Source organism: Lysinibacillus sp. UBA5990 (assembly GCF_002429815.1).
GTDB lineage: Bacteria > Bacillota > Bacilli > Bacillales_A > Planococcaceae > Lysinibacillus > Lysinibacillus fusiformis.
The window spans coordinates 461,371-519,041 of sequence record NZ_DJAY01000011.1; the positions used below are offsets into that span (position 1 = coordinate 461,371).

Sequence of the window (57,671 nt, forward strand, 5' to 3'; positions counted from 1 at the left end):
ATCAAAGCAATATCACCCTGACCTTAATAAAGAGCCGGGTGCAGATGAAAAATTCAAAGAAATCGCTGAAGCATATGAAGTATTAAGTGATGATCAGAAAAAAGCACGCTACGACCAATTTGGTCATGAGGACCCAAATGCTGGCTTTGGTGGTGGCTTTGGAGGCGGCGGCTTTGGTGGCTTCGAGGATATTTTCAGTTCATTCTTTGGCGGTGGTGGACGTCGTCAGGACCCAAATGCGCCACGCAAAGGTGACGACCTGCAATATCGCATGAATATTAAATTTGAAGAAGCTATTTTTGGGAAAGAAACAGAAATTGAAATTCCTAAAGATGAAACTTGTGAAACTTGTCATGGCTCAGGAGCAAAGCCTGGTACGCAGCCTGAAACATGTTCGACATGTAATGGTGCTGGCCAAATCAACCAAGCAGTGGATACACCATTTGGTCGTATGATGAACCGTCGTTCTTGTACAACTTGTCATGGTACAGGGAAGATCATTAAAGAAAAATGTTCAACTTGTCGTGGAGAAGGAAAAGTTCAAAAACGCAAGAAAATTAAAGTGTCAATTCCGGCTGGTGTCGATGATGGTCAACAAATTCGAGTATCTGGTCAAGGTGAGCCAGGTATAAACGGTGGACCAGCAGGGGATTTATATATTATGTTCCGTGTCCAAGGTCATAATGATTTCGAACGTGATGGGGATGATATTTATTTCGAGTTGAAATTGACATTCCCACAAGCAGCACTTGGAGATGAAATTGAAGTACCAACTGTTCACGGCAAAGTAAAACTACGCATTCCAGCTGGAACACAGTCAGGTGCACAATTCCGTTTAAAAGATAAAGGTGTAAAAAATGTTCATGGCTATGGCATGGGGAACCAGTATGTAACCGTGAAGGTGATGACCCCAGAGAAATTAACGGAAAAACAAAAGCAATTATTACGAGAATTTGCAGAAATTAGTGGCGATATCCCTGAAGAACAAGGAAGTTCATTATTCGATAAAATTAAGAAAAAATTCCAAGGTGAATAATTAGAGGAGCTGAAGAGCTACGTGAAGTGGTCAGAATTATCCATTCATACAAAAAATGAAGCGGTAGAAGCAATTTCGAATATTTTGCATGAAGCAGGAGCAAGTGGTGTTGTTATTGAAGATTCTGCAGAATTTGCGAAGCCACGTGAAGATCAATTTGGTGAAATTTATGCGCTAAATGAAGAGGATTTCCCGAAGGATGGCGTCATTGTTAAAGCCTATTTATCGGAGTCTAGTTTCTTAAATGAAACGGTCGAGGAAATTAAAGCAGCTATTACAAATCTAACGAACTTTAACATTGATATTGGTGAAAATGTAGTATCCATTGTTGAGGTCAATGAGGAAGATTGGGCAACCGCGTGGAAGCAATACTACCATCCTGTCAAAATTTCTGAACGCTTTACCATTGTCCCTACATGGGAGCAATATACACCTGTCTCAACAGATGAATTAATTATTGAGTTAGATCCAGGTATGGCATTTGGTACAGGAACACATCCAACTACAGTGATGTGTCTACAAGGCCTTGAAAAGGTCATCAAAGAAGGCGATACGGTTGTTGATATTGGAACAGGATCAGGCGTATTGTCTATCGGAGCGGCACTACTTGGGGCTAAAAATGTGCATGCCCTTGATTTAGATGAGGTAGCAGTTCGCTCAGCGCAAGAAAATGTTGCTTTAAATAAAGTCGAGGACAAAGTAGCTGTTTTCCACGGTAACCTATTAGATACTGTTAAAGAACCCGCAGATGTAGTTGTCGCAAATATTTTGGCAGAAATTATTATGTCCTTCACTGACGATGCATTTACAATTGTGAAACCAGGTGGATTATATGTCACTTCAGGCATTATCGGTGCCAAACGCGATGAAGTAAAAGTAGCTCTGGAAGCTTCAGGCTTTATAATTGAAGAAGTATTATTAATGGAAGATTGGGTAGCAATCATTGCCCGTCGACCACTATAACATGACGAAGGAAGCGCCAAATCGTAAGCCATATGCTGGCGATTTGGCGCTTTCATTTCTTGCTAGGAAAGGACTGTGGAGCATGCAACGTTATTTTATTGAGACAGCCATAGAAAGTGCACGTATTAGTGGAGAAGATGCACGGCATATTGAACGAGTGATGCGCATGAAACAAGGTGATCAAATCGTTGTTGTGGCACAAAATATTGCTCATATTTGTACGATTATAGGATTTGAAGGTGACGAGGTAGTGATTGAAGCTACTGGCGAAACTATTCCTTCATCGGAGCTACCTATTCAAATAACAGTAGCTTGTGGCTTACCAAAGGGCGATAAGCTAGAGCTGATTACACAAAAAGCGACAGAGCTTGGCATGTTTGCCTTACTGCCATTTGAAGCTGAACGCTCTATTGTGAAATGGGACAAGAAAAAAGGGGCTAAAAAGCAAGAAAGATTGCAAAAAATTGCAAAAGAGGCGGCGGAACAAGCCCATCGTACACATATTCCAGCAGTGTATGAACCTGTTACATTTAAACAATTGTTACAAGATATAGACCAATTTGATGCCGTTTTTATCGCTGACGAAGAGGATGCAAAAGCTGAGAAACGCACAAGATTTGCGGACAAGCTAAAAAATGAGTATGATAAAAAGTCAAAATCAATGCTTATTATATTTGGTCCAGAGGGTGGCATTTCTCGTAAAGAGTCAGAGGCCTTGTTACAAGCAGGTGCTCAAACCATGTCGTTGGGACCAAGAATTTTACGTGCAGAAACAGCGCCACTGTATGCGTTGTCAGCCATATCCTATGAATTTGAATAACTTTTGTCATAGAGACATCTGACACACTTGTGCTGGAGAAAACCACTTATATTACTTGAAGTGGTTTTTTTTTATGGGATATAAATGTGAAATTTCAATACAGCAAATTCAATATCGACATACTCCTAAGGCGTAAAATCTCAAGCTCATAAATACCAAAATATATAAGAGAACAAGTTCAATGTCCATACATAGATTTTATGGCTACATATTCTAGCATAGAGAGCTCACTAAAACTATAAATTGAAATGAGGAGATTTTTTGAGTGAACAATTTGTTAATCAGAATCAACCTTGTCCAGTAACATCAACTGAACAAATACCACTAACGAATGATTTTACGCCACTAGTTGCTACACCAGTTACGGCGCCAACTATTAAAATACCAGTTGCATTGGCAGAACCAACATTACAAATCGTTGTAGAGTCGGATATTACGTTAAGTCCTGCAGCAACAGAAATCAAAAGAGTGAAAAAGCATGTCTTCCTAAATCAAGTGAAACTGGTACCAGTTCGCTTTGCACGAATTGATGGTACTGACTACTTTAGAGTAACAAGAGCTAAATTATTTGTTGCAGGACATATTCGTAAAAATATCGAATATGCTTCATCCGCATGTAACGGGGCACTTCAGGATAGAATAGCTGACGTTCCATTTTCAGGCTTCACGGAACTATTTTTCCCACAAACGATAGGAGGCCCTACACCAATTTTAGGAATTTCTGAGTTTGCGGAAGCGAACTTCCTTAATGAAGTTACTCAAATGGATGCTCGCCTAGATAAGGCATTCTTCCAAAATCTCGTTAAATACAATGAGCAACCATATGGTGAATTAGTAGCAGCAAACTTCTTTGAACTTGATTTTTCACCAAGGATGGCAACACCTGAAGGAACATTTAGCACATTGCGTGAAAAAATAGTATTAGAGCTTACAGTAAAAGTATTGCAAGTTCAACAAATCCGTTTGGGCGCTGGCAGTAGTGTAGTAACGCCTGTTCTTCCAGGGCTTACTCCACCAGCCACTCCTGTAGTTATTACGCCTCCTCCTACTGAATCTTGTTAACCTTGTATATTTAGAGGAACAAAGATGGTAATAAGAAGGCTCTAATATAATATCAATATTTAAGCTAGCAGTTGAAAGTTCGATTTATGCGAACTTTTAACTGCTTTTTTGCATGTTAAAAGACATCGGCCGTGTCCATGTAGGAGGACTGTGACAAAAGTAAAAAAAATGCATAATATGAATGGTAAGTAGTATGGCAATCTTTCGATTAAATAACGTCATTCATCATATGAGTACCTAACATATTCGAAACAGAAGATATAGCTAATAACCGATTATAAAAGAAATGAAATTTTATGTTGTGCGTTATTTGTCAAAATATATTTGGGGAGTGAACGAATGAAAACTCCATGGATTAACTTTAGAGAGATGAGGGAAGTCTCCTCTAAACAAAATAAATACATGGATTGGACGTATCAAACTAACATAGATGACGAAGTTCCATTAGAACCTCCATGTGATGGAGATGAAAGCAATCATCTACTTGGTATAAAAGAAGATGAAACAAGATATACAGATGAAACAATTTTAGCAGCTCAATTAGCTTCTAAACAAGACTTACCAGTACCTACAGAAACGAATGTTGAGGAAGTGATTGAACATTCCCTAGACAGTGATGAGATCATTGTAGAGGAATCCCCTTTAACAACGCACCACCCCGTACCAGCAAAAACGAGTGATGAAGAAGAAACCGAAAAACTCTCAGTTATAGATGAGAACTCCGCAGAGGAATCTTCTTTAACAGAACATCTACCCGTACTTATAGAAACGACTGTTGAGGACGAAATCGAACTTTCCTCTGATAGTGATGAGACTCATGTGGAAGAACAAGATTTAGCAGTTCAATCAGACAGTAATCGTAAATTTTTCAGTAATGCTGAATCCGAAGTTGAAAATAAAATGCAACTTGATGATACTGCGGATTTGGATAAAAATAATTCTATTCCAAAGTCAGTACAAGGAGAAGTGTGCTCCATTACCAAAAAAAGTCCGTTTTCTACTTATGTAGAGATCAAAGATTTTCTCCATGCTCCTATTTGTGGTGAAAATACTCAAAATACTACATTTGAATTTCTTGATTTAAACGATAACTCGACTCCTCAATTTGAGACTAAGCTTTTCCATACGATAACGGATTATCCTGAGTATACTGATTGTCGTTTGGTTCACTCGAACATTAATCAAATGATTTCTTTAATGAAGATGGATACTAATGATAAAAATAATCTGCAGCATCATCCGTTTAAATCAGTGGTATTTCCTTTACATAACCCGCAATCAATTGAAAAAGGAGAAATCAATTCATCCTCTATTGATCACTTTTTACATATTCGAGTTCCCGTTGTAGTCGGGGAATATAAAATTGAAATATGTCTTGAAGAGTTTCTTGAATTTGATAAAGGGATTGTAGAGGTGAAAGAGATCTCAAATAAGGTAGTGCTTACCGATTGTAGATTTATACCTATTCATTTATCCAAATCATTGGGAAATGGAACATGTACAGCATTAAAGGGAAATTTATTTATAGAAGGCTATATACAGCAAAATATTGAGTATACGTTACCTGATACGTCAAATGAATCAGTAATTTACTCCAATCATTTGTGTCAGAATATAGTATTAGAATTGATTATCCATATGCTACAAGTACAAAAAATTCGAGTCCTATATGGCAGCCCATGCTCTGGAAGATAATTGAACTCTTTTCGCACAGCTCAAAAATGCCTATTTAAAATCAATAAAAAACTAATATATACGTCCATGCATAGATTTAATTGCTACATATTCTAGCGATAGGAGAGCTCTCAAATAATAAAAAAATGAAAAGAGGGAATTTTTTTGAGTGATCAATTAGAAAATCAAATCGTACCTTGTCCAGTAGCATCAACTGAACAAATCCCATTGAGTAGTGAGATTACGCCAGTAATCACTACACCGGTTACGACACCAACTATAAAAGTACCAGTTGTACTTGCAGAACCAACACTTCAAATCGTTGTGGAGTCAGATATTACGCTTACTCCTGCAGCAACAGAAATCAAAAGAGTGAAAAAGCATGTCTTCCTAAATCAAGTGAAACTGGTACCAGTTAGCTTTGCACGAATTGCTGGCACTGACTTCTTTAGAGTAACAAGAGCTAAATTATTTGTTGCAGGACATATTCGTAAAAATATCGAATATGCTTCATCCGCATGTAATGGGGCACTTCGAGATAGAATTGCTGATGTTCCGTTTTCTGGATTTACAGATCTTACTTTCCCACAAACGATTGGAGGCTCTACACCAATCTTAGGAATTTCTGAGTTTGCGGAAGCGAACTTCCTTAATGAAGTTACCCAAATGGATGCTCGCCTAGATAAGGCATTCTTCCAAAATCTCGTTAAATACAATGAGCAACCATATGGTGAATTAGTAGCAGCAAACTTCTTTGAACTTGATTTTTCACCAAGGATGGCAGCACCTGAAGGGACATTTAGCACATTACGTGAAAAAATTGTATTAGATTTAACTGTAAAAGTATTGCAAGTTCAACAAATCCGTTTAGGCGTTGGAAGTAGTGTTATAACACCAGTACTTTTCGGGCTCACGCCTCCTACTAGTCCTTAATAATAATTTCTAGTTAACTTAAAAATTCAAATCAACCAATAAAAGGGGTTGCCTATATTACCAGGCAACCCATTTATTTTTTATTATTTAACTGTCTCTAAAACACGTACAAATTGTCCTTGTGAATGTGGGTAGCCTGCTTGTGTAATTTTCACCTTTACAAGCTGTCCGATGAGACTTTCAGGACCCTCAAACACTACTTTTAAGTAATTATCTGTATACCCCGTTAAAAGGCCTTCCTCTTCACTGCCATCATGTACAAACTCTTCAGGAATAACTTCTAACACCTGATCTTCAAAGCGAGAAGCATATTCTTTTGCTAGTTGATCATTTAGGGAGATGAGTCGGTGTACACGCTCATTTTTAATGTCTTCATCAATTTGATCTTCCATACGTGCAGCAGGAGTTCCTGTACGTGGAGAGAATGGGAAAACATGTAGTTCAGAGAACTTATGATCGCGAATAAAATTGTACGTATCCATAAATTCTTCTTCTGTCTCACCAGGGAAACCGACAATTACATCAGATGTAACAGCTAAATCAGGTAAAGCTTCATGTAATTTCGTTAAACGTTCGCCGAAAAATTCCATTGTATATTTACGACGCATACGTTTTAACACAGTATCCGATCCAGATTGAATTGGAATGTGTAAGTGATTCACGACAATTTTAGATTCACGTAATACGTCAATTACTTCATCAGTCAATTGGCTAGCCTCAATGGACGAAATGCGGAGACGTTTTAGTCCTTTTACATTGGCTTCTAAATCACGTAATAATTGGGCAAGATTATAATCCTTTAAATCCTGACCATAGCCACCAGTGTGAATACCTGTCAATACTATTTCAAGATAGCCTGCATCTACTAACTGTTGTGCTTGATGTAATACTTCTTGTGGATCACGAGAACGCATTAATCCGCGTGCCCATGGAATTATACAAAACGTACAGAAGTTATTACAGCCCTCCTGTATTTTTAAGGAAGCACGAGTGCGGTCTGTAAAAGCTGGTACATCTAATTCCTCATACACACGATTTTTCATAATATTACGTACAGCATTAATTGGCTGACGCTCAGCACGATATTGGTCAATATAACCAAGTAATTTTGTGCGGTCCTGCGTACCAACAACAATATCGACCCCAGGAATCGCCATAATTTCTGCTGGCGAAGTTTGTGCGTAGCAACCTGTTACACATATAACTGCATCTGGGTTTTGACGAATTGCTCGACGAATCACCTGACGTGACTTCTTATCTCCAGTATTAGTAACTGTACATGTATTAATGACATAAACGTCCGCTTGTTGATCAAATTCAGTGCGATCATAGCCTTCATCTTTAAATAGTTGCCAAATGGCTTCTGTTTCGTAGTGGTTAACTTTACAACCTAGAGTATGGAAACTCACGATTTTTGATCGCTCGTTACTCATAATTTATATCATCCTTTCAACTTCACATTACCTTGTGTTTCTTCACATTTAAATTACTTTGTAGTGTACTTATTTTAGATACGTGATTTATGATAACATAATCCTTTTAAAATCAATACTTTAAAGATTTTTTTGTGAATGTTTTTGTCCTCTTTTTTAGTGGACTAATTGTTTTCCTAGTGGGTAAACTATACGGAAATGAAAGTTGTTCAAGGACACAATTACTTGAATTGAACTTCATGTATCTATTAACAAAAAGCTAATTTCACAAGAACAACGCCAACAATCATTTCAATAGAAAGAAATTAGACGCCAACGTGAAAAAATGGTATGATTCGAAGAGGTACGTACATCTTGATTAAAGAAGGAGCGTTAAAAAATGGAACAAAATTTTGCGCGTATGATTGATCATACATTATTAAAGGCTGAGGCAACAAAGGAACAAATTGAAAAACTATGTGCAGAAGCGAAGCAATTTAATTTTGCCTCTGTATGTGTGAATCCTACTTGGGTAAAACAGAGTAGCGAATTATTACAAGGTTCAGAGGTGTTGGTTTGTACGGTTATTGGATTTCCTCTTGGTGCCAATACACCAGCTGTGAAAGCATTTGAAGTAAAAGATGCAATTGCGAACGGTGCAAATGAGGTAGATATGGTCATTAATATTGGTGCATTGAAAGATAAAAATTATGACCTTGTACAAGCAGACATTGCTGCAGTTGTGGAAGCAGCTAAAGGTAGCGCACTTGTAAAAGTCATCATTGAATCATGTTTATTAACAGATGAAGAAAAAGTAAAAGCATGTGAGCTTGCTGTTGCAGCTGGTGCTGATTATGTCAAAACATCTACTGGTTTTTCAACTGGTGGCGCAACGGCAGCAGATATTGCCCTAATGCGTAAAACAGTAGGTCCTGATCTTGGTGTTAAAGCCTCAGGCGGTGTTCGTAGCTTAGAGGATATGAAAAGCATGGTGGAAGCAGGAGCAACTCGTATTGGTGCAAGCTCTGGCGTAGCCATCATGAATGGTTTAATAGCAGATTCTAATTATTAATTATTTCTTTTAGGATATATATAAGCCGCTAGCTCTGTAAGAAGCTAGTGGCTTTTTTTGCATTTAGAATAATACCTACTACCATCACATATACTCCACTGATGATTTTGAATATAGAAAGGAGGATGTTATGTTTACGCAGTATAAGTATTGGAAGCCCTATATTAGTCCCTTTGATCCCTGCAAGCCCATCGAAGTAAAGTATTATGCTACGCCACCACAATTATATATGGGTTTTCAACCACCTGGACTTCCCCAATTCCAAACCCCAAGAGAGGCACTTATGGCAGGAACACTATGGCCACAATTATTTAGTCCCTATCCATTTCCAATTAAAAGGAGGGATGAAGCATGACTAAAAAGATGCCGCCCGAATTTTATACCTTACTTGAAGAAATACAGGCAATTGATTTCGTCATCGTTGAGTTAAATCTCTATTTAGACACACATCCACATGATTATGCTGCCATTCAACAATTTAATGAAAACACTGAAAAAAGTATGAAGCTTAAAGTAAACTTTGAACAAAAATTTGGTCCATTAATGAATTTTGGAAGAAGTTATTCAGATTATCCTTTTAATTGGGTTGATACCCCATGGCCGTGGCAAGTATAACATATAATTAGGAGGAATTTATTCTTGTGGTATTATGAAAAAAAACTTCAATACCCAGTAAAGGTTAGTACTTGTAACCCTATGCTTGCTAAATTTTTAATTGAGCAATATGGGGGTGCTGATGGGGAATTAGCAGCAGCACTTCGTTATATGAATCAACGCTATACGATTCCAGACAAAGTGGTTGGTTTATTAACAGATATAGCGACAGAGGAATTTTCACATTTAGAAATGATTGCTACGATGATTTACAAGCTTACAAAAGATGCTACGCCAGAAATGCTAAAAGAAGCGGGATTAGGGGACCATTACGTAAATCATGATAGAGCTTTATTTTATCAAAATGCTTCTGGTGTGCCATTTACAGCAACTTATATTCAGGCAAAAGGGGACCCAATAGCTGATTTATATGAAGATATTGCGGCAGAGGAAAAAGCACGTGCCACCTATCAATGGATTATTGATTTATCTGATGATACCGATTTAAATGACAGTTTGAAGTTTTTACGGGAACGTGAAATTGTCCATTCTCAACGTTTTAGAGAGGCGGTAGAAATTTTAAAAGACGATAGAGATCAACAGAAGATCTTCTAAGAAAAAGTGGCTGGCTGTATCAAGGGGTCTTGAAACAGCCTTTTTGTGTTATTGTATGTTTGAAAAAAAAGCGAGTTCTTTTCGATGGCCAATCATCACTAAAATATCTTCCTGTTCCATGTTTTGCTCAGGGGAAGGGGAAATAATGATTTCTCCTTCTCGAACAATGGCAATAACACTAACGTTATATTTCGCACGCAAATCTAAATCTCGCAGATTTTGCCCAGCCATTTTTGAAGGGATCATAATTTCTTCTATACTATATTCCTTAGACAATTCGATATAATTCAGCATATTCGGAGACAATAGCTGATTCGCCACGCGCTCTCCCATATCTCGCTCAGGATAAATAATCCAATCAGCTCCTACTTTATCCAAAACTTGACCATGTCTTTTACCGAGGGCCTTAGCAATAACTTTTTTTATCCCTAGTTCTTTTAATAAAGATACCGTTAAAATACTTGACTGCATATCGTTACCTATAGCCACTATAACGCAATCAAAATTTCCAATACCAATAGAGGTTAAGGCCTTTTCTTCAGTTGTATCAGCTACTACAGCGTGGGTAACATAGGGCTCTGCATCCTCCACTCTTTCTTCGTTAATATCAATTCCTAAAATTTCTTGTCCAGCTTCATGTAGTCTACGAGCAACACTTGTTCCGAATCTTCCTAGGCCAATAACAGCATATTGTTTAATCGCCATAGCTATAACACACTCCTCTAATTTTGTTATCCAATCATAATATTGCCTTTAGGATGTCGAAAGGCTTCTGTTTTTCGACGTTTTGTAATAGCGAAAGCAATGGTTAATGGACCTAGTCTTCCGGCAAACATTGTTAAAATAATGAGAAGTCTACCAGTGGGGGATAACTCAGGTGTCAACCCCATCGAAAGACCGACAGTACCAAATGCAGAGGTTGCTTCAAATAAATACATCATGAAACTATGGCGTTCTTCAGTAATGCTTAGAATGATTGTCACAACAACAACGATAAGTACTCCACACATTGTGACAGTCAAAGCCTTTAAGATAGTTTCAGTGACAATTCTACGTTTAAATAAAATAACGTCTTCTTTCCCCCTGATTTGTGACCACATCGTAGCAACTAATACTGCGAAAGTTGTTATTTTTATACCACCTGCAGTGGAGCCAGGTCCAGCTCCAATAAACATTAAGAGAATTATTAAAAATAATGTAGAATGTGTTAAGTCACCAATAGCCAGTGTATTGGAACCTGCTGTTCTTGGTGTAACAGCTTGGTAAAAAGAGCCTAATACTTTGCCCCATTCAGTTAAAGGACCGAGTGTTTCATCATTTCTAAATTCAAACATCAATATCAAAATGGTAGCGCTAACCGTTAAAATAAATGTAGACGCTAAAACAATTTTTGTATGGACGGAAAGTCTTTTAGTAACTCGATATTCATATAGTTCATTCATGACAATAAATCCCAAGCCTCCAAATGTAATGAGAACGCAAATTGTTAAAACAACGAATGGGTCATCTACATAAGCTGTCATTCCGTTAAATCCGCCCATTAAATCAAAACCTGCGTTATTGAAATTGGAAATTGCATGGAAAAAACCGAAATAAACAGCTTTTCCTATAGGCATATCAAAAGAAAAACGAATAGATAAAATAAGACCACCAATCATTTCAATCAATGCTGTAAAGAGCAGTATTCTCTTTACTAATTTAACAAGGCCAGCAATGGAAATATTATTAAATGCTTCCTTAAGCAAAAGTCTTTCTTTTAAAGATATTTTTTTCCCAAGTAATAAAAATAACAATGTTGCAAATGTCATGAATCCTAAACCACCAATTTGGATTAAGAATAAAATGACTACTTCTCCGAAAACTGAAAATGTATCACCTGTATCGACAACAATTAATCCCGTTACACAAGTTGCTGATGTAGCGGTGAATAATGCATTTAAAAACGAAAGTCCTTTTCCATCTTCTGTTGAAAGAGGTATCGTTAAAAGAAAAGTTCCTATGATAATAATAAGTGCAAAGCCAAGTACAAGAATTTTTGGAGGATTTAATGTGTTTCTAAAAGTGTTCATCTTGTTCTCCTCTATAAGATGTAAAATAACTTGATTTTAAAAATGTATAAAAAAAGACCAACTAAAAAAGCATGTAAAAGGATAGGAGAAAATATGCTATAATGGTGGTCGAATAGGACCTCCTTCGCTTTAGCCGACGAAGTTAGCTGACGGGTAGGATGGCGAAAGAGTTTTCATCCTTTCTGCATTTGCAGAATTAACCCCAATATTTTGGGTCCTCCGTTCTCAATGTTTGAGATTTGGCCAGTATTAAATTGAATGTGAAAAATGCAATTATTTTTTTATTGTGAGCAAAATTTGATCATCTAATTCCAATTAGAAATAAAACCAAAAATTCACTTGATATTTTCGTACACTTTCTATTGACCATTATTAGACAATACGATATAATTTTTTAGTACACAACAGAAGGTGATTTGCCTAATTGTGTATTGACGTGTGTTCGGAGGGAGGGAAAGAGAGATGTCAAAAACTGTCGTTCGCAAAAACGAATCGCTTGAAGATGCTCTTCGCCGCTTCAAACGTACTGTATCAAAAAGTGGTACAATTCAAGAAGTTAGAAAGCGCGAGTTCTACGAAAAACCTAGCGTAAAACGTAAAAAGAAATCAGAAGCTGCACGTAAACGTAAGTGGTAATTTAATTTCCCATTAAAAATCCCTACGTTCATAACACGCAATCGTATGATTCACTGAGCAGACAAAGATATACCTGAAATTAATTACAGCTGTAATTAATTTCAGGTATTTTACATTGCTCATTTTACGTACATATGAGAAAGCCGGATGGATATCATATAGATTCATTCGGCTTTTTTGTGTAATACTAAGTAATATAAGCAACATGTACTTATAGTCGAAATAATTTTTTAGATTTGTGAAACTTTTTACATGTTCGACCGTATATACAGAGGAGAGGCATGTTAGAAGGGAGGGAAAAAGGTGCGAAAACGGAGAATCCTTAGTTACTTTCTAGTGATATGGATGACTTTTTTGTTAGCGTTTCCATTAACTTCGGCTTTTGCAAGCAGTAAGGTTTACCACGTTCCTATTCATAATGAAGTAGAGCGAGGGCTTCACGCATTTTTAGAACGAGCTTTTAATGAGGCTAAAGAAAACAATGCGAAAGCGATTATTTTAGATATACATACGCCTGGCGGATTTGTGAATGCAGCAAGTGATATCGCCATGCTTATGGATGCAACGGATATACGTACGATTGCTTTTATTAATAAGGATGCCCATTCAGCAGGTGCTTTTTTAGCCTTACATGCGGATGAAATCTACATGGTGCCCAATGGAACAATTGGTGCAGCAGCTGTCATTGATTCAGCTGGTAATGCAGCTGATTTGAAAGCAAATAGTGCATGGCTTGCTCAAATGTCGGCAGCAGCGGAAACGTCAGGTCGAGATCCTAAGTATGCTTTAGCAATGGCTGATTCGAGTTATGAATTGCCGGAGTACCGTGCGGAAGGAAAAAATCTATTAACGCTTTCAGCATCGGAGGCATTAAAAGTCGAATACTCAGAGGGTACCGTGAAAAATTTTCAGGAACTTTTAGAGAAAATAGACTTACAAGAGAGTGATGTCGTTCCAATCGAACCAACATTCTCTGAGAAATTGGCTCGTTTTATTACAAATCCAATCATTGTTCCAATTTTATTATCCATTGCAAGTCTAGGTCTTGTTATGGAACTCTATTCGCCAGGATTTGGAGTTCCAGGTACAATGGGATTATCAGCACTTGGATTATTTTTCTTTGGACACATGGTTGCGGGCTTTGCTGGCTATGAATCCTTATTGTTATTTATTATTGGTTTAGCACTTGTAGTTGCAGAGTTTTTTGTTCCTGGTGGAATTGTCGGTATTTTAGGTGGTGTGCTCATAATACTAAGTTTATTACTGGCAGGTGCAAATATTATGCAAATGATAGTAGCAATTCTCATTGCGCTTGTAATAGCGATTATAGGAATGGTGATTCTGATGAAATTTTTCGGGAAAAAACTGCATGTCTTAAACAGGCTGGTGTTAATGGATGCAACTACGACAGAAGAGGGCTATGTATCCAACGTCAATCGCACAGAATTGTTAGGAAAAGTAGGGACTACACTTACTCCATTACGTCCATCGGGTACAATGGTTCTTGGCAGTGAACGCATTGATGTTGTATCAGAGGGCGGCTATGTCGATGCAAATAAACATGTAGAAATTATTAAAGTTGAAGGCTCACGTATTGTCGTGAGACAAACAGAAAAAGAGATGGAGGAATAGAAAATGGGTTTTGATTTAGCATTAATTGGTCCTATAGCTGGATTGGTTATTTTATTCATTGTACTAGCGGTATTCTTTACCTTTGTACCAGTAGCGCTATGGATTTCTGCACTGGCTGCAGGTGTCCGTGTTAGCATTTTCACACTAATTGGGATGCGTTTACGTCGTGTAATTCCGTCTCGAATTGTAAATCCGTTGATTAAAGCACATAAAGCAGGTTTACCTGTAACGATTAATCAGCTTGAGAGTCACTATTTAGCGGGTGGTAATGTAGACCGTGTTGTCAATGCGTTAATCGCAGCCCATCGTGCAAATATCGAGTTAACATTTGAACGTTGTGCGGCAATTGATTTAGCGGGGCGTGATGTATTAGAAGCTGTACAAATGTCTGTTAACCCAAAAGTCATTGAAACACCATTTATTGCAGGTGTTGCTATGAACGGGATTGAAGTAAAAGCGAAGGCACGTATTACAGTGCGCGCAAACATTGAACGTTTAGTCGGTGGTGCTGGTGAAGAAACGGTTATTGCTCGTGTAGGTGAAGGGATCGTTTCTACAATTGGTAGCGCTTCTAGTCATACGACAGTTCTTGAAAATCCAGATATGATTTCACAAACAGTTTTATCAAAAGGTTTGGATTCAGGGACAGCCTTTGAAATCTTATCCATTGACATTGCCGATGTAGATATTGGTAAAAACATTGGGGCAGAATTACAAATTGAGCAAGCGCAGGCAGATAAAAACATTGCCCAGGCAAAAGCTGAGGAACGTCGTGCAATGGCTGTAGCGAATGAGCAAGAAATGATTGCTCGTGTTCAAGAGATGAAAGCGAAAGTAGTAGAAGCTGAAGCAGAAGTACCTCAAGCGATGGCGGAAGCATTACGCTCAGGTAATCTTGGTATTATGGATTACATGAACTATCGTAACATTCAAGCTGATACGGCTATGCGTGATTCCATTTCAAAAGTAAGCAACGATAAACCAGAAACAAATGAACCAAATGTTTAATAACGGAAAGGAGCGGAACTAACATATGGAACAATTAATTATTTTTGCAATAATTGCCATAGTCAGCTCTATTTTCGGAAAATCAAAAAATAAAAAACCACAAAAACCGATGCCTCCTTTTAATAATAAGGATACACGTGTAGAGTCACCTATTCAGGAAGAAACTCCGCAACGTCATCAAAGACCACAAAGTTTTGAAGATTTTGCTCGAGAATTTATTGGGGATTGGATTCCAGAAAATGAAAAGGTTCAAGAGACTAAAAAATATGTTGAGGAACAAGTGAAGAAGGAAGTCCCAAGCTATGTTGCGCCACCTGTCATTCCAGCTGATGTGCCACACCGCTCGTCTATCCGCGAGCAAAAAGGACGCTTAGCAGCTGGGAAAGAAGAAGTGAAAGCAACTGGGACTCATTCTCCTTTCCGAGTTCCGCAATCTAAAAATGCTCTCATGCAGGCTGTGGTAATGGCTGAAATATTAGGTCCTCCAAAAGCAAAAAGAAAATAACTAGCATGTCCTCCTTTTTCGATGCATATATTGCCGAAGAAGGAGGCATTTTTTTTATGAAAAAATTATTTCAATTAACGCCACTACTTGAATTGTCCGAATATGAATCATTAAAAATCATTGGACCTTACCGTTTTATTCATGCAGATGCAACGACATGTTCGTTTGCTTATGCAGATTATCATATTACTGTTACTGCGGATTTGGTGAAGATTCATGCACTAAAAGAAGAAATGCTTCATCTCTCTGTTGAAAACTTACAAGAGATTCATATGAAAATGACAAAGAATATGGGTGTGAGCAAAAATGTGGAATAATCGGCCAATCATTATACGTATAAAGCGTCATGAAAATGTTCATCCTTTTATTCAAGCATTGCACGCACAACATGTTCCATTAAAGCGTGTTGTCTTTAGAGAACAAGAGGTTTCATTTGAAACAACGATGCATCATTTGCCAAAAATTCGCCGTATAAGAAGAGGTTTTCGCTTGAAAATGGCTGTTTTTTATGCGGATGAGCTGCAAGTTTTCCGAGCTCAGGTTTGGACTTTGCTTGGTTTGGCTTTGATGATTGCCATCCCAATACTTGGTGCGCAAGTGATTTGGAAAGTAGACATAGATGCAGCGACACCTGAATTGGAGCAGCGCTTAGGTAAAACCTTTCATGATACCTTTCAATTAGAAACACCACTTTCTAAAAAAAATTTACCTTCTAATACTGTTATACGCCAAAAGCTATTAGAACAGCATCGAGAGCTCTCATGGGTGCATATTGAAAAAAATGGAGGACGCGTGGTACTAAGACCACAGGAATCGCCTAAACAAACGAAGCAGACAAATGAAAAATTGGCATCTCAATTAGTAGCAACTAAAAGCGGTATTATTACTCACTTTGATATCCAAAATGGGGAGCGGAAAATTTCAATTAATGATACGGCCTATGAGGGGGATGTCCTTGTTAGTGGAGTGATTGAAAGTGGAACAAATCATGTCTTTGTTGGCGCAAAGGGTGAGGTTTTTGCAGACTATTGGCTAGAATGTACATTTAAAATTCCTACAAAGATTACAATGGAAACCTTGCAACAAAAGCAATGGCGAGTATTGGTGAAAGGTATTCATCAAGAAAAAGTTGATTATGTGCAAAAAAAGGATTTACCGAATTGGCTAGACCCTTATGTTTCAATTGTGGAGGAACAGCAAACGAAAACTATGCAGGTGGAGCTTGATGAATCGAAAATCGAGTCTTTACTCATCCCACTCCTGCATGAAAAAGTAATACGTTCGTTACCTGCAAAATCCATCATCAAAAAAGAAAACCTTTTACAGGCAAAGTGGGGTAATGGTACAGTTGAAGGGAAAGTTCTATTTTTAGTCAATGAAAACATTGCAAGTCCAATACATGGCCTACAAGGAGAATGATTATGTCAGAACAGTTAACTGTATTACAAGTGGATAATCCAAACGAAGCGGTTATGCTACTCGGAATTTCCGATGCAAATATGAAGCTGGTTGAGGAAGCACTTAATGTTCATATCATTACCCGTGGTGAACAAATTCAACTTGCGGGTGAAGAAAGTGCTAAGGAACAGGCAACATTTCTGCTGCATGCATTATTGAAGGTCATTCGCAAAGGTATTAATATTGATCAGCGTGATGTATCTACAGCTATTGAAATGACTCAAAAAGGTACCATTGAATATTTTGCAGAACTTTATGATGAAGAAATAGCACGCACGACAAAAGGTAAACCGATTCGTGCAAAAACAATTGGTCAAAGAGAATACATACAAGCAATCCGTCATAAAGACGTTGTTTTTGGTATTGGTCCAGCCGGTACTGGGAAAACGTATTTAGCGGTAGTCATGGCAACGCAGGCACTTAAAAATGGGCATGTCAAGCGCATTATTTTAACTCGTCCAGCTGTTGAAGCAGGTGAGTCTCTAGGCTTCCTTCCTGGTGATTTAAAGGAAAAGGTAGATCCTTATTTAAGACCTCTCTATGACGCCTTAAACGACATCTACGGTGCTGAACAGACGCAACGGTTGATTGAACGTGGAACTATTGAAATTGCACCATTGGCTTATATGCGTGGCCGTACATTAGATGATGCTTTCGTTATTTTAGATGAAGCACAAAATACAACTCATCAACAAATGAAAATGTTTTTAACACGACTAGGCTTTGGTTCGAAAATGGTAATTACAGGTGATAAAACACAAATTGATTTGCCTAAAAATACGGAGTCTGGCTTGATCGTAGCAGAACGCACATTAAAATATGTAAAATCAATCCATTTCCAAGTGTTAGAACAGGGTGATGTTGTCCGTCACCCAATAGTAGCCAAAATCATTCAAGCCTACGAAGAACAGCAACTTTAGAATTTCTGCTCCGAAAGCAAAGCGACAGGGGCAATAGGGTTTAAAAAAGTCCGCCCTGTGAATGAGAATTAAAAAAATGGTCAAAAAATGGAAAAAAATGTGACAGCTATACAAATTTGTATAGCTGTTTTTTGCTTTCTTATACATTTTTCGAGAAAAATGTATGTTGAATTGGTATGATAGTAGGTAGATAGAGGAGGTGCCAGATGGAGAAACAACTTCGAAAATTTACAGAGCTTATCGGTTTTCGCTATTTTATTATCATCATTCTCATTTTAACAGGATGCCTACAATTTGGCTTGATGTATGGCAATGTTAAAGGAGTTACATATGATTTCAAACCTTTACAGTTAGCGCCTGAAACCGTACGATCTACTAAAACAATAGAAGATACCTACAAGACACAGCAAGAGCGGGAAAAAGCCGCAACTGCAGTAGGCCCGGTCTATCAATTTTCGGAGGATGTCGCCAAGCAAAGAGCAGCGATTGTCACATCGTTATTTGATTATGTACTTGAGGTAAAAAAGGATGTGGCAAATAGTAAGGAACCTATTGCAATTGCCGATCAAGTAGGGCAGCTTCGCAAAAAATTTGAATCGCTCGATGAAGATCAAATGCCACTCATCTTTACGGATTCGCAGCTAGAAGGACTTTTAGTGCAGAGCGATGAGGATTTAAATAGAACAAGTATCCAATTATCCAAAACGGTAGAGGAATACTTACAAAAATCCATTCGACCTGAAAATGTCTTTGTTGCTCAAAATGACTTTGAGACGAAAATTCGAGGACAAAGAGGGTATCCAGATAAAATATTCAACACGGTTGTTTTAATTGGCCGTACAAGCATTATTGAAAATGAAACCGTTAACGAAGAGCAAACGAAAATAAGAAAAGAACAAGCGAAGGAAAGTGTAGAACCTACAAGAATTTTACAAGGTCAAATTATTGTGCAGGAAGGCCAGATTATTGATAAAGAGGCATTTCGACAATTAGAGCTTTTAGGGATGATCAGTAATCAAGCTTCCTTAAAACCAATTGCAGGACTCATAATTTTAACACTGCTCCAAATGGTGTTTATGTATATTTTATTCGAGCGTTGGGAGGCTAACGAACGAAAAAAACGAAATGCATTATTGGTAACAGTGATTGTTTATAGTTTGTCCATCTTGCTAATGAAATTTATTAGCTTAGTTTCTGGCGGGTTTGATGTGACCATTGCCTTCCTTTTCCCAACGGCATTGGCTACGATGCTTGTGCGCCTATTGGCAGATGATAAAGCAGCAGTCCTCGTTACAGTTATGACTGCTGCCTCGGCTGGCGTTATTTTTCAAGAAGGTTATTCATCCGTTATGCAAATGGAAATTACGCTTTATATCATTTTTGGAGGGTTTGCAAGTTTATTCTTTTTGCGTAGTGTGGAGAAGCGGTCACATATTTTACAGGCAGTTGCGGTTATCTCTCTTGTAAATATGGCTTTTATCGCCTTCTATTTATTAATGACACAATCATCCTATGGTTTACCAGAATTAGTGTTTTACTTTGTTGCAGCTATGTTATCTGCATTGCTTTCTGGAGCGTTGACAATGGGTCTTTTACCATTCTTTGAGTCAGCATTTAGTTTATTATCGTCATTGCGTTTAATTGAGCTATCCAATCCCAATCATCCATTATTAAAAAAATTACTAATGGAAGCACCGGGAACATATCATCATAGTGTGATGGTCGCAAACTTAGCTGAAGCTGCCTGCGAAGAAATAGGAGCAGATGGGTTACTAGCACGTGTAGGGTGCTACTATCATGATATCGGAAAAACAAAGAGACCAGCTTTTTTCATAGAAAATCAGATGTCAGGAATTAATCCGCACGATTCATTGCCTCCTGAAACAAGTGCAGAAATTATCATTGCTCATACAACTGACGGTGCTGACATGTTAAGACGCTATAAAATGCCTCAGGAAATTATTGATATTGCATTACAGCATCATGGTACGAGTCTGTTAAAGTTTTTCTTATATAAAGCGAAAGAACAAGGGAAATCCATTGATGAAGCTACATTCAGATATCCTGGTCCTAAACCGCAAACAAAGGAAGCTGCCATAATAAGTGTGGCGGATAGTGTAGAGGCGGCAGTACGTTCAATGAAAGAGCCGAATTCTGAGAAAATTCATAAGCTAGTAAGAGCTATCATTGACGATCGAGTACAAGATAACCAGTTTGATGAATGCGATATTTCAATAAAAGAGTTAAAATGTATAGAGAGAGTACTTTGCGAAACATTGAACGGAATTTTCCATTCACGTATTGAGTATCCTAAGGCAGATAAGTAGGAGGATCTATGATTTTAACAATTGATTTTACTGATGAAACAAATGAAGTTGCAGCACAGCATACAGAGCTTGTAGAAAAGCTTTTGCAACATGCAGCGAGTGTAGAAAACATCGAGCCAGAAACAGAGGTCTCTGTCACGTTTGTCACAAATGACACGATTCAAGATATAAACCGCGAGTATCGGGGGAAAGATCAACCAACCGATGTCATTTCCTTTGCATTGGAGGAACTAGGTGAAGGTGAAATAGCTGTAACTTTTGAAGGAATGCCCCGTGTATTAGGCGATATTATTATTTCTACAGATCGTGCAAAAGAGCAGGCAGAGGAATACAATCACTCCTTTGAAAGAGAATTAGGTTTTTTAGCTGTCCATGGCTTTTTACATTTACTCGGTTATGACCATATGGAGCCTGAAGAGGAAAAAGTGATGTTTACAAAACAAGATGAAATATTACAAACTTTTGGTTTAGGACGAGATTAAATGGATTTGCGTAAATACTTGCGATCATTTGGCTATGCGTTTGAAGGCATTTTAACTGCAAGTAAAGAACAAAATTTAAAATCACATATTGTGAGTGCAGTCATTGTCATACTGGCTGGTTATTTTACAGGTTTGTCTCGAACGGAATGGTATATTGTGCTACTATTAATAGCACTTATGTTTGCATTGGAAATGATCAATACAGCTATTGAGAGAGTAGTGGATTTGGCTTCACCGAACTTCCACCCACTCGCCAAGCAGGCAAAAGATATCGCTGCAGGTGCTGTGCTTGTATTTGCGCTATTCAGTGCTATAATCGGATTACTTATCTTCCTACCAAAATGGTTGTAATCGAAGTGAGTAACTGATATGAAAAATAAACTGTATTATACTAACGTGAGGGAGAAATATTATAGATGACAATTGATATGCATGCATTACTAGAGGAATCTAAAAAAGCGCGTGAAAAAGCATATGTTCCATACTCAAAATTTAAAGTAGGAGCAGCTCTTTTAACGAAGGCCGGAGAAGTTATTCACGGTTGTAATATTGAAAATGCAGGCTATAGTATGACGAATTGTGCTGAGCGTACGGCATTTTTTAAGGCTGTGTCAGAAGGTACCTATGAATTCGAGGCTATTGCCATTGTTGCAGATACAGAAGGCCCATGCGCGCCATGTGGAGCATGTCGTCAGGTGATGATGGAATTTTGCGCACCGACGATGCCTGTTTATTTAACGAATTTAAAAGGTGATGTTACGGTAACGTCAGTGGGCGAATTATTACCGTTTGCATTTACAACGGAGGATTTAGAGAATGCTGGAAACTAGAAGTGGCTATAAGTCAGGCTTTATCTCTATTATTGGTCGCCCCAATGTTGGCAAATCGACATTTTTGAATCGTGTCATTGGCCAGAAAATTGCGATCATGAGTGATAAACCACAAACAACACGAAATAAAGTACAAGGTGTACTGACATCAACTGATAGCCAAATGATTTTTATTGATACGCCAGGTATCCATAAGCCAAAACATAAACTTGGTGATTTTATGTTAAAAGTTGCCAAAAATACATTGCGTGAAGTGGACGTGATTTTGTTCATGGTTAATGCTGAGCAGAAGCTTGGCAAAGGCGATGAGTTTATTCTAGAAATGTTGGCGGGAAATTCGACGCCAGTATTCCTTGTTATTAATAAAATTGATCAGATTCATCCAGATGAGTTACTTGGAATTATAGAGAGCTATAAGGAGCGCTATGAATTTGCTGAAATTATTCCTATTTCAGCGTTACAAGGCAATAACGTAGAAAGCTTACTGGACACATTGTCGAAGTATTTACCAGAGGGGCCACAATATTACCCAGCCGACCAAGTAACGGATCATCCAGAGCGTTTCATCATTTCTGAGCTTATTCGTGAGAAAGTGTTACATTTAACACGCGAAGAAATTCCACATTCCATTGCGGTTGTTATTGATAAAATCCGTAGAGATGAGGAAAACAATGATAAAATTCATGTCTCAGCCACTATAATGGTTGAACGTGATTCACAAAAAGGTATTGTCATTGGTAAACGTGGAGCCCTATTAAAGGAAGTAGGGACACGTGCACGAAAGGATATCGAAATGCTATTAGGTTCTAAAGTCTATTTAGAACTATGGGTAAAAGTCCAAAAAGATTGGCGTAATAAATCAACACATTTACGTGATTTCGGTTTCCGAGATGATGAGTATTAATATGCTTTTCTGGCTAGGGTAACACCGTCAAAAAACTAAAGTCTACAGCATTGGCGGTGTGAATGCCCTCTGTCATATAGTTTTACTTTGAGCTGTCCAAAATATTTTGGAGAGCTCTATTTTCATGGACAGTTTATAGGAAAGGAGGGGGACTATGCTTCATAAATGGGAAGGAATTGTTTTAAAAGTACGTGCTTATGGCGAATCGAATAAAATTGTTACGTTGCTTACACGAGAGGCAGGGAAGGTAGCAACCATGGCAAGGGGTGCTAAAAAGCCTTCTAGTAGATTAGCGTCGGTCACACAACCTTTTACATATGGCATGTTTATGGTACAACACCATACTGGTATGGGGACATTACAACAAGGGGAGCATTTGAATTCAATGCGTCATATTCGTGAGGATATTATGGCCACTGCCTATGCTAGCTATATTATGGAACTTGTGGAGCGGGTCGTAGAAGAAGGAAAACCAGAGCCTTTCGCCTTTGATGTCCTGCTGCAAGCACTTCAAGCGATAGAGGATGGCTATGACCCTGAATCCATCACACTCTTTGCTGAATGGAAGATGCTACCCTACACAGGAGTCCAACCTATATTACACGCATGTGCCGCATGCGGTGCTGTAGATGGGGAATTTGCTTTTTCATTTGCACAGGGCGGGTTTTTATGCCACCGCTGTTATCAGCATGATCCCTATATTATTCGCCTAACGCCGACACAGCTTAAGCTTATTCGTATGTTCTATACAGTTCCCATCGATCAAATCGGGAAAATTGAATTAAAAAAGGAAACGAAATATTTTATAAAAAAAATTATAACTACAATCTATGAAGAACAAACTGGAATTCGTTTTAAGACGAGAAAGTTCATCGAGCAGCTAGAGAGAACCCCTGAATTACAAATACGCACTGTGAACGAAGAAAAGCCAGAAGAACCTTAACATTCCTCTGGCTTTATATAGGATCTACAACTTCCCATTCAAATTCCTTACATATATTAAATAAAAGATATTTATAAAGTCCTCTTAATTATCCGAAAATCCAGTTATCACTAATTTACCTCTTCCTTCTTCAGTTAGGGGATTAATTGTGATAGCCTCTGACATAACCTCATCTCCATCCTATATGAGTAAATCCTCTGCAGGAATATGACCATAAACGGCCATCGTATAATCCTGTTTAAATTGACTAGCAAAATCAAAATGTTGCTGCGCTGATGCCATTCCTAGTTGAAATAAACGCTGAGACTTCAACCATATACTCAGAGAATAGTGGTATGAAAAATTTTATAGTACTCTCAATGATTCGTTATTTAATAGCTAATATGAATTATAACACCTAATTTATACTAAAATTTTGGTACCACGAATAGAGGGAGTTATAACCTTTAAATTATGTAATTGGTCATAAATCATCAAAATATTGAACCGGGGGTTCCTATTAAGTTGTGCTGTAAATGAATAAAATTTCAATTTTTACAAACTAAATTTTTTATATAAATTTAGTTTTTTTTAATAATTTTTAAATTTACAAACTAAGTTTATGAGTCTATATAACTTAATGTTTAGCTTTATTGTTTATATAAGAATAAGTTGCTGTGAGAATAGTCTTGTGTTTTTGTGTAGTTTTCAATATATAAATAGTAGAAACTAATCACTCGAGTCCCATATACTAGTTGAAAAGGTATTTTAACCTATGATATTGTAATTGATATAGATATTCTTATTTATGTTTTTTTAATATAATTTAGTCGTTTAATCCCCTGTCGAAATAAATGTACTTAATATAGATCTGACATGCCTATGAAATAGAAAACAAGCCTCTATCAGCAAAGCGTATTTTATACGTTTATCAGAATAACGCAGTCCTATGGAAGAAGGAGGGAGTCACATAGTGCTTAGTACATTGCGTATGTGGCAGAAAATATGCTACGAAAAGTAACCTTAAGTATTCGTGAAGTTGAAGCAGATGATATTTTAGCGGAAGATATCTTTTCGGATTATCGTTTATTAGCTAAAAAGGATTTAGTTTTAACGGAACGAATTATTGCTTTACTTAAACTTCGAAAAGTGGATGAATTATCTGTCTATCTGCCATCGGATTCGGTACGGATTGTCCATGATTTAAGTGCCCAGCGAACGAAAGAATACGAAGATTTATTTTCACCACTAATGGAGGAAAAAGATCCAATCGATGACTATAAAGAAACCGTTCATCAACTTTTTATGACAACACTAGAGAATGTTGTCCATGAATTGCGTTATGGTCAAATTTTAAAAAGCATACAAGATACTGCTTATGTTCGCGGTGTTTTTGAAAAAACTTTAGAAGAAAAACATCGCTATGAGTTACTTATGCGTTTAAAGGAATGGGATGAATATTCTTTTGTTCATTCATTTGATGTATTTGTATTAGGAACCATTTTTGCTCGTTATTTGGGGTTAACAGATATCGAAACATTAGCAAGAGGTTATTTGTTCCATGATATTGGGAAGGTCTTTATCCCCCAAGAAATATTAAATTTAAAGCGTAAACTCTCAGAAGATGAGTTTGAAATTGTTAAAACACATACAACAAAGGGTTATGAGCTTCTTCTCGAAAATAACGAGAAAGATATCGCCTATTTAGCGCGAGATCATCATGAACGCTTTGCTGGGAAAGGTTATCCCAATCAGCTTTGTGCGGATGATATGAGTGAAGGGGTACAGTTGCTACAAATTATTGATGTGTATTCTGCGATGACGTCTAAGCGAGTCTATCACGATGGTTATGGAGCAACGGATGCGTTAGCTGTTTTATACAAGGACCGACATTTATATAACGAAAAATTTATGCATAAATTTGTAGAATGTTTAGGCATCTACCCCGTTAACTCTGTTGTGATGCTATCAGATAATCGTAGTGCACAAGTCGAGCTTGTTTATGATTTATTTCCTACATTGCCCAAGGTAAAATTACTAGATGAGCAAACATCAATGAACCTTCCCTTGAATTATAGTGTTAAAATAGCCAAAATGATTGATTATCGTGCAAATAGCTTTGAAGAGATTTTTAACCTATTCGTAGAGCAATTAATCAGATGTGACGAAAATGGTCTAAGAATGCATTTTAGTAAATTAATTGATCATTTACACCCTAAAGAAATTGTCCTAAAAATATTCTTACCAGCTTTTCGCATTTTACGTCTGTTAACGAGAGAAATACAAACGGATATGACGAAATATAGAAATTCTATTACTATTTTAAAGAAGTTATTAGAAGAACAATTAAACGTTTTGTATATGGACTATCAGCATGAAAAAACGACCATTCTAGTTGTGGAAACAACCCTTCGTGAAAACTTCTTCATTAAGCTTGTACAAAGTATTCTGTATATTGATAAAATTGTGCCTTTCTTCATAAACCCAGGTGATGATCAACGTATTACACAGCTAATGGGGCATTGTGATGTCAATGTCGCTTATTTTATTGAGGATGAACAAACCGTTGAAAAGCGAGTACGTCCAATGCGAGAAGGAGCCTTTCTATATTATTCATTAGCCGATATAGAGGAATTACTTGTTAGTTTAATCGGTATGAGTGTGAAAAAGTTTTCATTTGAGGAAAAAATGCAAGAGCGTTTATTTTCAACTTACAAAGCATAAGAAGAGGGAGTTGCCAACAATGGCGACCCCCTCTTTACTATTTTCAACTATTAAAATTGAAGATGTTTTTCAATATAGGCTTTAACTTCTGAAATTGGCATACGAACTTGTGTCATAGAATCGCGGTGACGTACTGTCACTTGGCCATCTTCTTTTGAGTCAAAATCGTATGTGATACAGAATGGTGTACCGATTTCATCTTGGCGACGGTAACGTTTACCAATTGATTGGGATTCATCAAAATCAACAGGGAACGCTTTGCGAAGTTCTGCCCAAACGTCCGTAGCTTCATCAGATAATTTTTTAGAAAGAGGTAGAACAGCTGCTTTAAAGGGTGCAATTGCTGGGTGGAAACGTAAAACAGTACGTTTATCGTCACCTTCCAGCTCCTCTTCATCATATGCATCGCATAGGAATGCTAATGTCACACGGTCAGCCCCTAAAGATGGTTCGATACAATAAGGAATATAACGTTCATTTGAAATAGGATCGATATAAGTGAAATCTTCACCTGAATGTTCCATATGTTGTTTCAAATCATAATCTGTACGATCAGCGATACCCCAAAGCTCTCCCCAGCCAAATGGGAATTTAAATTCGATATCTGTTGTTGCGTTAGAATAGTGAGACAGCTCATCATCCTCGTGATCGCGAAGACGCATAGAATCTTCTTTCATGCCTAAGTTTAATAACCAATTTTTACAGAATTCTTTCCAATAAGAGTGCCATTCAAGATCCTCGCCCGGCTTACAGAAGAATTCAAGTTCCATTTGTTCGAATTCACGTGTACGGAAAGTAAAGTTACCTGGTGTAATTTCATTTCGGAAAGATTTACCAACTTGTGCAATACCAAATGGTGTACGTTTACGCATAGAGCGTTGAACATTTTTAAAGTTTACGAAAATACCTTGTGCTGTTTCTGGACGTAAGAAAATCTCGTTCGTAGAAGACTCCGTTACACCCTGGAATGTTTTAAACATTAGGTTGAATTGGCGAATATCTGTGAAATCAGCTTTACCACAATCAGGGCACACTACATCGTATTTAATCATTGTTTCTTTCATTTGGTCGAATGTCATACCATCAACAATGATTTCATCACCTTTTGCTAACGCTGCGTCTTCAATGATTTTATCAGCGCGATGGCGAGCCTTACATGATTTACAGTCGATCATTGGATCATTAAAGTTCCCAACGTGACCAGAAGCGACCCAAGCTTTTGGGTTCATTAAGATGGCAGCATCGATACCAACATTGTGCTCTGATTCCTGAACGAATTTTTGCCACCAAGCTTTTTTAATATTGTTTTTTAATTCAACACCAAGAGGACCGTAATCCCAAGTGTTTGCTAGACCACCGTAGATTTCTGAGCCTGGGAAGACAAAGCCTCGGTGTTTTGCTAATGATACAATTGTTTCCATTGATTTGTTAGCCATAAAATAGCCTCCTTCAAAATTTTTCATCTTTTTAGCGGTAAAACGCTAAAGCTTTTCATTCAGTGTAGACTAAATGAAAATAGCACCCGTCTCCGGGCACAATGTATGCCCAGGGACGAGTGCTAATACCCGCGGTTCCACCCTGATTGTTTTAAACAAAACGTTTAAAACCTCTTTTCAAAAAGTTAGCTCAAGGAGTGCCTTTTCTCTGTTACTATGTAGACTTTCACCATCTTCTACTCGCTCTTGAATGGAACAGATACTTTTTTCCTATCATCGCCTGTATAACGCAATTTGCTCGAAAATATAAATAGAGCTAGCGTATGTGTCAACATTGTAGCACGTAGTTCTTTGATTCGCAATCATTATTAAACTGTATAGAAAACATATGATGTTCAGATGGCCATAAACAAGTTTTAACGGTCAACAACCTCGTCACATGAGGGGACGGTAAATATTGTTTCGGGCTTTTTTCTAGTCATACAAAAAAGCTGTCCCATAAGTCAATAATGACCACAGGAACAGCTTTTTAGATTAGCCAACACTTATTTTTTTATTGAAATCTCAAATTTGGAATCTACTTCTCCTGCAAATACTACTATACCGTTTTCTGGTAATAAAACTTCGTTCATACCACTCACCACAGTGTAGTTCACGCAATTACCTGCTTGATCGTATACAGCAAAGGAGCCCTTGGATGGCATTTTAACGGTCATGATTTTTTCTTTTGCATTCATTGGGACTGAAAACCATTTGGCAAGGCCGTCTGCTTGGATCGTTGTCACAGATTGTTTGCCAGGGTAGAGCGGTTTTACAAGCTCCTCATGACCATATAAACCCCCTGCTACTGTGAAATATTCAACTCCATTTTTCTTAAAGAATTCGATTTCCATAGTATCTCGACCAGCCATGCTAGGGATTTGCAGCTGGTTAACTGCTTGGTTTGCTCCAATAATTTTATTAGTTAACAAATAGCCTGGAACATCTTTAATCGTATCTATTGTTACAGTTGGTGCAGAATTAGTGTAGAGCATCGATGAAAATTTCTCATTCATCAAATAATATTTTTTCCCTTCACGTTTCTCCCATACGGTAGCTACGTCTTTTGTTAAGATATTACCTTCGAGCTTTTCAGCTTTATACTCTGAAACGGCTGTTTGGGGAAGACTGGGTACATTTAAATACAAGCTGGACCATAAATAGGTGTGTCCATTTTTCTCCTCTATAAACTTTATCTTTTCTGTACCTTCATTGTTCACAAATGAACCATCTGCTGTATACGAATACGTTTGTACAGGGTTATTAGGGACAGTAAGCGTAGATACAGACAATTCACCAAGAGAATTAATTTCTACCTTCATTAACGCACCTGAAATACCACCATAAATACCTGCATGCTGCGATAATTCTTGTGGCATTTCTGCCTTAATAGGCACGCCATGAGACTTTTTCGGCTTCAGTTCATGAATAATACCTTTTTCCAGAAGTGCACTAAGCAGAAGTTCATTAGCTAACAATTGATCTATTAAGCTTTGACCTCCTGAAGAGACAACAGCCGCAGCCATGTTGTATTCCGGGAGTACAACTAATGAAGAATGATAAGATAATGTATCTCCACCTTTTGTAAGTGCCTTGATACCATATTCACTGAATGGGAACAAGCGAACACTATCCCAACCTAGCCCGTAAGCAACGAAAGACGGATCGGCTTCCTCAGGCCACATGCCTCTTTTATACTCATCTTGTGCCATAGCTACTACCGATTTACTAGAAAGAATATCCTCGACCTGTCCTGTGAAGATTTGTGAGAATTTAACGAGATCTTCAGCTGTGGAGTAAATGCCGCCAGTTCCAATAATGTTTGTATTTTCTGGCGGTAGTTGTCCGTTATAGGTAGGGGAGTAGATACCAGCTAGTTTCAAAGAATCCACAAGGTTCTGCGGTGTTTTCGTATGGTTCATTTCTAGAGGCTCTGTAAAATACTTGTTGATAAATGCGGTGAAGCTTATGCCACTCACTCGCTCTATCAGAATCTCAGCTAACGTAAAACCATCGTTACAGTAAACCGAAAAAGCTCCCGGGTCAGCCTTTAAGTTTTGAGTGGCTAAATGCTTTAGCAAAGTATCATGTGCATACGCATCGTTATCGTCATATAAAAATGTATTTAGCGACGAAGTTCCTAGCAGGCCGGAGGAATGATTCAGAAGCATACGAGGCGTAATTTGTTTGTAACGGTCGTCTTTCATCTTAAAATCAGGTATATAGTTCACCACAGGCAAATCCAAATCTACCTTACCTTCATCGACAAGCTTCATAACAGCCGCTGTGAGCACCATTTTGCTTGTAGAACCTATACCGTACATTGTATTTGCAGTAAGCGGTCTATTGCCATTTAAATCGTTTTTGCCAGCATGCCCTGAAATGACAATTTCTCCACCATCAATGAGTGCGTATTGCAAACTTGTAGCGCCGTACGTTTCGGTTAGCAGCTTAGCTTTTTCTATGCCTACTTCTCTGGTCGCCTCAAATGTAAGACTATCGCTGTTGTTGATGGCAGTTGTGGCCATTGTAGACATGGGGGCTAGTATTGTTAACATGAGGATTAAAAAGATGGACGTTCTTTTTCTACCTGTGCAAGTGACTATCTTCATTTTCATTGCCTTTCTCATTTGAATCTTCTCCTTTCAGTAGCTGTTAATGTGGCCTTTTATCGGGCCTTAAGGAAAGCTTATACAGCGGAGATGTACTGTCGGTGACGATAGTATGAACAGAGTATGAACAAGTGAAAAAATGTTACAATCGACAATGTGAATTTCGGAAGGGTTTGCTTTCATAAAAGCTTAGATGCAAAGTGGAGGAGACTTTTTTCAATGGGTTTAATTTATTCGTTCAAAATACGGCCTTAAGTTTTTTACAAGTATTTTTAATTTTGTATAATGTAGCTCCAATGAACTCTTGCCAAAGTAGCAATAATAACCATATGAACTATTATGGAGAACGAAAAAATACTACAACTTCTCAACAAGAAAGCTTGCATGAGAGCGGTAGTAAAAGAATATTGGCTTGGACAATTTGATGTATTCAACAACCGACTACAGGCCTTAAAGCTTTTTGAAAATTAGTTTTGGAACTTCTCTGGAAATACGAATGTTTTTAATATCATGGTCAATGATGCACGTTTATAAGCGATTTCAACAAATCGTGTAGCCTTCATGACAAATTATCCTTAATCTAAAATGCACTACACATATCCGCCATAACTGATCACAGATTACTGCTATTTTATGCAGTATGTTGTATAATTGAAATACTGCTTTAATTATGCAAAGCATTATTATAACACCTTTTGTATAGAATTAGTGTAATACTTTGCATACCTATCATTCTATAGTATATAATAATTGAGCATAAGTATAACACTATTAGATTTGAGGCGGTGAGTCCAATCGAACTCAATAAACGTCAGGAAAACATTTTACAAATTGTGAAAGAAAACGGCCCTATCACTGGGGAACATATTGCAGAACGTCTCAATCTGACTAGAGCGACTTTAAGACCAGATTTAGCGATCCTTACGATGGCGGGATTTTTAGATGCAAGACCACGAGTTGGTTATTTCTATTCAGGGAAAAAGGCATCCGTTACATTGATGGATAGTATTCACAATTTAAAAGTAAAGGATTTTCATTCAGGCCCTGTAGTTGTTCCAGAAACAATGACGGTTTATGATGCAATTTGCTTTATGTTTTCAGAAGATGTTGGTACACTCTTTGTCGTAGATAAGAATGAGTTTTTGACAGGCGTACTATCTCGCAAAGATTTACTGCGTACAAGTATTGGCACGCAGGATTTAAATAAAATTCCTGTACATATAATTATGACACGTATGCCTAATATTTCGTACTGTGAAAGATCAGATTCTTTGGTTGTTGCTGCGAACAAGCTCATTGAACGAGAAGTTGATTCGCTACCAGTAGTCGAACCACAAGAGGGTGGTTTGACAATTATAGGCCGTCTTACAAAAACAACGATTACACGAGCTTTCTTATCTCTTGCGCAAAATGACTAAATTTGAAGGAGAGCTGCATGAAAAGACTACGCGTATTTGTTGTATCTGACTCTGTTGGTGAAACTGGCGACCAAGTTGCGAAAGCAGTAATTAGCCAGTTTCGACCCGGTCTAGAGAATACAGTTATCCGACGATTTCCACATATTCAATCGGAGGAGCTTATTCGTAAGATTGTTTTCCTTGCAGCACAACAACAAGCATTTATTGTTTACACACTTGTTCGTCAAGAAATGCGAAAGTTATTACGTGATTTATGTGAACAGGAAAAGATACATGCAGTCGATATAATAGGCCCTGCATTACAATCAATGGCAACCTTTATGGAAGAAAATCCATTGGAGACACCTGGAATTGTTCATATGCTTGACGATGATTATTTTAAAAAAATTGAAGCCATTGAATTTGCAGTTAAATATGATGATGGTCGTGATCCCCGCGGATTATTACAAGCTGATATCGTGTTGGTAGGCGTATCCCGAACGTCTAAAACGCCCCTTTCACAATATTTAGCACATAAAAAGTATAAGGTGGCGAATGTCCCTTTAGTTCCTGAAGTAGAACCACCTGAAGAGCTATTACAGTTAGACCCTAAAAAATGTTTTGGCTTAATCATCTCTCCTGAGAAGTTAAATTCTATAAGGAAGGAAAGATTAATGTCTCTCGGATTAAATGATGATGCCATTTATGCGCAACATAATCGTATTTTAGAAGAGATTCAACATTTTGAAAAAATTGTCGGCAAAATAGGCTGTCGAGTAATAGATGTGACCAATAAAGCTGTGGAAGAGACAGCAAATACTATCATAGAACATATTTTGACTTGCAAATAAATTATACAAAAATAAACCACCTCGGTGATAGAGGCGGTTTTTTTGAGTGGATTTTGAAATTAGTATAGATAAAAACTAATTTTTGTTTTATAATAATAAAATTGTGGTAAAAATATTTATAAGAGAAAAATCCTAATTTTTTGTCGAGAAATAAAGGAATTTTAAAACGAATAGCGAATTGTGTTTCTAGAACGTAATTATTAAAGATGGTGATGATGGATTTGGCAGGGAAGATTCCAGAGGAAGTAATTGAACAGATTCGTACACAATCGGATATCGTTGATGTTATTAGTGAATACATGCAGCTGACCAAGCGTGGGCGAAATTGGTTTGGCCTCTGTCCTTTTCATGGAGAACAAACACCGTCTTTCTCTGTATCAACGGACAAGCAAATATTCCATTGCTTTGGATGTGGTGCAGGGGGAAATGCCATTACTTTTGTAATGGACATTGAAGGTATATCTTTTCCTGATGCAGTTGTGAAACTTGGAGAACGAGCTGGCATACATTTAGATGTTGAGCCAAGTTTTCCTGGGGGAGCAAAAAAGATTTCTAAAGCGGAAGAAAGGATGAAAGAAGCACACGCTTTTACAGCAGATTTTTTCCACCATCTACTGTTAAATACAGAAGATGGCGAAGAACCTTTAAATTATTTGCTAGAAAGAGGATTTACAAGGGAGCTTATAGAATCTAATAACATCGGTTGGTCTCTCCCAAGCTTTGACGCCCTAACAATATTGCTTGAAAGAAAAGGTTATAACTTACAAGAAATGGCGGAAAGTGGGTTAATTATTAAGCGAGAGGGAGAAGAACGTTATTTTGATCGTTTTAGAGGCAGGATCATGTTCCCGATTCGAGATGAGAATGGTAAAATTATTGCCTTCTCAGGACGAATACTTTCATCAACAGGTGAGGAAGCGAAATATTTAAATAGTCCAGAATCACCAATATTTCAGAAAAGTGAAGTGCTCTATAACCTAGATAAAGCACGAACTTCTATCAGAAAAAATCGTCAAGTAGTATTGATGGAAGGTTTTATGGATGTGTTAGCAGCTAACTCTGTAGGTGTTATGAATGCCGTAGCAACAATGGGTACCTCGCTAACAAATCAGCATATCACAAAGCTTAAGCGCTTAGTAGAGCAAATTACGATTTGCTATGATGGTGATAATGCTGGATTTGATGCAGCGAAAAGAGCGGCGCAGCTTTTGCATACGGAGCGCATGAAAGTAGATATTGCTGTGTTACCAGAAAAATTGGACCCTGATGAATATATTCGCACGTTAGGCGGACAAGCATTTAAGGAACAAATTTTGGAAAACCCTCATGCGTATATTGCTTTTATGATGATGCATGCTAGACGAAATAAGAACTTTCAATTTGAAAATGATACGCTTCAATATATACAAGAAGTCCTTGAACAGCTCATAGGTAGATCGTCGCCAGTTGAACGAGATTTGTATATACGACAGCTATCAAAAGAAACAAATATCTCGGAAGAAGCCATTTATGCCCAATTCCGAAAGCTGGAGGCGAATCAGGTACGTTCTGCAAAAACAGAAATGCCGACACAAACGCCTTCAATGCCAGTCACGCAACAACAAAAGCCTATGGATGCAGCTGAACGTGCCGAACGTTTATTACTGGCTCATATGCTTCATAATATAGATGTAGTGGACAGGGTATTACGGAGTGAGCTAAAAGAGCCATTTGTACGAGATGCTTATATGGCTGTTTTTGTTCGCTTAGTAGGATTTTATGAGGAATATGGTCATCCTGATTATCAACGTTTTATGGAGATTTTGGATGACGCTGAATTACGGAAAATTGTTATGGAAGCGGCTTTAGTCGAGCGAGATCCTGATCAAGCAGAGGCAGAGGTTGTGGACTCAATCCGTCAGCTTGAAAAATATAGAATTGAGCAAGAAATTTATCAAAAGATGCATGAGTCAAAGGAAGCGGAGAAGATGCATGAGTATGCACGTGCACTTGAAATCGCCCAACAGATTATTCATTTAAGAAAATCGTTATCGGCGATTTAACCCGATTCGGTTGTTTAGAAGGAGGAAGGTTTATGGCGGACAAGTCAGAACGTTCAAAAGAGATAGAAGTAGAAATTACATTAGATGATGCAAAAAAATTCCTACAAGAAAAAGCAAAAACAGAGGGTGAAATTTCTATGAAAGAAATTTCAGAGAAACTAACACCTTATGAATTGGAAAATGAAGAAATTTTCCATTTTGCTGAGGATCTTGAAAAGCATAAAGACATTCAAATTATTGGAAAAGAAGAATTTGAAGAAGAAAGTCTAATGAAAGAAGAAGCGAACGAAGAGACTTTCGACTTAAATGATTTGAGTGTACCACCAGGTGTTAAAATCAATGACCCTGTACGTATGTATTTAAAGGAAATCGGTCGAGTTGATTTACTATCTGCAGAGCAAGAAATCGCACTAGCTGAGCGTATTGAGCAAGGTGATGAAGAAGCACGTAAGCGTCTTGCAGAAGCAAACTTACGTCTGGTAGTATCTATCGCTAAACGTTATGTAGGTCGTGGAATGCTATTCCTTGATTTAATTCAAGAGGGGAACATGGGTCTTATTAAGGCCGTTGAGAAATTTGATTACCGTAAAGGGTTTAAATTCTCTACGTACGCTACATGGTGGATTCGTCAGGCTATTACGCGTGCCATTGCAGACCAAGCACGTACAATTCGTATTCCGGTTCATATGGTCGAAACCATTAATAAATTAATACGTGTACAACGTCAACTTTTACAAGATCTTGGCCGAGAACCTTCTCCAGAAGAAATTGGCGAAGAAATGGATTTAACGCCAGAAAAAGTACGCGAAATTTTAAAAATTGCACAAGAACCAGTATCTCTTGAAACACCGATAGGAGAAGAAGATGATTCCCATTTAGGAGACTTTATCGAGGATTCTGAAGCACAATCTCCATCTGACCATGCAGCTTATGAATTGTTAAAAGAACAGCTAGAAGATGTCCTTGATACATTAACAGACCGTGAAGAAAACGTACTTCGTTTACGTTTTGGTTTAGATGATGGTCGTACAAGAACTTTAGAAGAGGTAGGTAAGGTTTTTGGCGTAACACGTGAACGTATTCGTCAAATTGAAGCGAAGGCTCTAAGAAAATTACGCCACCCTTCTCGTAGTAAACGTCTAAAAGACTTCTTAGAATAATTTAAATAGATGGAGCTATCCTACTAGTGTGAAATTACCTAGTTGGATAGCTCCTTTTTTATACCATTGAAAAGGTAAATAGCCCCGTTATTCCCCAATCTTGTTTCCGCTAATAATAGATAATTAGAATGAAGGGAATGAGAGATTTGCGACTTTATACAGATGTATTTCCGAAAGGTGTGAGATAAAATTGTAATGCAACCATTATTAAGCAATGTTTGGAGTTAACATTATGACGAATCCCCGGAAAAAAATTATTCTAAATGAAATTTTGTTTTGGAAGCAAAATAAGCTATTACCAGAGCACTATTGTGACTTTTTAGCAGCTCTTTATACAGAGGGGGCTGATATAGAGGAGTTAGAACCGGTTCAAGATCCTAAACAAGCAATCTTGCCATCTGAAAAAAGAAAGATGCTTCTTTTGGTAGCAAGTCTATGTATCGCTATAATAGCTGTTTTGGCTATCTATTTTACAATAAAATCATTAACACTGATTTTAACCGTTGTCGTAGGTATAGGTGCATGCATATTATTTATCGCTGCGTTTCAAATGGCTCAAAAAAAACATCTATTAGCTCCTATATTTCATTTACTTGCCGCCATCCTATTATTTAGTATATCTATCCGTGTGTGCACTACATATTTTAGTGGAGATAATATCGTTTTGTTTTGCTTGATTGCAGCCAATTGTCTTATTTGGCTTTGGTCAGGTATTAAAATGAAGCTACTCTATTTCACAGTCTCCGGTGTTTTAGGATTACTAGCACTGATTGGCTATTATATCATAAACTTATTGTAATTTTTTGACCCTTATCAATGATCTGCACACTTTATTTCATGTGTGCGGATTTTTTTATTTTTTTGGTATATGAATGTATGCAAAGGGTATGATAACAGTATGAAAAAAAGTTGTGAAATTGACCAAAATTTGGTTTGGCAAGACATATTTTATCCAATAGATACAGAAATGTCGAATTTGTTACAAACAAAGGAAAACTTAGCGAATAGGGCTTTTCGTTTCTTTGTTAATGAAGTACAATATTAGATGTTGACTGATTCTATATTATAATAGAAGTAGACTTAAAATGAGGAGGGGAAACTTATGAAAAACAATCCAGTCGTTCCTTACATCTTAATTCTGGCATTTGGTATTGGTCTTATTTTCTTCATGTCTTTACAAGGTGCAGATAACAAGAAAGAAATTGCTGCTGAACATGAGGGCGGTGGCGAAACTACTGAAACTACAGACGCAAATGATGATGGTGCAGCACTAGTACAATCTTGTATCGGTTGTCACGGTGGTGATTTAACTGGTAGTATGGGTCCAAACCTACATGGCTTAGATGAAGCCCATATCGTTGAAGTTTTAACAAAGGGTATCGAAGGTACTCCTATGCAACCAAACATGAAAACTGAAGCAGAAGCAAAAGCTATTGCTGAATACATTTCTACTTTAGAATAGTATGACTGACAAGTAGCTGTACTGAAATAGTACAGCTACTTTTTAAATGTAAAGAATCATGAAATGGGGTTGTCCACATGAATACTGTGAGACAACTCCATTTGTTTTTTTTCACGACATCATCCATACTAGTAATGGACTCTATTTAAGGTAGGCGGTATAAAATGAACGCACAAAAACTTTCAAAGCGATTAGAAACAGTAGCAAAATTTGTTCCCACAGGAGCGGTAGTAGCGGATATAGGTAGTGACCATGCCTATCTGCCTTGCTATTTAATTCATCAAGGAGTAGCTTCTTCAGCGATAGCAGGGGAAGTAGTAGCAGGCCCCTATGAATCAGCAGTGGGACAAGTACAAAAAGAAGGATTAAACAAAGAAATTACGGTACGTTTAGCAGATGGATTAGCAGCAATAGAATTAACTGACCATGTCGATACAGTAACGATCGCTGGAATGGGCGGTCCATTAATTGTCTCTATTTTAGAGAAGCATCCTGAAAAGCTGCAAGGTGTCACACGTCTCATTTTACAACCTAATATTCATGCCAAGGTAATCCGTGAGTGGGCTTTAGCACATAATTGGGCTATTCTCGATGAAGAAATTTTAGAGGAAGATGATAAAATCTATGAAATTCTTGTGTTGCAAAGAGCACAAATGGAGCTTTCGCCAGCAGAGATTTTATTTGGTCCTAAATTAAGCACACGTAAAGCACCAGCATTTATAAAAAAATGGACGCGTGAAAAAGAAAATTGGCAACGTGTGTTACAATCCATGAAAGATGCAGAACAAACACCTGAAATTGAAGAAAAACGTGCAGAGTTATTGGCTCTTATTCAATTAGTAGAAGGAGTTTTGTAAAATGAAGACGGTAAATGGTCAAGAAATTATTCAAGTATTCGAATCATGGTCGCCTAAAAAACTGGCTTGCATGGAGAATGATCCAATCGGTTTAGCGATTGGTACACTCAATAAACCTGTTAGCAAAGTATTAGTCACTTTAGATGTCAATGAAGCTGTTGCGAATGAGGCCATTGCAAAAGGATGTGAGCTGATCATTGCACATCATCCTCCTATTTTTAGACGTCTAGCGAATATTCGTACAGACCATCCAGCAGGGCAATTATATGAAAAGCTGATTAAACATGATATTGCTGTTTATGCGGCGCATACAAATTTAGATGTAGCTGAAGGTGGAGTCAATGATTTACTTGCAGATGCGCTTCAACTACAGGACCGTACAATACTAGAAGAAACGTACTCAGAGCATCTTTTAAAGCTTGCTGTTTTTATCCCTTCTGCAAATGCTGAAGATTTACGCGAGATGCTAGCCAAGGCTGGAGCAGGGCGCATTGGAGAATATGAAGCATGCAGTTATACAACTGCTGGAGAAGGACGTTTCCGTGCGTTAGCAGGTGCAAATCCATTTGTTGGCTCTGTTGGTGAATTACATGTTGAAGAGGAAGTAAAGGTAGAAGTCGTATTTCCTGAATCGATGAAAAACCGTGTTTTAAAGGCAATGCTTACTAGTCATCCGTATGAAGTGCCAGCCTATGATGTAATTCGTCTTGAACAGCAAACGAATAGAATGGGATTAGGGCGTGTCGGCCACTTAGCTAATGAAATGACCTTACAACAATTCGCAGAGTTCGTGAAGGAGCAGTTACAGGTTCCAGCGGTTCGTGTCGTAGGTGATTTACAGTCTATGATTAAAAAGGTTGCGCTTGTGGGTGGAGATGGTAATAAGTATATTTATGCAGCGAAACGTGCAGGAGCAGATGTTTTTTTAACGGGTGATATGTACTTCCATACAGCACAGGATGCTCAAGCGATGGATCTGCAAATTGTAGACCCAGGTCATCATGTAGAAAAAGTGATGATTGCAGGGGTGGCGGAGAAAATGACGAAGCTATGTGCGGATAAAAAATATGTAGTTGAATTTGTACAATCAACGATTCATACAGAACCATTTTTATTTGTTTAAGCGAGGGGAATAGATGTGGCTAATGAAAGACCTACTGGCAATAAGGCTGGTAAACTGTGGATTATAATCGGTTTATTCATCGCTGTGTTTGGTATAGGGATGACGGTTATGACGAATATGATGAATGAAAAGAAAATCGATGCCATGACTGAACAATGTGAAGACGATGGCGGTCAAGCCATTATATCAAAGGAAAAAAACTTCCTTTCCACAAGTTATTCATTTGATTGTAAACAATAATAAAAGGATGAACATTACTAGGTAGTGTTCATCCTTTTTGTATGCCAAGAATGTAGGATAATGATAAAATGAGCATGAAATCTATTAGCAGAAATGGAGAGATATAACTTGTTTATTCGTTTAACTAAAGAACAGCAAGAAATGATAGTAGCTGATATTCAGCGATTTTTCTACACGCATCGTGATGAAGACATTAGTGAATTTGAAGCAGAGCGTGTGTTAGATTTTATCAAGGAAAATATCGCCCCATATATTTATAATGCAGCAGTTTCAGACGCAAAATATGTAGTGGAAAGACAGTTTAGCTCCATGGAAGAGGAATTAGAGGCGTTGGAACAGCCCATTAAATTAAAGTAATGAATGAGTTCAAAAGTCTCGAATTTAAATAATTGACAGAAAATAAATAAATATGGTAATTTAATCTTGAATTAAAGATTGTTTAATTCGAAATATTCAAAGCGACTACATAGAGGCCATGAATAAAGCTGTATGTATCTGACCAAAATGGTATGAGTGTTGTTCGCGTACATGGAATGACAATGATTTCACAAAATGAATGGGAAAACGAGGAGGGTCATATGTTAAAAATCGGTATTATTTTAGGAAGTACGCGAGAAGGTCGGGTTAGCCCACAAGTTGGAGCGTGGGTAAAGGAAGTTGCAGAAAAACGCCGTGATGCGGAATATGAAATAATTGATATCGCTGATTTTAAATTACCGTTTCTTGGAGAACCAGGAGGAGATACTTCTGGAGTAGCGACATGGTCAGAGAAAGTAGCTGCATGTGACGGCTTTGTATTTATTGTAGCAGAGTATAACCATTCAATCACAGGTGCACTAAAAAATGCATTAGACTTTTTACGAGTAGAATGGAACAATAAAGCTGCGGGTATCGTTTCCTATGGTTCAGTTGGAGGTGCACGTGCTGCGGAGCATTTACGAGGGATTCTTGGAGAATTACTAGTTGCCGATGTTCGAGTTCATCCAGCTTTATCATTATTTACTGATTTTGAAAACGGCTCGGTCTTTAAGCCAAAAGAAGTGCAGGCAGATTCAGTTCATCAAATGTTAGATCAGCTTATTCCTTGGTCAACAGCTTTAAAAACAATTCGATCTTAATATGCATCAAACATATAGACAGCCGCTTTCAGCTATATTTACAGCATGGAAGCGGTTGTTTTTTGTTGGAATCATCACCATTAATGTTCGATTTCTTCAATAACTTTTTCTTTCAAATCTGCATCCATAGAGGATAGTTTGACCGTATTTGAAAGTCGTTCCTTTAATTCCTTATCCGTCAAAATGCCACGCTCTTTTAGAATTTGTACGAGTAGATTCAAGGTCATAATATTTTTAATTTCTGCTGCGTTTGTATCCATTTAAAACCCTCCAAAAATATAGAATTACTACCTCTTTAGTGTACTCCTTTTTAAGAATCATGACACAGAAGGGACAAAACATAGCAAATTTATTTCGTGTTCCGGAATATGTGAGAGAAATTAAGCAATGCCAGTAATGGTCTATTTCATAGTAATGATAAAACAGTGATAGAAAACGGTGAATATTGTATTTGCAGAGCTCATACCTTCCTAACAGGGGGGATTTCATTGTGAAACGGATAGGAGTCGTTACAGGATTAATGCTAGTCATTATCGCAATCATCATCCTGTTTAATAAATATGTAGATGGTAAGCCTTTAGAAGCCGCTATCGAGAAAGGGCCAATAATTACGAAAGAAGAGTTGAGTTTATCACTATTGAAAGATAAGCTCCTTGAAAAATACGTCGGTATTGATGTTAAAACAACTGCGGAAAAGAAATTGGTCATCCAAATTGTAGGGGGAGAAGAGTATGTTCAGTCGGTTAAAACAGACATGGAAGCTATTGCTAAAAGTACTATAAAAAATTCGGCCTTAAAGGATTATCCGATTGTTTTTGAAAGATGGGAATTTACATCATTGCTCGATGGTAATAAAGCGATGGGTAATGATATTAATCTATTAATTGAAGATTTAATTAAAGGGTTACAATCTTTTGATGTATACGAATACTTAATACTAGAGAATCGAACAACCATTACGATTCAAACAACTATAAAAGGTGACAATGCGGAGGCACTTCAACTAGCGACTAAGATGGAAGGCGCAGTAAAAAAAATTGTCCAAATGAATGTGAATCAAAGTGATGCCTATGTCATTCATATATTAAATGGGGAGCGAGAAAAAATAAATTGAAAAAGCATCGAGACTTTAAATCTTGATGCCTTCTTTTTTGCTATGTAATTTCTTAATGTGAAACTTAATTAATAACGCATTTACTTACTCATGGCAAATAAAGCTTGATAGAGTGTTGCGAGGAGTGCAACAAAGTGCATGTCGTCAGATTGGAAAAGTTTAAACATTAGCCCCGTCCGTATGAGCTCGGTCTCTATCGGGCTTGCACTGGCAATTTTCTCTTCATTACAATATAAATAGGCGGTAGCAGTAAAATCCTTCTCAAAACGAAATGCCAAATTGTCCATTGTAAAGGTGTACGAGGATTCTAATAATTGAACTGTTTTTCGGACAATCGGTATGGTGCTACCATCTGGCATAATGAGCTGATGACTAACCCCTTTTGTTAACAGAGTAGATTGTACTTGAAAAAGGGGGGCACCTAAAGTTGTTCGTGTTTCATAACGATAGGGTAAAGTTTGCTGTGTCGCAACTAATAATACGGCATTTAAAACTTTACCAGTAGAAGAACGCTCTACTTTCTGAAGCACACACACTGTTTCGTTGTTTTCATTCGTAATAGGAATATCAGAAAAGCTTTTAAATGCCTTTGGATAGTTAAGTGTAAATGTTGCCATAAAGAAACCTCCATTCATTATGTATACGAGTATGTCATCCAGGAGGTTTCACAAAATTACAGGAGGGGAAAGTTTTGAGCTATTGTTTTCAACCAATTTCACAAGAACAAGCAGAAGATATCGCCTATAACTGGCATTATGAGGGTGACTATTCTTTTTATGATATGGATGCTGATCAGGAGGATTTACGTGCTTTTCTCAATCCGTATACAAGAGGAAATTCTATTTTTGCGGTCTTAAAAAAACAAGAACTAGTTGCTTATTTTAGCATTATGACGGTTGGTGACCAAACGATGGAGATTGGCTTAGGCATGAAACCTAGTCTTACAGGAAAAGGCCTAGGCTTTGATTTTTTAAAAAATGCTATTGATTTTGTCTTGGCAAACTATCCATGTGAAATGATCACCTTATCGGTCGCCACATTTAATCTAAGAGCAATCAAGCTATATCGCAAGGTAGGATTTAGAGATGCTCATACTTATATGCAAGCAACAAATGGTGGTGTCTATGAATTTCTAAAAATGGACTATATAAAAGGCTACTAAAGAGAGACAAGTATCTCGCTTTCAGTAGCCTTTTTAACTATTTAAGGTTGTGCGATTTGACCTGAGAGAGCACGTTTTTCCTGCTCTGTATCAAATTCCTTCTCCATTTTTGAAACAACTACTGTCGCCACACCATTACCAATAAGATTTGTAACAGCTCGAGCTTCGGACATGAAGCGGTCAACCCCGATTAGTAATGCAATTCCTTCTACGGGAATCATCGGGAATGCTGCTAATGTGGCAGCAAGTGTAATAAACCCAGAGCCTGTTACGCCCGCAGCCCCCTTAGATGTAAGCATTAGAATGGCTAGTAATGTGATTTGATGCCAAATATCTAAATCAACACCGTAAGCTTGGGCAATAAATATAGCTGCCATCGATAAGTATATGGATGTTCCATCTAAGTTAAAGGAATAACCTGTTGGTATAACTAGCCCCACAACTTGCTTAGAACAGCCGTAGTTTTCTAATTTACGCATCATGGAAGGCAACGCTGATTCAGATGAAGATGTACCAATAACGATGAAAATCTCATCTTTAATGTATTTAATAAATTTAAAAATACTAAAACCGAAGTAACGTGTAATGAATCCGATGATGACAACGATAAAAATAAACATTGTGATATAGACGGATAACATTAAAAATCCTAAGTTGCCAAGAGATTTAAGCCCAAAGTTGCCGATTGTATAACTCATGGCACCAAATGCGCCAATAGGAGAAATTTTCATTACCATATTAACGATTTTAAAGAAGATATCCGCAACTTGTTCAAAAAATTTTATAACTGGTTTAGCTGGTTCACCAATCGCCGCCGCCGCTAATCCAAATAATACAGCAGAGAATAAGACAGGTAGTAATTCACCATTTGCGAGAGCACCCATAACATTATCAGGGATAATTTGCATAATAAATGCACCCAAACCATGTTCCGCCGCTGCTGCATCTGTATATTGAGAGACATCCGCTCCTTTGGCAGCTTCTGTATTAAAACCTTTACCTGGTTGTACAATATTGACAACTATAAGACCAATTGCTAAGGCAAATGTTGAAACAATTTCAAAATAGATTAAAGCTTTTCCCCCGATTTTTCCAACCTTTTTGACATCACCCATACTACCAATACCAATTACAACCGTTAAGAAGATAATGGGTGCAATTAACATTTTAATTAGTTTTATAAATATATCCGCTAATATTTTTAGCTTAGCTCCAAACTCTGGGAACGTTGCACCTACTATAATCCCTAGAACGATAGCGATCAATACTTGTACTGTTAAGTTTTTAAAATTTATACGCATATAGTTCTCCCCCTACAATATCTATGAAGATTGTGTGAACGCTTTCATGTCGTTATCATAGCTGAAATTTTCCGACAATAGTTTTTATGACCGTAATGTTTCTATTGTTCATTTTGTTCATTTTTCAATGAGAGGGATGATAAATACAGTAATAGCAATGGTTTTAAGCTGTTTTATAGTAGTTTTGAATTTTGATAATCTATTATAATACAAAAGAAAAGATCCCTACGGTATGTAAGGATCTATCATTAATGACCAAAAGTATTATGGTGCAACAATTTTTTTTATCTCAGCTAGGATCTCATCATTTTGTGTTTGGGCCTTATAAAAATCATAGACAGGGGCGAGCTGCTCCTTAAAGCGCTGTCGTTCCTTAAGACTCATTGTAGAAACATCAAAATCATCTTGCTGTTTAAGCTTTAACATATCTTCTTCATTCATACGGGCAGCCTGTTCAAACTGCCAATCCGTTGTTTCCTTCATAGCCTCCACCAATTGATGTTGAATTTTCGCTGGTAAGGAATCCCAAAAACTTTCATTCATTAATACAGCATAGCCTAAAATACCATGCTGTGTGATGGTCATATGTTTTTGAACTTTGTAGAAACCTTTTGAGTAAATATTAGAGGCTGTATTTTCCTGTGCATCAATGGCGTGTTTCTCTAGGTCTGTATAAACCTCACTAAAAGAAATCGGAATAGGCGTTGCTTTCAAAACTTCAAATTGTTTTTCCAATGTTTTACTAGGCATTGTGCGAATGCGTAAACCCTGTAAATCTTCAAATGTATGAATAGGGTGATCCACAGAGGTTAGATGCTTAAAGCCGTTGTACCAAAAGCCCAGTCCTTTTATATGAATAGGTTCTAGCTCGTTTAATAATTGATCACCTATTGTTCCTGTCAGTACTTCCTGTACCTCTTCATTTGTATTAAACAGGAAGGGTAAATCAAGAACTTGCCAATTCGGTACATAGGTTGTCATTTTAGAAAAGGTTGGGATAATCATTTCGACTTCTCCCTTTTGCAAAGCCTGAAACTCATTTTCATCATTAAATAAAGAGGAGTTGGAGTAAACATGCACTTTGACTTTGCCTTTTGTCTTTTCTTCTACTAATTCAGCAAATTTATTGGCAGCCTGTCCTTTTGGCGTATTTTCCGCTACTACATGACTTAAATGGATGGTAATTTGTGTGTCTAACCCCTTTTGCTCATCATCATAGGGAAGCGGGTTCGCGAAAAGTAAACCTTGTTGAACACTAATGGTGATCACTAAAAACAAGACAGTTACAATCGTTCCAATAATAAATTTTTTCATTGAATACACCCAATTTATTCGTATTTTCTATTGTTTTTGTTATTCTAACATATGGAGTAAGCTAAAATATAGTAGGGGGGAGGCGATAATCTTGAAATTTCAGAAGTTATCGATGCAAAGAAAAATTATGTCGCTGACTTTTTTTATTCTTATGCTTTCCTTTAGCATTGGTGGTACTTTTTTGTTGGGATATGTGATGAATGAACAAAAGAGCAAGCTTAGTGACCAAGCGTTACTTGTAGCCAAAACAGTCTCGCAGCTTCCCGAAATCAAAACCTATATTTCCCATGAAAACATAGAAATAGCCGTACAACATATTAACCCTGTGGTAGAAGAAATCCGAGATATAAATGGGGCTCAATATATAGTGGTTTTGGATATGAAAAGACGGAAGTATTCTCACCCAAATAAAAAGGAACTTGGTAGCATTTCGCAATCTGCTGATTTAAACGCTGCTTTTTCTGAACATTACTATACGTCAATCGCGCATGGGGAGCATGGTAACATGGTTCGTGCGTTTGTACCAATCATGAACAATCAAGGACAACAAATAGGTGTTACGGTCGTTGGATATAGTGTTTTGACGGTGGCGGAATTACTGCAATCCATGCAAACTGAGCTGATCATTACTTTACTACTATCTTTAATCTTTAGTGTATGGGGTGCGCGAACATTAGGGCTTCATATGAAAAAGCAAATGTTTGGATTAGAGCCCCATGAAATTGCCAAAATGTATGTAGAACGAACGGAAACCTTTAATGCGATGCATGAGGGTATTATTGCTATCGATAATGATTTGACCATTACCATTTTTAATGAGAAAGCCTGCGAAATACTTGGGGTTGACGAAAAACCACCTAATTTGATTGGTCAGAAAATTTTTCACGTCTTACCAGATACAAGACTACCTGAAATTTTGGAACTTGATCAGCCACTATTTAACCGAGAGTTATATATAAATGATCATAGTATTATGAGTAATCGTATTCCTATACAGGTTAGTGGAGAAACTGTTGGAGCAGTGGCCATGTTTAAAGATCGTACAGAAGTTAAAAAGCTTGCTGAAGAACTGACTGGAGTACGAGCATTTGTCCAAGCGCTTCGTGTTCAAACACATGAGCATAAAAATAAACTGCATACGATAGCCGGACTTTTACAACTTGGACATCATGATCAGGCTTTATCCTACCTAACGCAGGTAAAGGAAGAACACGATGAAATTACTAACTTTTTAAATGAACGTATTAAGAATGAAAATATTTCAGGGCTATTACTTAGTAAAATTTCCTATGCTAAAGAACAAGGAATCCGACTGGAAATTGACCGTGAAAGTCGCTTAACATCTTTTCCACCTAATTTAGATCATCATGATTTCGTCATTCTATTTGGAAATTTAATAGAAAATGCCTTTGATGCATTAAGGGATATGCAGGTGAAGGAAAAGGTTATCCATGTTTCTGTCGATGAAGACGAGGATGTCTTAGCCATTCTTGTCACGGATAACGGTGTTGGCATGACAGATGAGATCAAGAGCCATATTTTTGACAATGGCTATTCTACAAAAGAGAAAAATTACAGGGGAATAGGGCTGTTTTTAATTAAAGAGATTGTTGAAAAAGGACAGGGTGATATTGAAGTCATCAGTGAACCAAATAAAGGGACTAGTTTTTTACTAACATTTTACTATGCATAAGCATTAACGTTGGAATGGAGGGCTGATAGTGGTACAAATCAAAGTATTATTAATTGAGGATGATCCAATGGTGCGTGAAGTAAATCGACAGTTTATTGAAAAGGTCGATCAATTTCAGGTAATTGGACAAGCATCAAATGGTTTAGATGGAGTGACGCAAATTCGTCAACATCAGCCTGACTTAGTATTTATGGATATTTTTATGCCGGAGCAAGATGGCATCACTAGTTTACGTAAAATTCGCGAGCTGGACTTACCAGTAGATGTCATTACTGTAACGGCTGCGAATGATATGGACACGGTGAAACAAGTATTGCATCTAGGTGTTTTTGATTATATTATGAAGCCTTTTTCGTTTGAACGTGTTAAAGGGACACTTGAAAATTATTTACGCTTTAAAAAACAAACGCTAACGGAACGCGAGCTTACACAAGGCGAATTGGATCAATTATTCCATTATCGTGATGGACAAAGCCCTTTGGAGCAGTCTTCCTTATTACAAACAGAAAAAAATCTTCCGAAAGGTTTTAACCGTACAACGCTTGAAAAGGTGGTACACTTTTTGCAATCGGTAGATGGTGCATCGGCAGAAGAGGTGGCAAGTGGCGTTGGTATTGCCCGGGTGACGGCTAGAAGATATTTAGATTATTTAGAGAAACAAGAGAAAATTACGATGGATGTCCATTATGGTGGAATTGGTCGTCCGATAAACTATTATTTTAGTAAATAAAGAAAAAAATCCTGATTGTCATCATGACAACCAGGATTTTTTTTATAGTAATCAATTGGGCATAATTTTCTCGACTGGTGTAGGTGTTTTAATCTTCGGTAGAATTTTATCTAATGTTACTGTACGTTTGATAACGTGTGTGGATGGATCATTTTCATCAAATTGATCTAAGAAGGAAATGACCTCTTTGACAATAGGCGTTGGTGTTGAAGCACCTGCTGTCACAGCAACTCTATTAATCCCTTTTAACCAATCTATTTTTAGCTCTGAAACGTCCGCGATACGATAGGAAGGTGTCCCAGCGATTTCAACAGAAACTTGCGTTAAACGATTGGAGTTATTCGATTTAGGGTCGCCTACAACAATCAATAGATCTGCTTCGCCTGCCTGCTGAGCGACAGCTTCTTGACGAACTTGAGTAGCTAAACAAATCTCTTTGTGTACCTCAATATGAGGGAATTTTTCTTTTAAACTATCCATCAAATGGGCGACATCCCATTGGCTCATTGTCGTTTGATTAGTGACAAGCAATTTATCATTCGTTAAGTTTAACACATCAATATCATTGGAAGATTGAACTAAATGGACATGATCAGGTGCAACGCCAATGGCACCCTCAGGTTCCGGATGTCCTTTTTTCCCAATATAAATAATATCATAGCCTTCTGCAGATTTTTCACGAATTAAATCGTGAGTAACTGTTACATCAGGACATGTAGCATCAATGGACACTAGGCCTTTACGCTTCGCAATTTCACGAATTTCAGGTGAAACACCATGTGCTGTGAAAATCACAGTACCAGATTCAACTTGTTCGATAATTTCTAAGCGATTATCGCCGTCTAAAGTGATGATACCATCTTCTTCGAACGCGTCTGTGACATGTTTATTATGGACAATCATCCCTAAAATGTAGATAGGTCTTGGTAATGTTTTATCAAGTGCGGCGTTTCGTGCGATGACCATCGCATCAACAACACCGTAGCAATAGCCACGTGGATTAATTTTTAATACTTGCATGGTTGTGACTCCTTTCAAGCTTTACCTATCTACATTATAACGGACAGGGGCGGCGAATACAAAGAAACGTTCATTTACATTGGTGGCTGGAAAATACGTGGTTTAGATGGAATTGGTTCAGGAGGCGAAAATGATGCTGATGTACTTTGCCTTGCTGATCGCTTATTTCCTGTAGCAGCCTTGCTTTCACTGCCTGCACGATCAGCGCCAGCCGCCCCGCCTCCCGCCGAAGGTAGTCCTTGGAATCCTTTATATAATTTTAATAAGGACGGTATATTTTTAACCATTGGCATCGCTTGTTGGATATAAGGGGTATAGGTTTTAGCGGAATTAAATAAACTGTTTGCTTGCTGTAAGAATGAACCAATTTTAGATGGTTCTTGCACAGGTGGCATCGGCATTTGTCCTCCAAAGGAACCTATTCCATTTGCCATTGGAAAGCCGCCTGGAATTCGTGGTTGAGCAGGGAAGCCTCCAGGCGGGAAAAAGGACTGCGGTGACATCTGTGGTGGTGTTGGCATGGGCATTCTCATGCCACCCGGATACATAGGGTATGGATAAGGTGGTCGAAATACCATAATGATCTCCTTTCTACTTGTTTTTCATTGATGACATACCTGATTATAGCTATGATATGCAGAGGCTAATGGGAGGGTGCGATAATTTATAAGGCGAATTCATCCATGAAAGAGCAGAAGTGCAAATAAGCCTTCTGCTACAATTCTTTTATCTTATTCATCTTCATGATAGCGAAGCATTCGATAGCCGACTCGCACATGTGTCTGTATCAATTTAGGCTGTGCTGGATCATCTTCTATTTTTTTTCGAAGTGTCGCCATAAACACTCGTAAACTTGGAATATCTGATTGCAGAGCATTGTGCCAGATTTCCTTTAAAATAAAATTATGCGTTAGCACTTTACCAACATGCTTGGATAAAACAACTAAAAGTTTATATTCAATAGGCGTGACATGTATTTCCTTGCCATTTACTAATACCGTATGATCTACATAATTAATTTGAAGATAACCATTGGTAAAAGTTGAATTCTCCTGTTCTAGTGGATGTTCATAGGCTGCTCTCCTTAAAGCAACACGAATTCTTGCTAATAATTCTTCCACACTGAAGGGCTTCGTGACATAATCATCTGCACCTGCATCCAGGGCGTTAATTTTATCATATTCTTCCCCGCGCGCACTAACGACAATAATGGGCGTTTGAGTCCAACTTCTAATTTTTGTAATAAGCTCTACACCGTCTATGTCCGGTAGTCCTAAATCCAAAATATAGACATCTGGTTTCATGGTAATAGCCTTTTGAAGTGCACTATTCCCATCTTGGGCAATGTTGAATTCATAATGCTGGGTAGCTAATGTCATTTTAATTAAATTGGCGATGGCCACATCATCTTCTACTACTAGAATTCGTTTATTCATCAAATTTTTACTCCTTTTTCAGTGAAAAGTTAAAAATTGTTCCTTGAGGTTTATTATCTGTAACAGTGATGTGACTACCATGTAATTTTAAAATTGTTTGACACAGGGCTAAGCCTAAACCGAGCCCTCGTCTACTATCACTGCGTTGTACCTTGCCAGTCGTAAACGGCTCAAACAAGTTACTTTTTAAGGAATCATCAATTCCTGGCCCATTATCTGAAATACTGAACTTTACTAAGCCATCACACTCCTTCACCAAAATAGTAATGTCACTACCTGGGGGGGTGTAGGTCAATGCATTATCGATGATATTGATGAAAACCTGTATGATCAATCTAGCATCCATTAGGCTTAATAAAAATTCTGGTTCTATTTGATAGGATATTTTATGCGAGCTATTTTGGTGAACAACATGGGAAAGAGCCTCTTGAATAATATCTTCTACTAATTCCAATTGCATTTCTAAAGCAAATTGCCCATCCTCTAGCTTAGAAACAGCTAGTAGGTTTTCAACCATTTGTACAAGCCATTTCGAATTGTTAAAAATATCTTCATACAATTTATTTTTTTCAATATCGGGTATTAATGGTGCATTGTTCAGTAAGATATCCGCATTTCCAGAAATAGCAGTGAGCGGTGTTCGAAGGTCATGGGATATAGCCCGTAAAAGGTTAGCTCGCATCTGTTCCATTTCAGCTTCTCGCGCTACTTCTTCGTGGAGCTTCTGTAAATACCATTTATCCATTGCGAATGAAAAATCATTAATAATGGCATGCAAAATATTGCGTTCAAATGCAGGTAATGGCAATCGTTTAGACAGTGCAATACCAATAACCCCTTTAACATTTCCATTAGAAATAACGGGTATATAGTAAGCATTCACCTCAGGAAATATATCTGTGGATACACCAGCTACATGCTTATTATTCGTCACCCAGCTCACAACGCCATGCTCGTTTGGGTTATTAAAAAGCGTAGCTATTTTTTGATTTTCAATTGTAGAAATTTTCTCCGTACGAAAAAAAGTAGATTCCCGAATTAGCTGATTGTCTATTTCAAAAAATTGCACAGGCTTTTCTACTAATTTGACAATTTGAGTCATGCCTTCTGTAATAATTTCCTCAATAGATTTTGCGTGCTGCAGTCTACGATTCGTTTCAAGCAGTACTTCCATTCGATAAGATTTCCGTATAGCTATAATCGTTTGCGCCTTGATCTTTTTCGTTAAGCTACTGGTAATTACTCCAGAGAGAAACATGATAAAAAAAGTCATAGGATAGTCACGATGATACGCATCAAATGAAAATCGTGGCTCTGTAAAAAAATAATTAAAAAGTAAAACAGCAATGATGGAACTAATGATGCTCATTATCCACCCTGATGACCAAATAGCAAGAATGAGAACACCTAGAATATAAATGGTTATAATATTAGGCTCGCTAATATCAATTGAATACAAATATAGGCCGACTATGGATATTACGCTAAATACGATAAACATTTTAAATAGATCCAGCCATTCAAATGCTAGTTTATTTTTGATACTAGGAAAGTAGAATTGTTCATTTTCTTGATCGGGCACGATGTGTATAGATAAATTCGGCACATATTCGTTCAGGCGATCACTAATTTTCGTGTTTGGCTGCCACCACTTTTTTCTCATACTTGTTCGACCAATGACAAGCTTAGTGACACCACTAATTTGAGCATAGTTGGCAAGGGCTGCAGCTACGTCATCTTCTTGAACAATGACAACATGACCGCCAAGCTGTTCAACAAGCTTGATATGCTGTTGTAAGCGTTCTGAATCAGCGTGATTTCTTTCTTGCGCCTGCATGTTTTGAACATATAGAGCGGTAAATTTGCCATGCAATGCTTGAGCAAGTCTTGCAGTAGTCCGAATCACTTTTGCATTTGTAGGAGAACTACTGATACCTACAAGTAAGTGTTCTTCGATTTGTACATAATTTCTGACAGATTCGTTATTGTTTAATTGTTGATAGTTGATGGTATCGGCTGTTCGCCGTAATGCGATTTCCCGTAGCGATACTAAATTTTGCTTACGGAAAAAAGAATGCAAAGCTTTCTCTGCCTGTTGTTTGACATATACCTTCCCATCTTGCAGACGTTGAATTAATTCGTCTGGTTCAATATCAACAACTTTTATTTGCGCGGCTTGATCAATTAAATAATCAGGAATACGCTCTCTCACTTTAATCTCAGTGATTTCTTCCACTAAATCATGAAGACTTTCAATATGTTGAATATTTACAGTTGTAAAAACATGAATCCCTTTAGCAAGTAGTTCTTCAACATCTCCAAAACGTTTCTTATGCCGCATGGTTGGCACATTAGAATGGGCCAATTCATCGATTAGGACAATTTCTGGTTTGCGCTGCAATATGGCATCTATATCTAATTCCTGAAATATTTTTCCCTTATAGGTTATTTTCTTTGTAGGAATTTGCTCAAGTCCTTTTAGTAATGCTAACGTTTCTGGACGAGGATGCGGTTCCACATAGCCAACCACTACATCTTTACCGAGTTTTTGTGCCTGATGTGCCGCATCTAACATGGCATAAGTTTTACCTACGCCTGCAGCATAGCCGAGAAAGATTTTTAATTTCCCTATAGATTGTTCCTCCTGTTGAAGCCTCGCAAGAAACATCTCTGGAGTTGGACGTATATTTTCCATCCTCTTTCACCTCATTTGTATTATAGCGTTAACTTCCATTAAGAAAGTGTAAAGATTTTACTTCTTTATCCTTTCTTAATAGAAAAAAAGATTTCCTAACACTACATTAATTTGAAAGTCAGTATGATGAGAGCATCCTTAAGGAGAAGGGGTGTTACGATTGATGGATTTTTTTATGATGGGCTTACTAATCATAAGCTTTGCTTGTGTTTTGGCGTTAACAGTATGGTGCTACAAACTAGTAGAAGAGTAACGAGGAGGAAGTCAATTTGTGGATTTTTATGGGAGTAGTACTAGTATTTCTGTTCGGTTATTTAGGGCATGCATTACTTTATCCGGAAAATTATTAAGGGCAGGGGGGACACACTATGTGGCAAATAGCCATCGTATTCATAATTTATTTACCACTCGTTATTTTAACGGGACATTATTTATATCGAGTAACATTACAACAAAAAACTTGGCTCGATCCTTTATTAGATAAAGTCGACGCAGTAATTTATAAAGTTTGCGGCATTAAACGAGTTGATATGAGGGGCAAAGAATATGTACTTTCATTAATTGTTTCAAATGCCATGATGGTGTTTGTGGGATATATCATACTACGCATTCAAGCATTACTATTTTTAAATCCAAATAATATCAATAATATGGAAGCTACCCTTTCGTTTAACACGATTATTTCATTTATAACGAATACTAATCTCCAACATTATAGTGGTGAATCCGGACTCAGTTATTTATCACAGATGCTAGTCATTACTTTTATGATGTTTACATCAGCAGCTACTGGCTATGCAGCTTGTATGGCTTTCTGTCGTAGGGTAGTGGCTAAAACAGATACGATAGGGAATTTTTTTGTCGATTTTGTTCGTGTTATTACTCGTATTTTAATGCCCTTTTCCATTGTTGTGGCTCTTATTTTAGTCTCACAAGGATCACCACAAACCTTAAAGGGCAATCAAACAGTACAGACTATTGAGGGCAAATTACAAGATATTGCACTTGGACCTATTGCTTCTCTTGAATCTATTAAACATATAGGGACAAATGGTGGCGGTTTTAACGGAGCGAATTCAACAACACCTTTTGAAAATCCAACCGTTCTTTCAAATATTGTAGAGATGTTATCTATGATGTTATTGCCAGGGGCATGTGTCGTCGCGTTTAGTCTGATGGTTGCCTCCAGAAAAAAGAAAACTATTTTTGGAAAACAGGGGCTGGCTATTTTTACAGCGATGAGTATATTGTTCCTCGTAGGATTAGTGACTGTGTACATAGCAGAGAAGACAGGTAATCCATTCATTAGTGAACTCGGCATTACACAGGAGCTTGGAAGTATGGAAGGAAAAGAAATGCGCTTTGGCGTAGCACAATCAGCATTATTTACGACTGTTACAACCGCATTTACTACAGGGTCAATTAACAATATGCATGATACATTAACGCCACTTGGTGGTCTCGTACCTATGTTTAATATGATGCTCAATGTTGTGTTTGGAGGTAAAGGAGTTGGCCTGATGAACATGATGATGTATGTTCTGCTGACCATTTTCATTGCCTGTTTAATGATTGGTCGATCACCACAGTTTTTAGGTAAAAAAATTGAAGAAAAAGAAATGAAATTAATTGCTCTTTGTATTCTCATTCATCCTGCTATTATTTTGCTATTTTCAGCACTTGCGGTTGCAACACCGTCTGGAATAGCCGGAATAACGAATCCAGGGGCACATGGATTATCACAAGTTCTATATGAATTCGCCTCTGCCTCTGCTAACAATGGCTCTGGCTTCGAAGGGTTAGCGGATAATTCAACTTTTTGGAATGTATCAACAGGGCTGGCTATGTTCTTTGGTCGTTATGTAACCATCATCATTCAATTAGCTATTGCCTCTTTACTCGCTAATAAAGTAAGACATAGCGATTCAGTAGGAACATTAAAAACGGATACGACTACTTTTACTTTTTTACTCGTTGCTATCGTTTTGATGATTGGTGCGCTGACATTTTTACCAGCTTTAGCACTTGGTCCGATTACAGAGCATTTACAACTTTATTCTTAATGAGGAGAGACACATATGGAAACAGCAAGAAAAAGTTTTATGACTGGTGTCATACTAAAAAGAGCATTAATGGATGCTATTAAGAAATTTAGCCCGATATATATGCTGAAAAATCCTGTTATGTTTGTCGTAGAGGTAGGATTTTTGTTTGTGTTACTATTAGTTCTTTTTCCAAATTTGTTTGGTAACGACGGTGGAGAACATGCACGATTATATAATGGGATTGTAGCGATTATACTGTTTGTTACGATTCTATTTGCAAATTTTGCAGAGTCGATTGCAGAAGGACGAGGGAAAGCACAGGTTCAAACTTTAAAAAAAACAAAGACAGTGACACAGGCACGTGTTTTGCTTAATGATGGCTCTGAAATCTTTAAACTGGCACATGAATTAAAAAAAGGCGATATTGTGTTAGTTCAAGCTGGAGAGATCATTCCTAATGATGGTGAAGTCATTGACGGAATTGCTACTGTAGATGAATCGGCAATTACAGGTGAGTCTGCTCCTGTAGTGAAAGAACGGGGAGGAGATTTTTCGTCAGTTACCGGAGGGACGACGGTTACAAGTGATTGGCTGATAATTGAAATTACGTCCATGCCTGGTGAATCATTTCTCGATAAAATGATAACGCTTATTGAAGGAGCTAGCCGAAGGAAAACACCAAATGAAATAGCGCTCAATACGCTTCTCGTAAGTTTAACGATTATCTTCCTATTAGTTGTAGTGTCACTCTATCCAATGACAATATATTTAAATGTGCCGATTTCTATCGCTACATTAATTGCCCTGACAGTTTGTTTAATACCAACGACGATTGGTGGTTTATTGTCAGCGATCGGTATTGCAGGAATGGATAGAGTCACGCAATTTAATGTGATAGCGATGTCTGGTAGAGCGGTAGAGGCATGTGGAGATGTGGATACATTAATCTTAGATAAAACTGGAACGATCACGTATGGAAATCGCATGGCGGCTGAGTTTTTACCAGTAAACGGGGTGGAAAGTAAGGATTTAATTCGAGCTGCATGGCTTAGTTCTCTAACAGATGATACACCAGAGGGAAAATCTATTTTATCATTGGCCTGCGAATTAGGGGTAAATACGGACGGTGAAGAAACAATTATTAAGTCAAGTGAGCATATTCCATTTACCGCACAGACACGAATGAGTGGTTTAGATTCAGTCGATGGCACTAAAGTTCGAAAGGGAGCCTCTGATACGATCAAAAAAGAATGTATGAAAGCAGGCCATAGCATTCCTAGCAATTTGGATCAATTGGTTCAACAAGTGTCCTCTGTTGGGGGAACACCACTGTTAGTAGCGTTAAACGATAAAATTTTAGGGGTCATTTATTTAAAGGATATCGTCAAGGCTGGACTAAAGGAACGCTTTGATCAGCTTCGTGCAATGGGCATTAAAACGATTATGTGTACGGGAGATAATCCACTTACTGCAGCAGCAATCGCAAAGGAAGCGGGAGTAGATAGCTTTATTGCAGAAAGTAAACCAGAAGATAAAATTCAAGTGATTAAAGATGAGCAGGCGCAAGGTAAAGTTGTAGCGATGACTGGTGATGGTACGAATGATGCGCCAGCACTGGCACAGGCGAATGTAGGGCTTGCCATGAATTCGGGAACAAATGCAGCAAAGGAAGCTGCGAATATGGTTGATTTAGATTCAAATCCAACTAAAATTATTGAAGTTGTCGAAATTGGCAAGCAATTGCTAATGACTCGCGGTGCTTTAACCACATTTAGTATTGCAAACGATATCGCAAAATATTTTGCTATTATTCCAGCTATGCTAATGGTTGCTGTACCTGAGATGAAATCATTAAATATTATGAATCTTAATTCACCTACTAGTGCCATTATCTCTGCCTTAATATTTAATGCGATCGTTATTCCATTGCTAATTCCAATCGCCATGAGAGGCGTTAAGTATAAGCCAATGAGTGCCGCAAAATTATTAAATAAAAACTTACTTGTATATGGTGTTGGAGGAATACTAGCTCCGTTTATTGGTATTAAAATTATTGATCTACTAGTAGGACCACTATTTCGTATAGTTGGATTATAAGGAGGAAGCTATATGCGAAAAATTTTTGATAGCTCTAAGCAGGCATTACTTATGACAATAGCCATGTTCATTGTATGTGGTTTAATATACCCTTTCGCCGTGACAGCCTTAGCCCAAGGGGTGTTTCAT

General features: G+C 37.6%; 56 protein-coding genes and 1 riboswitch (2 of these 57 only partly in view). Of the genes, 42 read left to right on the top strand and 14 right to left on the bottom strand.

Annotation, left to right across the window (positions count from 1 at the left end; all coding sequences use genetic code 11):
- From dnaJ to B3D94_RS09755, 6 genes are all read left to right on the top strand, one after another.
- On the top strand, positions 1-1,036 hold the 3' portion of the coding sequence (gene dnaJ / locus B3D94_RS09730; RefSeq protein WP_012295326.1) for a molecular chaperone DnaJ. The gene continues 83 nt to the left of window position 1, outside the view; 1,036 of the gene's 1,119 nt are visible here — the last part of the coding sequence; the start codon falls outside the window, past its left edge; its stop codon occupies positions 1,034-1,036.
- Between the two features lie 21 nt (positions 1,037-1,057).
- The gene (prmA, locus tag B3D94_RS09735) at positions 1,058-1,999 is read left to right on the top strand and encodes a 50S ribosomal protein L11 methyltransferase (RefSeq protein WP_069482034.1); all 942 of its coding nucleotides are present in this window, start codon (positions 1,058-1,060) and stop codon (positions 1,997-1,999) included.
- Positions 2,000-2,081: 82 nt separating this feature from the next.
- A complete protein-coding gene (locus B3D94_RS09740; RefSeq protein ID WP_069483391.1) occupies positions 2,082-2,819 on the top strand; it encodes a 16S rRNA (uracil(1498)-N(3))-methyltransferase in 738 nt (245 codons plus the stop codon).
- Between the two features lie 261 nt (positions 2,820-3,080).
- Positions 3,081-3,881 carry a CsxC family protein gene (locus B3D94_RS09745; RefSeq protein WP_069482033.1) on the top strand — a complete coding sequence of 267 codons (801 nt, stop codon included), beginning with the start codon at positions 3,081-3,083 and terminating at the stop codon, positions 3,879-3,881.
- A 339-nt stretch (positions 3,882-4,220) separates the two neighbouring features.
- Positions 4,221-5,576, top strand: a complete 1,356-nt coding sequence (locus B3D94_RS09750; RefSeq protein WP_291757116.1) for a BC_2427 family protein — start codon at positions 4,221-4,223, stop codon at positions 5,574-5,576.
- 144 nt (positions 5,577-5,720) lie between these two features.
- Positions 5,721-6,488 carry a CsxC family protein gene (locus tag B3D94_RS09755; protein ID WP_069482031.1) on the top strand — a complete coding sequence of 256 codons (768 nt, stop codon included), beginning with the start codon at positions 5,721-5,723 and terminating at the stop codon, positions 6,486-6,488.
- An 83-nt stretch (positions 6,489-6,571) separates the two neighbouring features.
- Here the strand turns inward: B3D94_RS09755 and mtaB are convergent, their stop codons facing one another.
- Positions 6,572-7,921 (bottom strand): tRNA (N(6)-L-threonylcarbamoyladenosine(37)-C(2))-methylthiotransferase MtaB, encoded by a 1,350-nt coding sequence (gene mtaB / locus B3D94_RS09760; RefSeq protein ID WP_008179468.1) that lies wholly within the window; start codon positions 7,919-7,921, stop codon positions 6,572-6,574.
- A gap of 379 nt (positions 7,922-8,300) precedes the next feature.
- Between mtaB and deoC the strand changes: the two genes are divergently transcribed.
- The 4 genes from deoC (at position 8,301) to B3D94_RS09780 (ending at position 10,181) form a co-directional block, all read left to right on the top strand.
- The gene (gene deoC, locus B3D94_RS09765) at positions 8,301-8,972 is read left to right on the top strand and encodes a deoxyribose-phosphate aldolase (RefSeq protein ID WP_069482029.1); all 672 of its coding nucleotides are present in this window, start codon (positions 8,301-8,303) and stop codon (positions 8,970-8,972) included.
- Positions 8,973-9,102: 130 nt separating this feature from the next.
- Positions 9,103-9,327 (top strand): spore coat associated protein CotJA, encoded by a 225-nt coding sequence (locus tag B3D94_RS09770; protein ID WP_069482028.1) that lies wholly within the window; start codon positions 9,103-9,105, stop codon positions 9,325-9,327.
- On the top strand, positions 9,324-9,587 hold the full coding sequence (locus B3D94_RS09775) for a spore coat protein CotJB (protein WP_008179462.1): 264 nt from the start codon (positions 9,324-9,326) through the stop codon (positions 9,585-9,587). Before B3D94_RS09770 ends, B3D94_RS09775 begins: the two co-directional genes overlap by 4 nt.
- Before the next feature lie 24 nt (positions 9,588-9,611).
- Positions 9,612-10,181, top strand: a complete 570-nt coding sequence (locus B3D94_RS09780; protein ID WP_031417041.1) for a manganese catalase family protein — start codon at positions 9,612-9,614, stop codon at positions 10,179-10,181.
- 48 nt (positions 10,182-10,229) lie between these two features.
- Here B3D94_RS09780 and B3D94_RS09785 read toward each other — a convergent pair whose 3' ends face one another.
- Complete coding sequence (locus B3D94_RS09785) at positions 10,230-10,886, bottom strand: potassium channel family protein (protein WP_291757132.1); 657 nt, start codon at positions 10,884-10,886, stop codon at positions 10,230-10,232.
- Positions 10,887-10,912: 26 nt separating this feature from the next.
- Positions 10,913-12,250 (bottom strand): TrkH family potassium uptake protein, encoded by a 1,338-nt coding sequence (locus B3D94_RS09790; RefSeq protein WP_291757135.1) that lies wholly within the window; start codon positions 12,248-12,250, stop codon positions 10,913-10,915.
- A 116-nt stretch (positions 12,251-12,366) separates the two neighbouring features.
- Positions 12,367-12,505, bottom strand: a riboswitch (cyclic di-AMP (ydaO/yuaA leader).
- A gap of 207 nt (positions 12,506-12,712) precedes the next feature.
- On the opposite strand from B3D94_RS09790, the gene rpsU reads away from it, so the two are divergent.
- From rpsU to recO, 13 genes are all read left to right on the top strand, one after another.
- Positions 12,713-12,886 carry a 30S ribosomal protein S21 gene (gene rpsU, locus B3D94_RS09795; protein ID WP_004227078.1) on the top strand — a complete coding sequence of 58 codons (174 nt, stop codon included), beginning with the start codon at positions 12,713-12,715 and terminating at the stop codon, positions 12,884-12,886.
- Between the two features lie 303 nt (positions 12,887-13,189).
- Positions 13,190-14,518 (top strand): NfeD family protein, encoded by a 1,329-nt coding sequence (locus B3D94_RS09800; protein WP_069482025.1) that lies wholly within the window; start codon positions 13,190-13,192, stop codon positions 14,516-14,518.
- Positions 14,519-14,521: 3 nt separating this feature from the next.
- Complete coding sequence (gene floA / locus B3D94_RS09805; protein ID WP_069482024.1) at positions 14,522-15,526, top strand: flotillin-like protein FloA; 1,005 nt, start codon at positions 14,522-14,524, stop codon at positions 15,524-15,526.
- A gap of 25 nt (positions 15,527-15,551) precedes the next feature.
- Positions 15,552-16,031 (top strand): hypothetical protein, encoded by a 480-nt coding sequence (locus B3D94_RS09810; protein WP_069482023.1) that lies wholly within the window; start codon positions 15,552-15,554, stop codon positions 16,029-16,031.
- 56 nt (positions 16,032-16,087) lie between these two features.
- Entirely contained in the window at positions 16,088-16,348 is a 261-nt protein-coding gene (locus B3D94_RS09815; RefSeq protein ID WP_069482022.1) for a hypothetical protein, read from the top strand.
- On the top strand, positions 16,338-17,450 hold the full coding sequence (locus B3D94_RS09820; protein WP_291757191.1) for a sporulation protein YqfD: 1,113 nt from the start codon (positions 16,338-16,340) through the stop codon (positions 17,448-17,450). The genes B3D94_RS09815 and B3D94_RS09820 overlap by 11 nt, the downstream gene beginning before the upstream one ends.
- A gap of 2 nt (positions 17,451-17,452) precedes the next feature.
- The gene (locus tag B3D94_RS09825; RefSeq protein ID WP_069482020.1) at positions 17,453-18,409 is read left to right on the top strand and encodes a PhoH family protein; all 957 of its coding nucleotides are present in this window, start codon (positions 17,453-17,455) and stop codon (positions 18,407-18,409) included.
- Between the two features lie 206 nt (positions 18,410-18,615).
- Positions 18,616-20,736: an HD family phosphohydrolase gene (locus tag B3D94_RS09830; protein ID WP_069482019.1), complete on the top strand. Its 2,121-nt coding sequence runs from the start codon at positions 18,616-18,618 to the stop codon at positions 20,734-20,736.
- A gap of 8 nt (positions 20,737-20,744) precedes the next feature.
- Positions 20,745-21,218, top strand: coding sequence for an rRNA maturation RNase YbeY (gene ybeY, locus B3D94_RS09835; RefSeq protein ID WP_069482018.1), 474 nt, complete (start codon positions 20,745-20,747; stop codon positions 21,216-21,218).
- Entirely contained in the window at positions 21,219-21,569 is a 351-nt protein-coding gene (locus tag B3D94_RS09840; RefSeq protein ID WP_291757195.1) for a diacylglycerol kinase family protein, read from the top strand.
- A gap of 65 nt (positions 21,570-21,634) precedes the next feature.
- Entirely contained in the window at positions 21,635-22,048 is a 414-nt protein-coding gene (locus B3D94_RS09845; RefSeq protein WP_008179431.1) for a cytidine deaminase, read from the top strand.
- A complete protein-coding gene (era, locus tag B3D94_RS09850; RefSeq protein ID WP_025114286.1) occupies positions 22,035-22,952 on the top strand; it encodes a GTPase Era in 918 nt (305 codons plus the stop codon). Before B3D94_RS09845 ends, era begins: the two co-directional genes overlap by 14 nt.
- Positions 22,953-23,106: 154 nt before the next feature.
- Complete coding sequence (gene recO, locus B3D94_RS09855; RefSeq protein ID WP_008178475.1) at positions 23,107-23,895, top strand: DNA repair protein RecO; 789 nt, start codon at positions 23,107-23,109, stop codon at positions 23,893-23,895.
- Between the two features lie 180 nt (positions 23,896-24,075).
- Here recO and B3D94_RS09860 read toward each other — a convergent pair whose 3' ends face one another.
- Positions 24,076-24,207 carry a hypothetical protein gene (locus B3D94_RS09860; protein ID WP_291757197.1) on the bottom strand — a complete coding sequence of 44 codons (132 nt, stop codon included), beginning with the start codon at positions 24,205-24,207 and terminating at the stop codon, positions 24,076-24,078.
- A gap of 672 nt (positions 24,208-24,879) precedes the next feature.
- Here B3D94_RS09860 and B3D94_RS09865 point away from each other — a divergent pair.
- Positions 24,880-26,598 carry an HD-GYP domain-containing protein gene (locus tag B3D94_RS09865; RefSeq protein ID WP_069483390.1) on the top strand — a complete coding sequence of 573 codons (1,719 nt, stop codon included), beginning with the start codon at positions 24,880-24,882 and terminating at the stop codon, positions 26,596-26,598.
- 50 nt (positions 26,599-26,648) lie between these two features.
- On the opposite strand, the gene B3D94_RS09870 is transcribed toward B3D94_RS09865, so the two are convergent.
- Both B3D94_RS09870 and B3D94_RS09875 read right to left on the bottom strand, forming a co-directional pair.
- The gene (locus B3D94_RS09870) at positions 26,649-28,034 is read right to left on the bottom strand and encodes a glycine--tRNA ligase (protein ID WP_144787439.1); all 1,386 of its coding nucleotides are present in this window, start codon (positions 28,032-28,034) and stop codon (positions 26,649-26,651) included.
- 545 nt (positions 28,035-28,579) lie between these two features.
- The gene (locus B3D94_RS09875; protein WP_291757200.1) at positions 28,580-30,703 is read right to left on the bottom strand and encodes a serine hydrolase domain-containing protein; all 2,124 of its coding nucleotides are present in this window, start codon (positions 30,701-30,703) and stop codon (positions 28,580-28,582) included.
- A 767-nt stretch (positions 30,704-31,470) separates the two neighbouring features.
- On the opposite strand from B3D94_RS09875, the gene B3D94_RS09880 reads away from it, so the two are divergent.
- The 11 genes from B3D94_RS09880 to B3D94_RS09930 all read left to right on the top strand — a co-directional run bounded on the left by B3D94_RS09880 (position 31,471) and on the right by B3D94_RS09930 (position 40,935).
- Positions 31,471-32,103 (top strand): helix-turn-helix transcriptional regulator, encoded by a 633-nt coding sequence (locus B3D94_RS09880; protein ID WP_008178461.1) that lies wholly within the window; start codon positions 31,471-31,473, stop codon positions 32,101-32,103.
- Between the two features lie 17 nt (positions 32,104-32,120).
- Positions 32,121-32,933: a pyruvate, water dikinase regulatory protein gene (locus B3D94_RS09885; protein WP_008178459.1), complete on the top strand. Its 813-nt coding sequence runs from the start codon at positions 32,121-32,123 to the stop codon at positions 32,931-32,933.
- Between the two features lie 215 nt (positions 32,934-33,148).
- Positions 33,149-34,975 (top strand): DNA primase, encoded by a 1,827-nt coding sequence (gene dnaG / locus B3D94_RS09890; protein WP_291757316.1) that lies wholly within the window; start codon positions 33,149-33,151, stop codon positions 34,973-34,975.
- Between the two features lie 32 nt (positions 34,976-35,007).
- Positions 35,008-36,135 (top strand): RNA polymerase sigma factor RpoD, encoded by a 1,128-nt coding sequence (gene rpoD / locus B3D94_RS09895; protein ID WP_004227165.1) that lies wholly within the window; start codon positions 35,008-35,010, stop codon positions 36,133-36,135.
- A 232-nt stretch (positions 36,136-36,367) separates the two neighbouring features.
- Positions 36,368-36,934, top strand: coding sequence for a hypothetical protein (locus B3D94_RS09900; RefSeq protein WP_025115975.1), 567 nt, complete (start codon positions 36,368-36,370; stop codon positions 36,932-36,934).
- Positions 36,935-37,237: 303 nt separating this feature from the next.
- Positions 37,238-37,597 carry a cytochrome c550 gene (gene cccA / locus B3D94_RS09905; RefSeq protein WP_008178451.1) on the top strand — a complete coding sequence of 120 codons (360 nt, stop codon included), beginning with the start codon at positions 37,238-37,240 and terminating at the stop codon, positions 37,595-37,597.
- A 164-nt stretch (positions 37,598-37,761) separates the two neighbouring features.
- A complete protein-coding gene (locus tag B3D94_RS09910; RefSeq protein WP_291757205.1) occupies positions 37,762-38,454 on the top strand; it encodes a tRNA (adenine(22)-N(1))-methyltransferase in 693 nt (230 codons plus the stop codon).
- Position 38,455: 1 nt separating this feature from the next.
- Positions 38,456-39,577: a Nif3-like dinuclear metal center hexameric protein gene (locus B3D94_RS09915; protein WP_291757207.1), complete on the top strand. Its 1,122-nt coding sequence runs from the start codon at positions 38,456-38,458 to the stop codon at positions 39,575-39,577.
- 15 nt (positions 39,578-39,592) lie between these two features.
- Entirely contained in the window at positions 39,593-39,817 is a 225-nt protein-coding gene (locus B3D94_RS09920; RefSeq protein ID WP_069482011.1) for a hypothetical protein, read from the top strand.
- A gap of 108 nt (positions 39,818-39,925) precedes the next feature.
- The gene (locus B3D94_RS09925) at positions 39,926-40,174 is read left to right on the top strand and encodes a DUF2164 domain-containing protein (protein ID WP_025115979.1); all 249 of its coding nucleotides are present in this window, start codon (positions 39,926-39,928) and stop codon (positions 40,172-40,174) included.
- Between the two features lie 221 nt (positions 40,175-40,395).
- Complete coding sequence (locus B3D94_RS09930) at positions 40,396-40,935, top strand: NADPH-dependent FMN reductase (protein ID WP_085961723.1); 540 nt, start codon at positions 40,396-40,398, stop codon at positions 40,933-40,935.
- Between the two features lie 80 nt (positions 40,936-41,015).
- On the opposite strand, the gene B3D94_RS09935 is transcribed toward B3D94_RS09930, so the two are convergent.
- Positions 41,016-41,195, bottom strand: coding sequence for a hypothetical protein (locus B3D94_RS09935; RefSeq protein ID WP_069482010.1), 180 nt, complete (start codon positions 41,193-41,195; stop codon positions 41,016-41,018).
- Between the two features lie 230 nt (positions 41,196-41,425).
- On the opposite strand from B3D94_RS09935, the gene B3D94_RS09940 reads away from it, so the two are divergent.
- A complete protein-coding gene (locus B3D94_RS09940; protein ID WP_291757212.1) occupies positions 41,426-42,049 on the top strand; it encodes a hypothetical protein in 624 nt (207 codons plus the stop codon).
- A gap of 80 nt (positions 42,050-42,129) precedes the next feature.
- Here B3D94_RS09940 and B3D94_RS09945 read toward each other — a convergent pair whose 3' ends face one another.
- Positions 42,130-42,666, bottom strand: a complete 537-nt coding sequence (locus B3D94_RS09945; protein WP_069482009.1) for a tubby C-terminal domain-like protein — start codon at positions 42,664-42,666, stop codon at positions 42,130-42,132.
- Positions 42,667-42,740: 74 nt separating this feature from the next.
- On the opposite strand from B3D94_RS09945, the gene B3D94_RS09950 reads away from it, so the two are divergent.
- Positions 42,741-43,211 (top strand): GNAT family N-acetyltransferase, encoded by a 471-nt coding sequence (locus tag B3D94_RS09950; RefSeq protein ID WP_291757214.1) that lies wholly within the window; start codon positions 42,741-42,743, stop codon positions 43,209-43,211.
- 41 nt (positions 43,212-43,252) lie between these two features.
- Here the strand turns inward: B3D94_RS09950 and B3D94_RS09955 are convergent, their stop codons facing one another.
- Both B3D94_RS09955 and B3D94_RS09960 read right to left on the bottom strand, forming a co-directional pair.
- Complete coding sequence (locus B3D94_RS09955) at positions 43,253-44,512, bottom strand: dicarboxylate/amino acid:cation symporter (RefSeq protein ID WP_069482007.1); 1,260 nt, start codon at positions 44,510-44,512, stop codon at positions 43,253-43,255.
- Between the two features lie 264 nt (positions 44,513-44,776).
- Positions 44,777-45,826: a TRAP transporter substrate-binding protein gene (locus B3D94_RS09960; RefSeq protein ID WP_291757220.1), complete on the bottom strand. Its 1,050-nt coding sequence runs from the start codon at positions 45,824-45,826 to the stop codon at positions 44,777-44,779.
- Between the two features lie 112 nt (positions 45,827-45,938).
- On the opposite strand from B3D94_RS09960, the gene B3D94_RS09965 reads away from it, so the two are divergent.
- Positions 45,939-47,519: an ATP-binding protein gene (locus B3D94_RS09965; protein ID WP_422655548.1), complete on the top strand. Its 1,581-nt coding sequence runs from the start codon at positions 45,939-45,941 to the stop codon at positions 47,517-47,519.
- A gap of 28 nt (positions 47,520-47,547) precedes the next feature.
- Positions 47,548-48,249: a response regulator gene (locus B3D94_RS09970; protein WP_083244713.1), complete on the top strand. Its 702-nt coding sequence runs from the start codon at positions 47,548-47,550 to the stop codon at positions 48,247-48,249.
- Positions 48,250-48,300: 51 nt separating this feature from the next.
- Here B3D94_RS09970 and B3D94_RS09975 read toward each other — a convergent pair whose 3' ends face one another.
- From B3D94_RS09975 to B3D94_RS09990, 4 genes are all read right to left on the bottom strand, one after another.
- Positions 48,301-49,269, bottom strand: a complete 969-nt coding sequence (locus B3D94_RS09975) for a 4-hydroxy-3-methylbut-2-enyl diphosphate reductase (RefSeq protein ID WP_069482005.1) — start codon at positions 49,267-49,269, stop codon at positions 48,301-48,303.
- Between the two features lie 74 nt (positions 49,270-49,343).
- Positions 49,344-49,847, bottom strand: a complete 504-nt coding sequence (vrrA, locus tag B3D94_RS09980) for a VrrA/YqfQ family protein (protein ID WP_069482004.1) — start codon at positions 49,845-49,847, stop codon at positions 49,344-49,346.
- 153 nt (positions 49,848-50,000) lie between these two features.
- Positions 50,001-50,705 (bottom strand): response regulator, encoded by a 705-nt coding sequence (locus B3D94_RS09985; protein ID WP_291757228.1) that lies wholly within the window; start codon positions 50,703-50,705, stop codon positions 50,001-50,003.
- A gap of 7 nt (positions 50,706-50,712) precedes the next feature.
- Complete coding sequence (locus B3D94_RS09990) at positions 50,713-53,400, bottom strand: sensor histidine kinase (protein WP_291757229.1); 2,688 nt, start codon at positions 53,398-53,400, stop codon at positions 50,713-50,715.
- Between the two features lie 368 nt (positions 53,401-53,768).
- Here B3D94_RS09990 and kdpA point away from each other — a divergent pair, with 368 nt between their 5' ends.
- The 3 genes in view from kdpA to kdpC are tightly spaced (at most 15 nt apart) and all read left to right on the top strand, a layout consistent with a single transcriptional unit that may run on beyond the window.
- Positions 53,769-55,463, top strand: coding sequence for a potassium-transporting ATPase subunit KdpA (kdpA, locus tag B3D94_RS09995; protein ID WP_291757230.1), 1,695 nt, complete (start codon positions 53,769-53,771; stop codon positions 55,461-55,463).
- A 15-nt stretch (positions 55,464-55,478) separates the two neighbouring features.
- Positions 55,479-57,542, top strand: a complete 2,064-nt coding sequence (kdpB, locus tag B3D94_RS10000; RefSeq protein ID WP_291757231.1) for a potassium-transporting ATPase subunit KdpB — start codon at positions 55,479-55,481, stop codon at positions 57,540-57,542.
- Positions 57,543-57,554: 12 nt separating this feature from the next.
- Positions 57,555-57,671, top strand: the 5' end (the start) of a protein-coding gene (gene kdpC, locus B3D94_RS10005; protein WP_291757233.1) for a potassium-transporting ATPase subunit KdpC. It continues 528 nt past the right edge of the window; 117 of the gene's 645 nt are visible here — the first part of the coding sequence; the start codon lies at positions 57,555-57,557; the stop codon falls past the right edge of the window.

Bases quoted from the DNA above. Each gene is read 5' to 3' on its own strand.
- B3D94_RS09740 (WP_069483391.1), top strand. From the start codon at position 2,082: ATGCAACGTTATTTTATTGAGACAGCCATAGAAAGTGCACGTATTAGT.
- B3D94_RS09750 (WP_291757116.1), top strand. From the start codon at position 4,221: ATGAAAACTCCATGGATTAACTTTAGAGAGATGAGGGAAGTCTCCTCT.
- mtaB (WP_008179468.1), bottom strand. From the start codon at position 7,921: ATGAGTAACGAGCGATCAAAAATCGTGAGTTTCCATACTCTAGGTTGT.
- deoC (WP_069482029.1), top strand. From the start codon at position 8,301: ATGGAACAAAATTTTGCGCGTATGATTGATCATACATTATTAAAGGCT.
- B3D94_RS09770 (WP_069482028.1), top strand. From the start codon at position 9,103: ATGTTTACGCAGTATAAGTATTGGAAGCCCTATATTAGTCCCTTTGAT.
- B3D94_RS09775 (WP_008179462.1), top strand. From the start codon at position 9,324: ATGACTAAAAAGATGCCGCCCGAATTTTATACCTTACTTGAAGAAATA.
- B3D94_RS09785 (WP_291757132.1), bottom strand. From the start codon at position 10,886: ATGGCGATTAAACAATATGCTGTTATTGGCCTAGGAAGATTCGGAACA.
- B3D94_RS09790 (WP_291757135.1), bottom strand. From the start codon at position 12,250: ATGAACACTTTTAGAAACACATTAAATCCTCCAAAAATTCTTGTACTT.
- rpsU (WP_004227078.1), top strand. From the start codon at position 12,713: ATGTCAAAAACTGTCGTTCGCAAAAACGAATCGCTTGAAGATGCTCTT.
- floA (WP_069482024.1), top strand. From the start codon at position 14,522: ATGGGTTTTGATTTAGCATTAATTGGTCCTATAGCTGGATTGGTTATT.
- B3D94_RS09810 (WP_069482023.1), top strand. From the start codon at position 15,552: ATGGAACAATTAATTATTTTTGCAATAATTGCCATAGTCAGCTCTATT.
- B3D94_RS09815 (WP_069482022.1), top strand. From the start codon at position 16,088: ATGAAAAAATTATTTCAATTAACGCCACTACTTGAATTGTCCGAATAT.
- B3D94_RS09820 (WP_291757191.1), top strand. From the start codon at position 16,338: ATGTGGAATAATCGGCCAATCATTATACGTATAAAGCGTCATGAAAAT.
- B3D94_RS09825 (WP_069482020.1), top strand. From the start codon at position 17,453: ATGTCAGAACAGTTAACTGTATTACAAGTGGATAATCCAAACGAAGCG.
- B3D94_RS09830 (WP_069482019.1), top strand. From the start codon at position 18,616: ATGGAGAAACAACTTCGAAAATTTACAGAGCTTATCGGTTTTCGCTAT.
- ybeY (WP_069482018.1), top strand. From the start codon at position 20,745: ATGATTTTAACAATTGATTTTACTGATGAAACAAATGAAGTTGCAGCA.
- B3D94_RS09840 (WP_291757195.1), top strand. From the start codon at position 21,219: ATGGATTTGCGTAAATACTTGCGATCATTTGGCTATGCGTTTGAAGGC.
- B3D94_RS09845 (WP_008179431.1), top strand. From the start codon at position 21,635: ATGACAATTGATATGCATGCATTACTAGAGGAATCTAAAAAAGCGCGT.
- era (WP_025114286.1), top strand. From the start codon at position 22,035: ATGCTGGAAACTAGAAGTGGCTATAAGTCAGGCTTTATCTCTATTATT.
- recO (WP_008178475.1), top strand. From the start codon at position 23,107: ATGCTTCATAAATGGGAAGGAATTGTTTTAAAAGTACGTGCTTATGGC.
- B3D94_RS09865 (WP_069483390.1), top strand. From the start codon at position 24,880: ATGCTACGAAAAGTAACCTTAAGTATTCGTGAAGTTGAAGCAGATGAT.
- B3D94_RS09870 (WP_144787439.1), bottom strand. From the start codon at position 28,034: ATGGCTAACAAATCAATGGAAACAATTGTATCATTAGCAAAACACCGA.
- B3D94_RS09875 (WP_291757200.1), bottom strand. From the start codon at position 30,703: ATGAGAAAGGCAATGAAAATGAAGATAGTCACTTGCACAGGTAGAAAA.
- B3D94_RS09885 (WP_008178459.1), top strand. From the start codon at position 32,121: ATGAAAAGACTACGCGTATTTGTTGTATCTGACTCTGTTGGTGAAACT.
- dnaG (WP_291757316.1), top strand. From the start codon at position 33,149: ATGGATTTGGCAGGGAAGATTCCAGAGGAAGTAATTGAACAGATTCGT.
- rpoD (WP_004227165.1), top strand. From the start codon at position 35,008: ATGGCGGACAAGTCAGAACGTTCAAAAGAGATAGAAGTAGAAATTACA.
- B3D94_RS09900 (WP_025115975.1), top strand. From the start codon at position 36,368: ATGACGAATCCCCGGAAAAAAATTATTCTAAATGAAATTTTGTTTTGG.
- cccA (WP_008178451.1), top strand. From the start codon at position 37,238: ATGAAAAACAATCCAGTCGTTCCTTACATCTTAATTCTGGCATTTGGT.
- B3D94_RS09910 (WP_291757205.1), top strand. From the start codon at position 37,762: ATGAACGCACAAAAACTTTCAAAGCGATTAGAAACAGTAGCAAAATTT.
- B3D94_RS09915 (WP_291757207.1), top strand. From the start codon at position 38,456: ATGAAGACGGTAAATGGTCAAGAAATTATTCAAGTATTCGAATCATGG.
- B3D94_RS09930 (WP_085961723.1), top strand. From the start codon at position 40,396: ATGTTAAAAATCGGTATTATTTTAGGAAGTACGCGAGAAGGTCGGGTT.
- B3D94_RS09935 (WP_069482010.1), bottom strand. From the start codon at position 41,195: ATGGATACAAACGCAGCAGAAATTAAAAATATTATGACCTTGAATCTA.
- B3D94_RS09945 (WP_069482009.1), bottom strand. From the start codon at position 42,666: ATGGCAACATTTACACTTAACTATCCAAAGGCATTTAAAAGCTTTTCT.
- B3D94_RS09955 (WP_069482007.1), bottom strand. From the start codon at position 44,512: ATGCGTATAAATTTTAAAAACTTAACAGTACAAGTATTGATCGCTATC.
- B3D94_RS09960 (WP_291757220.1), bottom strand. From the start codon at position 45,826: ATGAAAAAATTTATTATTGGAACGATTGTAACTGTCTTGTTTTTAGTG.
- B3D94_RS09965 (WP_422655548.1), top strand. From the start codon at position 45,939: ATGCAAAGAAAAATTATGTCGCTGACTTTTTTTATTCTTATGCTTTCC.
- B3D94_RS09975 (WP_069482005.1), bottom strand. From the start codon at position 49,269: ATGCAAGTATTAAAAATTAATCCACGTGGCTATTGCTACGGTGTTGTT.
- vrrA (WP_069482004.1), bottom strand. From the start codon at position 49,847: ATGGTATTTCGACCACCTTATCCATACCCTATGTATCCGGGTGGCATG.
- B3D94_RS09985 (WP_291757228.1), bottom strand. From the start codon at position 50,705: ATGAATAAACGAATTCTAGTAGTAGAAGATGATGTGGCCATCGCCAAT.
- B3D94_RS09990 (WP_291757229.1), bottom strand. From the start codon at position 53,400: ATGGAAAATATACGTCCAACTCCAGAGATGTTTCTTGCGAGGCTTCAA.
- kdpA (WP_291757230.1), top strand. From the start codon at position 53,769: ATGTGGCAAATAGCCATCGTATTCATAATTTATTTACCACTCGTTATT.
- kdpB (WP_291757231.1), top strand. From the start codon at position 55,479: ATGGAAACAGCAAGAAAAAGTTTTATGACTGGTGTCATACTAAAAAGA.